51 protein-coding genes (2 of these 51 cut by a window edge) are annotated in these 56,944 nt (G+C 74.0%); 18 read left to right on the plus strand and 33 right to left on the minus strand.

What is annotated here, in order from left to right; all coding sequences use genetic code 11:
• On the plus strand, positions 1–1,119 hold the 3' portion of the coding sequence (locus QMG39_RS01355) for a hypothetical protein (protein WP_281882026.1). Its footprint begins 126 nt before the window's first position; the window shows 1,119 of its 1,245 coding nt (coding positions 127–1,245); its start codon lies beyond the left edge, outside the window; its stop codon occupies positions 1,117–1,119.
• 21 nt (positions 1,120–1,140) lie between these two features.
• A complete protein-coding gene (locus QMG39_RS01360) occupies positions 1,141–1,788 on the plus strand; it encodes a response regulator transcription factor (RefSeq protein WP_281882027.1) in 648 nt (215 codons plus the stop codon).
• A gap of 35 nt (positions 1,789–1,823) precedes the next feature.
• Here the strand turns inward: QMG39_RS01360 and QMG39_RS01365 are convergent, their stop codons facing one another.
• From QMG39_RS01365 to guaB1, 8 genes are all read right to left on the minus strand, one after another.
• Positions 1,824–3,104 carry an MFS transporter gene (locus tag QMG39_RS01365; RefSeq protein WP_281882028.1) on the minus strand — a complete coding sequence of 427 codons (1,281 nt, stop codon included), beginning with the start codon at positions 3,102–3,104 and terminating at the stop codon, positions 1,824–1,826.
• Between the two features lie 86 nt (positions 3,105–3,190).
• Complete coding sequence (locus QMG39_RS01370; protein WP_281882029.1) at positions 3,191–3,493, minus strand: thiamine-binding protein; 303 nt, start codon at positions 3,491–3,493, stop codon at positions 3,191–3,193.
• Positions 3,493–4,764 (minus strand): hypothetical protein, encoded by a 1,272-nt coding sequence (locus tag QMG39_RS01375; RefSeq protein WP_281882030.1) that lies wholly within the window; start codon positions 4,762–4,764, stop codon positions 3,493–3,495. The genes QMG39_RS01370 and QMG39_RS01375 overlap by 1 nt, the downstream gene beginning before the upstream one ends.
• Positions 4,765–4,774: 10 nt before the next feature.
• Positions 4,775–5,626 (minus strand): ADP-dependent NAD(P)H-hydrate dehydratase, encoded by an 852-nt coding sequence (locus QMG39_RS01380; RefSeq protein ID WP_281882031.1) that lies wholly within the window; start codon positions 5,624–5,626, stop codon positions 4,775–4,777.
• Between the two features lie 54 nt (positions 5,627–5,680).
• Positions 5,681–6,253 carry an NUDIX domain-containing protein gene (locus tag QMG39_RS01385; protein ID WP_281882032.1) on the minus strand — a complete coding sequence of 191 codons (573 nt, stop codon included), beginning with the start codon at positions 6,251–6,253 and terminating at the stop codon, positions 5,681–5,683.
• Between the two features lies 1 nt (position 6,254).
• Positions 6,255–7,292 carry a hemolysin family protein gene (locus QMG39_RS01390; RefSeq protein WP_281882033.1) on the minus strand — a complete coding sequence of 346 codons (1,038 nt, stop codon included), beginning with the start codon at positions 7,290–7,292 and terminating at the stop codon, positions 6,255–6,257.
• A complete protein-coding gene (locus QMG39_RS01395; protein WP_281887113.1) occupies positions 7,285–8,601 on the minus strand; it encodes a hemolysin family protein in 1,317 nt (438 codons plus the stop codon). The genes QMG39_RS01390 and QMG39_RS01395 overlap by 8 nt, the downstream gene beginning before the upstream one ends.
• Positions 8,602–8,767: 166 nt before the next feature.
• On the minus strand, positions 8,768–10,207 hold the full coding sequence (gene guaB1, locus QMG39_RS01400) for a GMP reductase (protein WP_281882034.1): 1,440 nt from the start codon (positions 10,205–10,207) through the stop codon (positions 8,768–8,770).
• Between the two features lie 192 nt (positions 10,208–10,399).
• Between guaB1 and QMG39_RS01405 the strand changes: the two genes are divergently transcribed.
• Positions 10,400–14,164 carry a multifunctional oxoglutarate decarboxylase/oxoglutarate dehydrogenase thiamine pyrophosphate-binding subunit/dihydrolipoyllysine-residue succinyltransferase subunit gene (locus QMG39_RS01405; RefSeq protein ID WP_281882035.1) on the plus strand — a complete coding sequence of 1,255 codons (3,765 nt, stop codon included), beginning with the start codon at positions 10,400–10,402 and terminating at the stop codon, positions 14,162–14,164.
• 114 nt (positions 14,165–14,278) lie between these two features.
• Here the strand turns inward: QMG39_RS01405 and QMG39_RS01410 are convergent, their stop codons facing one another.
• From QMG39_RS01410 to QMG39_RS01420, 3 genes are read right to left on the minus strand one after another with little or no spacing between them, the layout of a single operon-like run.
• Positions 14,279–16,558 (minus strand): MMPL family transporter, encoded by a 2,280-nt coding sequence (locus tag QMG39_RS01410; protein WP_281882036.1) that lies wholly within the window; start codon positions 16,556–16,558, stop codon positions 14,279–14,281.
• 59 nt (positions 16,559–16,617) lie between these two features.
• Positions 16,618–16,881 (minus strand): zf-HC2 domain-containing protein, encoded by a 264-nt coding sequence (locus tag QMG39_RS01415; RefSeq protein ID WP_281882037.1) that lies wholly within the window; start codon positions 16,879–16,881, stop codon positions 16,618–16,620.
• Positions 16,878–17,513 (minus strand): sigma-70 family RNA polymerase sigma factor, encoded by a 636-nt coding sequence (locus QMG39_RS01420; protein ID WP_281882038.1) that lies wholly within the window; start codon positions 17,511–17,513, stop codon positions 16,878–16,880. The genes QMG39_RS01415 and QMG39_RS01420 overlap by 4 nt, the downstream gene beginning before the upstream one ends.
• 110 nt (positions 17,514–17,623) lie before the next feature.
• On the opposite strand from QMG39_RS01420, the gene aroA reads away from it, so the two are divergent.
• The 4 genes from aroA to bcp all read left to right on the plus strand — a co-directional run bounded on the left by aroA (position 17,624) and on the right by bcp (position 21,386).
• Positions 17,624–19,009: a 3-phosphoshikimate 1-carboxyvinyltransferase gene (gene aroA, locus QMG39_RS01425; RefSeq protein WP_281882039.1), complete on the plus strand. Its 1,386-nt coding sequence runs from the start codon at positions 17,624–17,626 to the stop codon at positions 19,007–19,009.
• A complete protein-coding gene (gene rsgA, locus QMG39_RS01430) occupies positions 19,006–20,064 on the plus strand; it encodes a ribosome small subunit-dependent GTPase A (protein ID WP_281882040.1) in 1,059 nt (352 codons plus the stop codon). Before aroA ends, rsgA begins: the two co-directional genes overlap by 4 nt.
• Positions 20,065–20,145: 81 nt before the next feature.
• Complete coding sequence (locus QMG39_RS01435) at positions 20,146–20,907, plus strand: GntR family transcriptional regulator (RefSeq protein ID WP_281882041.1); 762 nt, start codon at positions 20,146–20,148, stop codon at positions 20,905–20,907.
• Complete coding sequence (bcp, locus tag QMG39_RS01440) at positions 20,904–21,386, plus strand: thioredoxin-dependent thiol peroxidase (RefSeq protein WP_281882042.1); 483 nt, start codon at positions 20,904–20,906, stop codon at positions 21,384–21,386. Before QMG39_RS01435 ends, bcp begins: the two co-directional genes overlap by 4 nt.
• A 35-nt stretch (positions 21,387–21,421) precedes the next feature.
• Here bcp and QMG39_RS01445 read toward each other — a convergent pair whose 3' ends face one another.
• Positions 21,422–21,868, minus strand: coding sequence for a hypothetical protein (locus QMG39_RS01445; RefSeq protein ID WP_281882043.1), 447 nt, complete (start codon positions 21,866–21,868; stop codon positions 21,422–21,424).
• A 202-nt stretch (positions 21,869–22,070) separates the two neighbouring features.
• Here QMG39_RS01445 and QMG39_RS01450 point away from each other — a divergent pair, with 202 nt between their 5' ends.
• Positions 22,071–22,319: a WhiB family transcriptional regulator gene (locus tag QMG39_RS01450; RefSeq protein ID WP_281882044.1), complete on the plus strand. Its 249-nt coding sequence runs from the start codon at positions 22,071–22,073 to the stop codon at positions 22,317–22,319.
• A gap of 55 nt (positions 22,320–22,374) precedes the next feature.
• On the opposite strand, the gene QMG39_RS01455 is transcribed toward QMG39_RS01450, so the two are convergent.
• From QMG39_RS01455 to QMG39_RS01465, 3 genes are read right to left on the minus strand one after another with little or no spacing between them, the layout of a single operon-like run.
• Entirely contained in the window at positions 22,375–23,868 is a 1,494-nt protein-coding gene (locus tag QMG39_RS01455; RefSeq protein WP_281882045.1) for a sensor histidine kinase, read from the minus strand.
• A gap of 46 nt (positions 23,869–23,914) precedes the next feature.
• Positions 23,915–25,138, minus strand: a complete 1,224-nt coding sequence (locus QMG39_RS01460) for a CpaE/TadZ family protein (protein WP_281882046.1) — start codon at positions 25,136–25,138, stop codon at positions 23,915–23,917.
• Position 25,139: 1 nt separating this feature from the next.
• On the minus strand, positions 25,140–25,781 hold the full coding sequence (locus tag QMG39_RS01465) for a hypothetical protein (RefSeq protein ID WP_281882047.1): 642 nt from the start codon (positions 25,779–25,781) through the stop codon (positions 25,140–25,142).
• Between the two features lie 121 nt (positions 25,782–25,902).
• On the opposite strand from QMG39_RS01465, the gene QMG39_RS01470 reads away from it, so the two are divergent.
• On the plus strand, positions 25,903–26,193 hold the full coding sequence (locus tag QMG39_RS01470; protein WP_281882048.1) for a helix-turn-helix domain-containing protein: 291 nt from the start codon (positions 25,903–25,905) through the stop codon (positions 26,191–26,193).
• 21 nt (positions 26,194–26,214) lie between these two features.
• Here the strand turns inward: QMG39_RS01470 and QMG39_RS01475 are convergent, their stop codons facing one another.
• Entirely contained in the window at positions 26,215–26,802 is a 588-nt protein-coding gene (locus tag QMG39_RS01475; protein WP_281882049.1) for a hypothetical protein, read from the minus strand.
• A 277-nt stretch (positions 26,803–27,079) separates the two neighbouring features.
• Here QMG39_RS01475 and QMG39_RS01480 point away from each other — a divergent pair, with 277 nt between their 5' ends.
• Positions 27,080–27,430 carry an Rv3235 family protein gene (locus QMG39_RS01480; RefSeq protein ID WP_281882050.1) on the plus strand — a complete coding sequence of 117 codons (351 nt, stop codon included), beginning with the start codon at positions 27,080–27,082 and terminating at the stop codon, positions 27,428–27,430.
• A gap of 150 nt (positions 27,431–27,580) precedes the next feature.
• Here QMG39_RS01480 and secA read toward each other — a convergent pair whose 3' ends face one another.
• The 6 genes from secA to mtrA all read right to left on the minus strand — a co-directional run bounded on the left by secA (position 27,581) and on the right by mtrA (position 36,303).
• Positions 27,581–30,394, minus strand: coding sequence for a preprotein translocase subunit SecA (gene secA / locus QMG39_RS01485; RefSeq protein ID WP_281882051.1), 2,814 nt, complete (start codon positions 30,392–30,394; stop codon positions 27,581–27,583).
• Positions 30,395–30,581: 187 nt separating this feature from the next.
• On the minus strand, positions 30,582–31,292 hold the full coding sequence (hpf, locus tag QMG39_RS01490; RefSeq protein WP_281882052.1) for a ribosome hibernation-promoting factor, HPF/YfiA family: 711 nt from the start codon (positions 31,290–31,292) through the stop codon (positions 30,582–30,584).
• 86 nt (positions 31,293–31,378) lie between these two features.
• Entirely contained in the window at positions 31,379–32,143 is a 765-nt protein-coding gene (locus QMG39_RS01495) for a ComF family protein (protein ID WP_281882053.1), read from the minus strand.
• A 91-nt stretch (positions 32,144–32,234) separates the two neighbouring features.
• Positions 32,235–33,923, minus strand: coding sequence for an LpqB family beta-propeller domain-containing protein (locus QMG39_RS01500; RefSeq protein ID WP_281882054.1), 1,689 nt, complete (start codon positions 33,921–33,923; stop codon positions 32,235–32,237).
• Positions 33,916–35,616, minus strand: coding sequence for an MtrAB system histidine kinase MtrB (gene mtrB, locus QMG39_RS01505; RefSeq protein WP_281882055.1), 1,701 nt, complete (start codon positions 35,614–35,616; stop codon positions 33,916–33,918). The genes QMG39_RS01500 and mtrB overlap by 8 nt, the downstream gene beginning before the upstream one ends.
• A 6-nt stretch (positions 35,617–35,622) precedes the next feature.
• Positions 35,623–36,303, minus strand: a complete 681-nt coding sequence (mtrA, locus tag QMG39_RS01510) for an MtrAB system response regulator MtrA (protein ID WP_281882056.1) — start codon at positions 36,301–36,303, stop codon at positions 35,623–35,625.
• A gap of 176 nt (positions 36,304–36,479) precedes the next feature.
• Here mtrA and QMG39_RS01515 point away from each other — a divergent pair, with 176 nt between their 5' ends.
• Genes QMG39_RS01515 through QMG39_RS01535 form a run of 5 tightly spaced genes read left to right on the plus strand, consistent with a single transcriptional unit; the run spans position 36,480 to position 41,869 of the window.
• Complete coding sequence (locus QMG39_RS01515) at positions 36,480–37,631, plus strand: DUF7847 domain-containing protein (protein ID WP_281882057.1); 1,152 nt, start codon at positions 36,480–36,482, stop codon at positions 37,629–37,631.
• A 6-nt stretch (positions 37,632–37,637) separates the two neighbouring features.
• Positions 37,638–38,288, plus strand: a complete 651-nt coding sequence (locus tag QMG39_RS01520) for a DUF4129 domain-containing protein (protein ID WP_281882058.1) — start codon at positions 37,638–37,640, stop codon at positions 38,286–38,288.
• Positions 38,285–39,523, plus strand: a complete 1,239-nt coding sequence (locus QMG39_RS01525) for a DUF4350 domain-containing protein (protein ID WP_281882059.1) — start codon at positions 38,285–38,287, stop codon at positions 39,521–39,523. The genes QMG39_RS01520 and QMG39_RS01525 overlap by 4 nt, the downstream gene beginning before the upstream one ends.
• A 2-nt stretch (positions 39,524–39,525) precedes the next feature.
• Positions 39,526–40,533: an AAA family ATPase gene (locus QMG39_RS01530; protein WP_281882060.1), complete on the plus strand. Its 1,008-nt coding sequence runs from the start codon at positions 39,526–39,528 to the stop codon at positions 40,531–40,533.
• Position 40,534: 1 nt separating this feature from the next.
• Entirely contained in the window at positions 40,535–41,869 is a 1,335-nt protein-coding gene (locus QMG39_RS01535) for a DUF58 domain-containing protein (RefSeq protein ID WP_281882061.1), read from the plus strand.
• Positions 41,870–41,897: 28 nt separating this feature from the next.
• Here the strand turns inward: QMG39_RS01535 and QMG39_RS01540 are convergent, their stop codons facing one another.
• The 3 genes from QMG39_RS01540 to QMG39_RS01550 are packed head-to-tail and all read right to left on the minus strand — an operon-like array spanning position 41,898 to position 46,090.
• A complete protein-coding gene (locus tag QMG39_RS01540) occupies positions 41,898–43,355 on the minus strand; it encodes a phytoene desaturase family protein (RefSeq protein ID WP_281882062.1) in 1,458 nt (485 codons plus the stop codon).
• Positions 43,352–44,791: a lipase maturation factor family protein gene (locus QMG39_RS01545; RefSeq protein WP_281882063.1), complete on the minus strand. Its 1,440-nt coding sequence runs from the start codon at positions 44,789–44,791 to the stop codon at positions 43,352–43,354. The genes QMG39_RS01540 and QMG39_RS01545 overlap by 4 nt, the downstream gene beginning before the upstream one ends.
• A 9-nt stretch (positions 44,792–44,800) precedes the next feature.
• Positions 44,801–46,090, minus strand: coding sequence for an MFS transporter (locus QMG39_RS01550; RefSeq protein WP_281882064.1), 1,290 nt, complete (start codon positions 46,088–46,090; stop codon positions 44,801–44,803).
• Between the two features lie 18 nt (positions 46,091–46,108).
• Here QMG39_RS01550 and QMG39_RS01555 point away from each other — a divergent pair, with 18 nt between their 5' ends.
• On the plus strand, positions 46,109–46,678 hold the full coding sequence (locus QMG39_RS01555) for an ArsR/SmtB family transcription factor (RefSeq protein WP_281882065.1): 570 nt from the start codon (positions 46,109–46,111) through the stop codon (positions 46,676–46,678).
• A 49-nt stretch (positions 46,679–46,727) separates the two neighbouring features.
• Here the strand turns inward: QMG39_RS01555 and QMG39_RS01560 are convergent, their stop codons facing one another.
• Positions 46,728–47,723: a stage II sporulation protein M gene (locus QMG39_RS01560; protein WP_281882067.1), complete on the minus strand. Its 996-nt coding sequence runs from the start codon at positions 47,721–47,723 to the stop codon at positions 46,728–46,730.
• 17 nt (positions 47,724–47,740) lie between these two features.
• Here QMG39_RS01560 and QMG39_RS01565 point away from each other — a divergent pair, with 17 nt between their 5' ends.
• The gene (locus QMG39_RS01565) at positions 47,741–48,577 is read left to right on the plus strand and encodes an RDD family protein (RefSeq protein ID WP_281882068.1); all 837 of its coding nucleotides are present in this window, start codon (positions 47,741–47,743) and stop codon (positions 48,575–48,577) included.
• Between the two features lie 15 nt (positions 48,578–48,592).
• Here the strand turns inward: QMG39_RS01565 and ahcY are convergent, their stop codons facing one another.
• A complete protein-coding gene (ahcY, locus tag QMG39_RS01570; protein ID WP_281882069.1) occupies positions 48,593–50,074 on the minus strand; it encodes an adenosylhomocysteinase in 1,482 nt (493 codons plus the stop codon).
• A 45-nt stretch (positions 50,075–50,119) separates the two neighbouring features.
• Positions 50,120–50,353: a DUF3499 family protein gene (locus QMG39_RS01575; protein ID WP_281882070.1), complete on the minus strand. Its 234-nt coding sequence runs from the start codon at positions 50,351–50,353 to the stop codon at positions 50,120–50,122.
• 47 nt (positions 50,354–50,400) lie between these two features.
• Between QMG39_RS01575 and QMG39_RS01580 the strand changes: the two genes are divergently transcribed.
• Complete coding sequence (locus tag QMG39_RS01580; RefSeq protein WP_281882071.1) at positions 50,401–50,844, plus strand: metallopeptidase family protein; 444 nt, start codon at positions 50,401–50,403, stop codon at positions 50,842–50,844.
• An 18-nt stretch (positions 50,845–50,862) separates the two neighbouring features.
• Here the strand turns inward: QMG39_RS01580 and QMG39_RS01585 are convergent, their stop codons facing one another.
• The 5 genes from QMG39_RS01585 to QMG39_RS01605 all read right to left on the minus strand — a co-directional run.
• Positions 50,863–52,281: a DUF5719 family protein gene (locus tag QMG39_RS01585; RefSeq protein ID WP_281882072.1), complete on the minus strand. Its 1,419-nt coding sequence runs from the start codon at positions 52,279–52,281 to the stop codon at positions 50,863–50,865.
• A complete protein-coding gene (locus QMG39_RS01590; RefSeq protein ID WP_281882073.1) occupies positions 52,278–55,277 on the minus strand; it encodes a glycosyltransferase in 3,000 nt (999 codons plus the stop codon). The genes QMG39_RS01585 and QMG39_RS01590 overlap by 4 nt, the downstream gene beginning before the upstream one ends.
• 78 nt (positions 55,278–55,355) lie before the next feature.
• The gene (locus QMG39_RS01595; RefSeq protein ID WP_281882074.1) at positions 55,356–55,673 is read right to left on the minus strand and encodes a WhiB family transcriptional regulator; all 318 of its coding nucleotides are present in this window, start codon (positions 55,671–55,673) and stop codon (positions 55,356–55,358) included.
• Between the two features lie 159 nt (positions 55,674–55,832).
• The gene (gene galE / locus QMG39_RS01600; protein ID WP_281882075.1) at positions 55,833–56,807 is read right to left on the minus strand and encodes a UDP-glucose 4-epimerase GalE; all 975 of its coding nucleotides are present in this window, start codon (positions 56,805–56,807) and stop codon (positions 55,833–55,835) included.
• A gap of 106 nt (positions 56,808–56,913) precedes the next feature.
• Positions 56,914–56,944, minus strand: partial view of a hypothetical protein gene (locus QMG39_RS01605; RefSeq protein ID WP_281882076.1) — the final stretch only. It continues 119 nt past the right edge of the window; only the last 31 of its 150 coding nucleotides appear in the window; its start codon lies beyond the right edge, outside the window; its stop codon occupies positions 56,914–56,916.

The following is a 56,944-nucleotide window of genomic DNA, read 5'->3' on the forward strand; positions in this document are numbered from 1 at the left end:
GGGCTGCTGGTCGCCGCGCTGCTGCTGGTGGCGATGCACGTGCTGCACTTCGCCGTGCTCGTGCCGTTCTACCCGGATGCCTCGTCGTCGGCGTGGGCCTGGGCGGCCCTGTTCATCGGGACGGCGTCGGGATGGTCGTCGCTCGTGCTCGTGCGCACCCGCTGGGTCGCCCCGGCGCTCATGCTCGTCGTCGCGGTCGTCGTGCTCGTGCTCGACCTGATCGGCACGCAGGGGGCGCTCTACCTCGGGGTGACGCCGACGGCGGCTCCCGCCGTCGGGGCCCTCCTGATGCCGGTCGCGGTGCTCCGCGACCACCGCTTCGCGCTGGCGGTCGCGGGCGCGCTGGCGGCGATCCTCGCGGTGGACGCGATCGCGCAGGCCGGCCAGGCCGGACTCCAGGCGGTCGTCGGCGTCGCGAACGCGGGCTCGGCGATCCTCCCCGTGGTCCTGACGACCATCGCGGCATCCGGACTGCGACGCATCGTGCGGTTCGAGCTCGACCTCGTGCTCGTGCAGAGCACGGTCGGCACGTCGACCCGGGCGGTGGGCATGTTCGCCTCCGAGGAGCTGGCGCGCCTCGACGACGACGCCGAGCGGCTCCTGGCCGACGTGGGCGCCGGCCGGGTCGCGCTCCCGCTCAGCGCGGAGCGCGCGGCCACCGCCGGCAGCCTCGCGACGCGCCTGCGGATGCGCCTCATGGAGGGCAGGTCCGACACCTGGCTGAAGCACGCCGTCGCCGAGTCCGAGTTCCTCGCCGACGCGGTCGAGGTGCACGACCCGGACGGCCTCGCGGGCGCGCTGGCACCCGGGCAGCGCGACGCCCTGCTGCTCGTGCTCTGGCTGCTCGTGAGCGATCGCACGCGCGCGGCGGCGATCCCGGTGTCGGTGCGGCTCGGGCCGTCCCGTCCGCACGATCCGATGCACCCGCGCCGCACCGCGTTCCCGATCGCGATCGCCGCCCACGGCGTGCCCCGGGGACGCACCGATCCGTCCACGTGGGAGGCTGCGGGTATCGTCGGGCCGTACGAGTCCGTCGTGACGGACGGTGTCAGAACGATCACGATCGACTGCGCGGTGGAGAATCGGGCCGATACGGGGGATGTGGGTCTCGTACGATGAGGGCCCACGAAAGGAACGCACATGCCTGAAGCCGACACCATCCGACTCGCCGTCGTCGACGACCATCGGATGCTGCTCGGTGCGCTGGGCGACTGGATCCCCACGGCCGCCGACGACGTCGACCTGTGCGCGGCGGTGCCGTCGTGGCCCGAGCTGCTCGCCCATCCCGAGTTCCCCGTCGACGTCGTGCTGCTCGACCTCGACCTGAAGGACAACCTCCCGATCTCGCTGAAGATCTCGACGCTGAACACGGCCGGCGTGCGCACGGTGCTGATGAGCGCGTACTCCGAGCCGGCCGTCGTGCGCGAGGCGCTGCACGCCGGCGCGCTCGGCTACATCGTGAAGAACGAACCGGTCGAGACCATCGTCGACGCCATCCGCGCCGCGCGGTCGGGCCAGTCGTTCATCTCCGCCGAGCTCGAGCCCGCACTGACCGTCGACCAGGAGGGTCCGCGGCTCTCCGCGCAGGAGCGGCGGGTCATGGCGCTCTACGGCGCGGGCGAGCCTGTGAAGGCCGTCGCGTTCAAGCTCGGCATCTCGGAGGAGACCGCGAAGAGCTACCTCAAGCGCATCCGCGAGAAGTACCGCATGGCCGGCTACGACGTGGGCACCAAGGTGGCGCTGCGCAAGCGCGCGATCGCCGACGGCATCCTGCTCCAGAACGACTGAATCGTTCGATTCGCGGGACGCGCCTCTCGGCCCGATCAGGCCGTGTCGTCGGCGACCGCGATCGCACCCGTCGCGTAGGACAGCACCTGTCCGCCGCGCTGGCGCGCGCGGTCGATCGCGACGGTCGCCGCGGTGAGCCCGAGGCCGGCGATCGTGAAGCCGAGGCCGATCCAGATCGGCGACACGAAGCCGAGGCCGGCGGCGATCGCCGCGCCGCCCGCGGCGGCGCCGAGGCTGTTGCCGAGGTTCAGCGCCGAGTGGTTGAGCGCGGCGGCGATCGACTGGCTGTCGCCGGCGACGTCCATGAGCCGCGCCTGGATGACCGGCGACAGCGCGGCCGCCGCGGCGCCGACCACGAGCGCGCCGACGATGAGCCCGGGCGGCCAGGCCGCGACGAGCCCGAGGGCCGCGAGCGCGAGCGCCAGCGCCACGAAGTAGCCGCGCAGCGAGCGCCGCACGCTGCGGTCGGCGCTCCAGCCGCCGAGCAGGTTGCCGATCGTCATGCCGACGCCCACGACCATGAGGACGACCGGCACCCACGACGCGGGCAGCCCGGCGACCTCGGTCGCGAGCGGTGCGATGTAGGTGTACATGGCGAAGAACCCGCCGAAGCCGATCGAGCCGATGCCGAGGGCGAGCCAGACCTGCACCCGGCGGAAGGCCCCGAGCTCGCGCCGGATCGACGCGGATGCGTCCCCCGGCTGCCACGGCACCACGAGTGCGATCGCGACGAAGGTGAGCGCGAAGATCCCGGCGACCGCGAGGTACGCGACACGCCAGGTGGTCTGCTGCCCGAGCCAGGTGATCGCGGGCACGCCGATCACGTTGGCGATGGTGAGGCCGGAGAGCACGAGCGCGACGCCGCGGGCGCGCTTGCCCGGGCCCATCAGGCTCGCGGCCACCAGCGAGGCGATGCCGAAGTACGCCCCGTGCGGCACGGCGGCGAAGAATCGCGCGACGAGCACGAGCCCGAACGTGGGCAGCAGCGCCGAGGCGACCGTGCCGAGCGTGAACGCGGCCACCAGCCAGAGCAGGAGCTGCTTCCGGGGCCAGCGGGCCGCCGCCGCGGCGATCGTCGGCGCACCCACGACCACGCCGAGCGCGTACGCCGAGATCAGCCAGCCCGCCTGGGCGATGGCCTCCTCGGGCGCGGTCGCGTTGAGCGCGGGCAGCAGGTCTGCGGCGAGTTCGGGCAGGAGGCCCATGGCCACGAACTCGGTCGCGCCGATGCCGAAGCCGCCCATCGCGAGGGCGAGCAGGGCGAGACGGATGCGGGCCGGCGACCACGTCGTCGGCCCGTGTGCAGCGGGGTTCACGCGGGCGAGTCTACGTGCGATCGAATCGATTCGACAAGCTCGGATGCGGGAGGGCCGCCGGGTCCGCGCACGGCGGCCCGCCGCGGTCAGTCCTCGAGCGCGCGCTCCAGCCGCTCGAGCTTGCCGTCGAGCTCTCCCGAGTACCCGGGGCGGATGTCGGCCTTCAGCACGAGCGACACGCGGGACCCGAACGGCGCGACCGCCTCGGTCGCGCGCCGGACGACGTCGAAGACCTCGTCCCACTCCCCCTCGAGGGTCGTGAACATCGCGTCCGTGCGGTTCGGCAGGCCCGACTCCCGGACCACCTTCACCGCGGCCGCGACCGCGTCGTGCACCGACCCGTCGGCGCGGCCCGTTCCGCTCGGCGCGACCGAGAATGCGACCAGCATCAGGCGACCTCCCGTCTCCGCGCCCCACTCTTCCACACGGCGTGCACCGACCACGCCAGCACCGCGAGCTCGAGGAGCGCCTTGGTCGTCAGCACGAGCACGAACGCCGGGTCGGCGACGAGCAGCCGATCGTACAGGTACGGGTAGAGCACCTGCGTGAAGCCGGCGATGGCCGCCACCAGCAGCGCGGGCGGGGCGAACCGCGCCGTGCGGATGCAGAGCCCGAGCACGATCGGCGCCGCGAGCCAGGTGACGAACTGCGGCGAGCCGACCTTGTTCGCCACGAGCAGCACGCTCACGAGCGCGAGCGACAGCGGCGGCATGAGCGCACCGAACGCAGCGCCGCGGCGCACCGCGACGACCCCCACGGCGAGCACCGCGACGAGCAGCACCGCCATCAGCGGGGTCAGTGCGGACGCGACCGCGTCGACGCCCGGCCCGTGGACCTGCCACGTCACGATCCGGGTGTCGAACGCGACCCGGACCTCCCGCGACCCGGCGACGATCGCCCAGAGCCAGGGCACGGCCGCCGGCGACTCGACCTGCAGCCCCCGTGCCCCCTGCTCGCCGAGGAACCCGAACACGGCCCAGGTGCCGCCCGCCAGCACGCTCCCGGCCAGCACCGTCGCCGAGACGACGAGCGCGACCAGCACGACCTCGACCCGCCGCCGCGACGCCGTCACGAGGGCGAACCCGAGCGCGGCGGGCCAGACCTTGATCCACATCGCGGCCGCGAGCAGCGCGGCCGAGACCCGCGGGCGGCCGGCCGCCCAGAGCAGCGCCACGATCGCGATCGGCGCGGTGATCGCGTCGATGCGCCCGAGCGCGACGGGCCCCAGCAGGGCGAGGAAGGCCAGCCACCACCAGGCCGCGAGCCCGCGCGTGCGCGACGGGCCACGCCACCCGAGGAGGATCGCGAACGCGAGGCCGTCCAGCGCGATCACGATCGCGAACCAGAGCGCGGGCATCCACTCCGCGCCGAGGGCGAACGCCGCCGCCATGGGGACGAGTGCGAGCCCCGGGTAGACCCACGCCACGTCGATGCCGACGATCCCCGCGCCGTCCGCGGCCCGCTGCATCCACGCGGTGTACACCACCGTGACGTCGTTGAAGACGGCACCGGGCGCATGCAGCCCGATCAGCACGAGGCCGACGTGCACGACGACGAACGCGGCCCAGAGGCCCGGCCTGCCCGCGATCGCGCGCGCGAGCGGCGACCGGGGCGACCCCTCGAGCCGCCCCGGGGGCATGCGAGCGGCCTCCTCGACCATGGCGGCCAGCCTAGCGACGGTCGGCGACCAGCCCCGCGATCACGCGCGGGACCGCCTCGGCCACGTCGAGCGCCACGATCGGGCCGCCGCGCGAGGCCTCCCGCGCGGCCAGGCCGTGCACGGCCGCGGCCGTGGCGGCGAGCGGCGCGAGCACCGAGGCATCCGCCGCCAGCTCGGCATGGTGCGTCGCGAGCAGGGCCCCGAGGATGCCGCCGAGCACGTCCCCCGCGCCCGCGGTCGCGAGCCACGGGGTCGCGAGCGCGACGCGCAGGCGCGCTCCCCCCGGTGCGGCCACGTGGGTCGCTGCGCCCTTCAGCAGCACCACGAGCCCGGTCGCCTCGGCCGCGCGCACCGCCCAGTCGCCCGGATTCGCGGCGACCTCCTCGACCGTCGCCCCGACGCCGTGCACGGCGAGCAGCCCGACCAGCTCCCGGTGGTGGGGCGTGACCACGACCGGGCCCGTCCCCTCCCCAGCGAGGTCGAGCACGCCGGCGTCGACCGCCGCGGGCAGGCCCGAGGCGAGCGCCTCGCGCAGTTCGCCGTCCAGCCGTGCGGAGCGGCGGGCCGGGTCCATGCCCGATCCGAGCAGCCACGCCTGCACGCGCCCCTCCTGCGCCACGGCCTCGGGGCGACGTGCGAGCACGGCGTCGCGCGCCCGCGAGGGCCCCAGGTACCGGATCATGCCCACGCCGGCGCGCGCCGCGCCCTCGACGCCGAGCACCGCCGCGCCGGGGTACTCGTCCGAGCCGGTCCGCACGCCGAGCACGCCCCGGCGGTACTTGTCGTCGGATGCGCCGGGCACGGCGATCCAGCGCGCGGCATCCGCCGCCGTGAAGTCGCGCCAGCCGTCGTCCACGCCCATGGCCCCACGATAGGTCGCGCACGAGGCGCGCGACAGCCCGCGCCGCGCGCCGCCTCAGCGGAAGCGGCCGAGGCGGATGCCCGCGAGGGCGAGCGCGGCGATCGACTCGCCGTCGCGGATCTCCCCCGCGGCGATCATCGACAGCGCCTCGCCGAAGGGCACCCAGCGCACCTCGGCGATGCCCTCCTCCGCCTGGGTTGCGCCGGCGTCGCCCGTTTCCTCGAGGCTGCGCGCGAGGAACACGTGCTCGGGGGCGTCCGCGATGCCGTTCAGCGCGTCCATGCCGCCCAGGCGCACCCATTCGCCCGCCGCGAGCCCGGTCTCCTCGGCGAGCTCGCGCTGGGCGGCGACCAGCGGGGCCTCACCGTCGGTGCCGCCCGCGGGCACCTCCCACGACCACGTCCCGGTCGGGTAGCGCGCGAGCGACACCAGGCAGACCCGCTCGTCGGCGTCGAGCGCGACCACGAAGACGGCCGGGTGCCGCATCTCGACGACGCCGTAGATGCCGCGGCCGTGCGGCCCCTCGACCTGGTCCTCGCGCACCCGGATCCAGCGGTTCTCGTACGCCACGCGCGACTCGAGCGTGCGCCACGGCCTGCGCCCGCCGCCCTCCGGCTCGTGCGGCACCCTAGACCCGCCTCGTCGCGTCCTGCACCTCGCCGACGAGCTCCTCGATGATGTCCTCGAGGAAGAGCACGCCCGTGGTCGCGCCCTCGGCGTCGAACGCGCGCGCCAGGTGCGAGCCCGTGCGGCGCATCGTCGCGAGCGCGTCCTCGAGGTCGGTCCCGTCGTAGATCGACACCAGCTGGCGCACGAACTTCTGCGGGATCGGCTCGTCGAACTCGTGGTCGTGGAGGTCGATGACGTCCTTCAGGTGCACGTAGCCCGCGGGCTCGCCCGAGCCGTCGCAGATGACGTAGCGCGAGAAGCCGCGGCGCGCCACCGCGCGCTCGACGTCGCCGGGGGTGCCCTCGGGCCCGAAGCAGACGAGCTCGTCGAGCGGCAGCGCAACGTCGCGGACGACCTTGGTCGTGAACTCGAACACGCCCGAGAGCGTGCCGCTGGAGTCCTCCAGCATGCCCTCGCGACGCGACTGGTCGACGATCGTCTGCACCTCGTCGAGCGTGTACGTGCTCGTCGCCTCGTCCTTCGGCTCGACGCGGAACAGGCGCACCACGCCGTTCGCGGTCGCGTTCAGCGCGACGATCACCGGGCGGAACACGCGCGCCGTGAACACCAGCGGCGGGGCGAGCAGCAGCACGGCCCGGTCGGGCATCGAGAAGGAGAGGTTCTTGGGCACCATCTCGCCCAGCACGACGTGCAGGTACGACACGAGCACCAGCGCGATCACGAACGCGATCACGCCGATGACCTCCTCCGACCAGCCGGTGAGGGCGAGCGGGATCTCGAGCAGGTGGTGGATCGCCGGCTCGGACACGTTCAGGATGAGCAGCGAGCAGATCGTGATGCCGAGCTGGCTCATCGCGAGCATGAGCGTCGCGTGCTCCATCGCCCAGAGCGCCGTGCGGGCGCGGCGGTGGCCCGCCTCGGCGAGCGGCTCGATCTGGGAGCGGCGCGCGGAGATCACGGCGAACTCCGCGCCGACGAAGAAGGCGTTGCCGGCCAGCAGCACGAACAGCCAGGCGATTCCGGCCCAGTCAGACATCGGCGGCCTCCTCCGCGGGGGCGGTGCGCACGTAGCGCAGCCGGTCGATCCGGCGGCCCTCGAGCCGCACCACCTGCAGGGTCCCGTCCTCGGTCTCGATCTCGTCGCCGACCGCGGGCAGGCGCCCGAGCTCGCTCATGACGAACCCGCCGACGGTCTCGTACGGACCCTCCTCCGGCACGCGGATGCCCGCGCGCTCGAGCAGCTCGTCCGGCCGGAGCAGGCCCGGGAACGTGACCGAGTCCGCTCGGCGCACGATGCCCGCGCGCGAGCGGTCGTGCTCGTCGGACACCTCGCCGACGATCTCCTCGACCAGGTCCTCCAGCGTCGCGACGCCGGCGGTGCCGCCGTACTCGTCGACGACGACCGCCATCTGGTAGCCGCGGCCGCGCAACTCGCCGAGCAGCGCGTCGAGGCGCATCGTCTCGGGCACGCGGAGGCCGTCGGACTGCAGCGCCGACACCGGCACGTCGGCGCGCCGCTCGCGCGGCACCGCCACCGCCTGCTTGACGTGCACCAGGCCGACGACGTCGTCGACGTTCTCCTCGTGCACGGGGAAGCGCGAGTACCCGGTCTGGGAGGCCAGCTCGATCACGGTGGCCGCGGTGTCGTCGCGCGAGACGCTCGCGACCCGCGGGCGCGGCGTCATCACGTCCGCCGCGCTCAGCCGGGAGAAGCTCAGCGTGCGGCTCAGCAGGGTCGCCGTGTCCTTCTCGAGCATGCCCGCGCTCGCCGAGCGGCGCACGAGCGACGAGAGCTCCTCGGCCGACCGGGCGCCCGAGAGCTCCTCCTTGGGCTCCACGCCCATGAGGCGCAGCAGCCCGTTGGCGCTGCCGTTCAGCAGGCGGATCGCCGGCCCGAAGACGGTCGTGAACGCGGTCTGGAACGGCATCACGAGCACCGCCGTCTGGCGCGGCAGCGCGAGCGCGAAGTTCTTGGGCACGAGCTCGCCGATGATCATCGACAGCAGCGTGGCGACCACGATCGCGGTGGTCGCGCCGACCGGTCGCACCAGCGACTCCGGCACGCCGATCGCGGTGAGCGGGCCCTCGAGCAGCGAGCTGATCGCGGGCTCCATGGTGTAGCCCGTGAGCAGCGTCGTGATCGTGATGCCGAGCTGCGCGCTCGACAGGTGCGTCGACGTGATCTTCAGCGCCGAGATCGTGAGGCCCAGCCGGGTCTCGCCGCGTTCGCGGCGCGCCTCGAGGTCGCTGCGATCGAGGTTGACCAGCGCGAACTCGCTGGCGACGAACAAGCCCGTGCCGATCGTGAGCAGGAGTCCGAACGTGAGCAGCAGCCACTCAGGCATTCGCACCCGACCGATCGTTCACGGGCAGGGGTCTGTGACCAGGGGAACTGGGACTGGAACTGGGAGGGTCGTCCATCGTGGACGCAAGTATAACCGCGCCCGGCCGTGCATCGGCACGGATGTCACGCGATGGTCACGTGCGGCGCCGGCACGGCGCATCCGCCCGCTACCAGCTGACCGGCAGCGCCTTGCCCTCCTCGTAGCCGGCCGCCGACTGGATGCCGACGAGCGCACGCTCGTGGAACTCGGCGACGGTGTGCGCGCCGGCGTAGGTGAACGAGCTGCGCACGCCCGTGGTGATCATGTCGAGCAGGTCCTCGATCGACGGGCGCAGCGGGTCGAGCGAGATCCGCGACGACGAGATGCCCTCGGCGAACAGCTCCTTGCGCGCGAGCTCGTACGGCGAGAGCCGGTCGAACCGCTCGCGCACGGCCTTCGTCGACGCCATGCCCCAGCTCTCCTTGAACCAGCCGCCGTCGGGACCGGTGCGGAGCCGACCGGGCGCCTCGAGGGTACCGGCGAACCAGGAGCCGATCATGACGGATGCCGCGCCGGCGGCCAGTGCCAGCGCGACGTCCCTCGGGTAGCGCACGCCTCCGTCGGCCCAGACGCGCGCGCCGGCCTCGCGGGCCGCCTCCGCGGTCTCGAGCACCGCGGAGAACTGCGGCCGGCCGACCGCGGTCATCATTCGCGTGGTGCACATCGCCCCCGGGCCGACGCCGACCTTGACGATGTCGGCGCCCGCGCCGACGAGGTCGGCCACGGCCTGCTCGGTGACGACGTTGCCCGCGGCCACCGGCACCTCGATGCCCGCCTCGCGCACGGCGCGGATCGCGCCCACCATGCCGTCCTGGTGCCCGTGCGCCGTGTCGACCACCAGCACGTCGACGCCCGCCGCGACGAGCGCGCGGGCCTTGCCCGCCACGTCGCCGTTGATGCCGATCGCCGCCGCGACGCGCAGCCGACCGTCGGCGTCGAGCGCGGGCGTGTAGATCGTGCCGCGCAGCGCGCTGCGCCGACTGAGCGTGCCGACCACCTCGCCGTGCGCGAGCACCGGCGCGAACTCGAGCTCGGCGTCGACCATCAGGTCGAAGGCGGCGCGCGGCGACTCCACGTCGTCCGCGTCGAGCGCGGGGAGCGCGCCGTGCACGAGGTCGCCGAGCCGTGCGTCGTGCAGGGCGGAGGCCAGCCGGGTCGCGGGGATGCAGCCGGCGTAGGCGCCGTCGCCGTCGTGCAGCACGAGGCCGTGGCCGTCGACGGGCGCGATGACCTCGAGGGCGTCGGCGACCGTGGCATCCGCATCGAAGTCGTAGGGCGTGTCGAACCGGGGCGACTGCGCCTTGACCCACCGGATGGCGCGGTCGAGGTCCTGCAGGTGCATGTCCTGCGGGAGCACGCCGAGCCCGCCGCGGCGCGCGAGGGTGGCCGCGAGCCGAGGGCCGGTGACCGAGTTCATGTTCGCCGAGACGATCGGCAGCGTCGCGCCGGTGCCGTCCTCCGGCGCGAGGGAGACGTCGAGCCGGCTGGCGACGTCCGACCGGCTCGGAACGAGGAACACGTCCGAGTAGGTGAGGTCGTGGCTCGGCGTCGTTCGGTAGAACTCCATGCCCGCAACGCTAGTCCCTGCGGATGCTGCATCTTCAGGTTCCCCACGGGTGTGCAGCCCGCTCCACGGGAACGGGTTTAGGCTTGTCGCGGCGGGTTCCACGCCTGCGCGCGAGCGCGACGTCCGCCGAGATCGAGCACTCGGCATCGAGTGCATCCCCCAGCAGCACCGAAGAGAGTGGGCGAAGAGGCTGTGTCGAGGCAGTTGACCGGTGGATCCGACCAGGCGACGTCGAACGAGTTCGGCGCGAACGAATGGCTCGTCGACGAGCTCTACGAGCAGTTCCGCGCCGACCGCGACTCGGTCGACAAGACGTGGTGGCCGATCCTCGAGAACTACCGTCCCGCGTCGGGCGACGCGCCCGCGACGCCCGCGACGCCCGACCAGGCCACGGCGGCGACCGCCGCCCCGCCCGCGGCGGCGACGCCGGCCCAGCCCGCGCCGTCGGCCCACCCGATGACGGCGCCCACCCCCGTGATCGGCGCGCAGCCGCAGGCACGCACGACGGCCCGCGCGCCCCGCCCCGAGCCGGTTCCCGCCGACGTGCCCGTCACGAGCCCGCAGCCGGTCGTCGAGGGCGAGACCGAGAAGGTCGACGAGGTCGTCCCGCTCCGCGGCCTGCCGAAGACCCTCGCAGCCAACATGGACCAGAGCCTCACGGTCCCGACCGCCACCAGCGTTCGCACGGTGCCCGCGAAGCTGATGATCGACAACCGCATCGTCATCAACAACCACCTCCGTCGCGCCCGAGGCGGCAAGGTCTCCTTCACCCACCTCATCGGCTGGGCGCTCATCCAGGCGCTCAAGGAGTTCCCGAGCCAGAACGTCTACTACGACGAGCGCGACGGCAAGCCGAGCCTCGTCAAGCCCGCCCACATCGGCCTCGGCATCGCGATCGACATCCCGAAGCCCGACGGCACCCGCGCGCTGCTCGTGCCCGCGATCAAGCGCGCCGAGACCATGACGTTCAACGAGTACCTCGCGGCGTACGAGGACCTGGTGCAGCGGGCCCGCAAGAACAAGCTCACCGCCGACGACTTCAAGGGCGCGACGATCTCGCTCACCAACCCGGGCGGCATCGGCACGGTGCACTCGGTGCCGCGCCTCATGAAGGGCCAGGGCTGCATCATCGGCGCCGGCGCGCTCGAGTACCCGGCCGAGTTCCAGGGCTCCAGCGACCGCACCCTCGCGAACCTCGCCATCGGCAAGACGATCACGCTGACCTCGACCTACGACCACCGCGTCATCCAGGGTGCGGGCTCGGGCGAGTTCCTGAAGACGGTGCACGAGCTGCTGATCGGCCAGCGCCGGTTCTACGAGGACATCTTCGCGGCGCTCCGCCTGCCCTACGACCCGATCCACTGGGCCCCCGACATCTCGGTCGACATCGCCAGCGCGATCGACAAGACCGCCCGCGTGCAGGAGCTCATCAACTCGTTCCGCGTGCGCGGCCACATGATGGCCGACATCGACCCGCTCGAGTACGTGCAGCGCTCGCACCCCGACCTCGACATCGCCAGCCACGGCCTGACCTTCTGGGACCTCGACCGCGAGTTCGTCACCGGCGAGTTCGGCGAATCGCGCACCTCGCTGCTGCGCGACATCCTCGGCGTGCTGCGCGACTCGTACTGCCGCACCATCGGCATCGAGTACATGCACATCCAGGACCCCGAGCAGCGCAAGTGGATCCAGGGCAAGGTCGAGCGCAAGTACGAAAAGCCGACCCACGACGAGCAGATGCGCATCCTCGGCAAGCTGAACGAGGCCGAGGCGTTCGAGACCTTCCTGCAGACCAAGTACGTCGGCCAGAAGCGGTTCAGCCTCGAGGGCGGCGAGTCGATGATCGCCCTGCTCGACGAGATCCTCCAGGGCGCCGCCAAGCAGCAGCTCGACGAGGTCGCGATCGGCATGGCCCACCGCGGCCGGCTCAACGTGCTGACGAACATCGCCGGCAAGACCTACGGCCAGATCTTCCGCGAGTTCGAGGGCACGCCCGACCCGCGCACCATCTCCGGCTCGGGCGACGTGAAGTACCACCTCGGCACCGAGGGCGTGTTCACCGCCGACGACGGCCAGGAGGTCCCGGTCTACCTCGCCGCGAACCCCTCGCACCTCGAGGCCGTCAACGGCGTGCTCGAGGGCATCGTCCGCGCCAAGCAGGACCGCCGCCCCGCCGGCAGCTACGGCACGCTCCCGATCCTCGTGCACGGCGACGCCGCGATGGCGGGCCAGGGCGTGGTGTTCGAGACGCTGCAGATGTCGCAGCTGCGCGGCTACCGCACCGGCGGCACGATCCACGTCGTCGCGAACAACCAGGTCGGCTTCACCACGGTGCCGGGCGACGCCCGCTCGTCGATCTACTCGACCGACGTCGCCAAGACGATCCAGGCCCCGATCTTCCACGTGAACGGCGACGACCCCGAGGCCGTCGTGCGCGTCGCGGAGCTGGCGTTCGAGTACCGCCAGCAGTTCCACCGCGACGTCGTGATCGACCTCGTCTGCTACCGCCGCCGCGGCCACAACGAGGGCGACGACCCGTCGATGACGCAGCCGCTCATGTACAACCTCATCGAGGCGAAGCGCTCCGTGCGCAAGCTCTACACCGAGGCCCTCGTCGGTCGCGGCGACATCACCGAGGAGGAGTACCAGGCGGCGCACCGCGACTTCCAGGAGCGCCTCGAGCACGCCTTCCAGGAGACGCACGCCGCGCAGACCGCGTCGTCCGCCCCCGGCGGCGCCGCCGACATCGAGCCGGCGACCGCGGCCCCGTTCGCGCAGGAACTGCCGCCGACCGGCGAGCTCGAGACCACCGGCGTCTCCGAGCAGGTCGTGCACATGATCGGCGACGCGTTCAACAACAAGCCCGACGGGTTCACGGTGCACGCCAAGCTGCAGCAGCTCCTGCAGAAGCGCCTCGACATGAGCCGCAACGGCAAGGTCGACTGGGCCTTCGGCGAGCTGCTCGCCCTGGGCACGCTGCTGGTCGAGGGCACCCCCGTGCGGTTCGCCGGCCAGGACGCCCGCCGCGGCACCTTCGTGCAGCGCCACTCGGTGTTCCACGACCGCGTGAACGGCCAGGAGTGGCTGCCGCTGCTGAACCTCAGCGACAACCAGGCCCGGTTCTGGATCTACGACTCGCTGCTCTCCGAGTACGCGGCGATGGCGTTCGAGTACGGGTACTCCGTCGAGCGCAAGGACGCCCTCGTGCTCTGGGAGGCGCAGTTCGGCGACTTCGCCAACGGCGCCCAGACCGTCATCGACGAGTTCATCTCCTCGGCCGAGCAGAAGTGGGGCCAGCGCTCGAGCGTCGTGCTCCTGCTGCCGCACGGCTACGAGGGCCAGGGCCCCGACCACTCGTCCGCGCGCATCGAGCGCTACCTGCAGCTCTGCGCCGAGCAGAACATGACCGTCGCGCGCCCCTCGACCCCGGCGTCGTACTTCCACCTGCTGCGCCGCCAGGCCTACCAGCGCCCGCGCCGCCCGCTCGTGGTGTTCACCCCGAAGGCGATGCTGCGCCTGCGCGGCGCGACCAGCGAGGTGGCCGACTTCACGAGCGGCAGGTTCGAGCCCGTGATCGACGACGCGCGCATCAGCGACCGCGCCGCCGTGCGCCGCGTCGTCTTCATGGCCGGCAAGCTCTACTACGACCTCGCCGCCGAGCTGGCGAAGCACCCGAACCCCGAGGTCGCCCTCGTGCGCCTGGAGCAGTACTACCCGCTCCCCGCCGAGCGGCTCGCGGAGGTCGCCGCCTCCTACCCGAACGCCGAGCTGGTCTGGGCGCAGGACGAGCCCGAGAACCAGGGCGCGTGGCCGTTCTTCGCGATCGAGACCGGCAAGATCTGGGACCGCCCGGTCGCCGTCGTCTCGCGCGCGGCCTCGGCCTCGCCCGCCACGGGCTCCGCCAAGGTGCACGCGGCCGAGCAGGCCGACCTGGTCTCCCGGGCGCTGTCGCTCTAGCCGGCGCCCGCCGGACGCGAACGAGCCGGGTCCCACCCCCTGTGGTCGGACCCGGCTCGCGACGTCCGGTCAACCGGACGTCCTCCCCCCTGGGCGCCCCCTCAGCGCCCGAGCTCAGCGCACAGTCGCCTCCGTGCGCGCCCCCTCCGTCGCCTGCGCGGCGTCCCCCGCCTCGTCCGGGCCCGCACCGGTGGCGTGCCCGCCCACGTGCCGCCCGTCGTGCGGGCGCGACAGCTTCGACGGCCACCAGATCGCCGGCCCGATGTCGTAGGCCAGCGCGGGCACGAGCAGCGTGCGCACGAGGAACGTGTCGAGCAGCACGCCGAACGCGACGATGAACGCGATCTGCGCGAGGAACAGGATCGGGATCACGCCGAGCGCGGCGAACGTGGCCGCGAGCACGAGGCCCGCCGACGTGATGACCCCCGCGGTGAGCGCGAGGCCGCGCAGGATCCCCGGCCGGGTGCCGTGCACGAGCGACTCCTCGCGCACGCGCGTCATGAGGAAGATGTTGTAGTCGACGCCCAGCGCGACCAGGAACACGAAGCCGAACAACGGCACCGACGGGTCGGCGCCGTCCCAGCCGAACACGGTCTCGAACACCACCGCCGAGACGCCCAGCGCGGCCCCGAACGACAGCACGACGCTCGCGATCAGCAGCACCGGCGCGAGGATCGAGCGCAGCAGCATCATGAGGATCAGCAGGATCGCGGCGAGCACGAGCGGGATGATGAGCGTGCGGTCGGCGATCGCGGCCGCGTTGGTGTCCAGCGCGATCGCGGTCGTGCCGCCCACGAGGGCCTCCTCGGAGACGGCGTCGAGCGCATCGCGCAGCGCCTCGACCGTCGCCTCGGCCTCGAGCGAGTCGGCCGGGTCCTCCAGCGTCGCCTGCAGCAGCACGGCGCCGTCGACCACGTCGGGCTCGGGCGCCGGCGTGCCGGGAGGACCGAGCGGCTGGATGCCGTCCGCGGTGACCTCGGCCTGGCCCGACGGCGAGTCGGAGGCGAGCACGGCGACCGATGCGATGCCGTCGACGCCGAGCGCCACGTCCGCCATCTGCTGCAGGTCGTCCTCCGGGCCGATCACGACGGCGGGCGTGCCGGACCCCGCGGGGAAGTGCTCGCCCAGCAGCTCCTGGCCGTCGCGCGCCTGCGACTCCCCGAGCACGAACTCGCTCGACGGCACGCCCTCGGCCTTCAGCTGCACGAGCCCCAGCGACATCACGGCGAGCAGCAGGGTCGAGACGATCCACACCCAGCGCGGCCGGCGGGAGACGAGCCGGCTGACCGCCCCCCAGAAGCCGCGCGCACCGCTGCCGACCTGCTCGGGGTCGTCGGATGCCGCGCGCGGACGCCGCGGCCAGAACGCGACCCGGCCCGCCCAGAGCAGCAGCGCGGGCAGCAGCGTCAGCGCGGCGAGCAGCGCGCACACGATGCCGATCGCGGCGACCGGACCGAGCGACTTGTTCGAGTTGAGCTCGCTCACGAGCAGGATGAGCAGGCCCGCGATCACCGTGCCGCCGGACGCGAGGATCGGCTCCCACGAGCCGCGCAGCGCGGCCCAGGTCGCGGCCCACTTCGTCGGCTCGGTCGCGAGCGTCTCGCGATAGCGCGCGATGTAGAGCAGCGCGTAGTCGGTGGCCGCGCCGATCACGAGGATGAAGAGGATGCCCTGGGTCTGGCCGGTGAGCAGGAGCACGTCGGCCGCCGCGAGCGAGACCACGACGAGCACCGAGGTGCACAGCGCGGTGAGGCTGGTGAACAGCACGATCACGGGCAGCAGCGGCGAGCGGTAGACGATGACCAGGATCACGAACACCGCGGCGAAGGCCACGGCGATGAGCAGGCCGTCGATGCCGGCGAACGCGCCGCTGAGGTCGGCGGTGAACCCCGCGGGCCCGGTCACCGCCGCGGTGACGCCGTCGATGGGCTCGTCGGCGATCAGCGCGCGCAGCTCCTCGACCGCCTCGGTGCCCTCCTCCCCCGAGACGACGGGGACGACGACCTGGGCCGCCTCGCCGTCGTCCGAGACGATCACCGGCGACGCCCCCTCGGCGTCGACGCCCGCGATGGACTCGAAGGCGTCGCGCTGCGCGGTGATCTCCTCGACCTGGTCGTCGGTGAGCTCGCCGTCGGCCGCGTAGACCACGACCGCCGGGATCAGGTCGTCGTCGCGGAACTCCGCCTGCAGCTCGTTGACCTCGGTCGCCTCCGCGCTCGCCGGGAGGAACTGCGCCTGGTCGTTGGTTGACACGTCGGACAGCTGCCCGAAGGAGGCGCCGCCCATGCCGAACGCCGCGAACCACCCGAGCACGAGGATGCTCGGGATCAGGACGCGGAGCCAGGTGGGCACGCGGGACGTGGAACGGGTCGCGGAGGGGGTCTGCTCGCTCATCGCTAACTAGGTTAGCGAAATTTCGAGCAGCCGGGGAACGGGTGTGGGCTCAGCGCCGATCAGATGCCGGCGACCGGCGATCCGTGACCTGCCTGGACGTCGCGGATGCGTGCGAGCACCTGGTCGCGGATGTGCTCGGGAGCCTGTTCGCGACACGCGCGCTTGACCGCATCCGTCAGCACCTGTCCCACCCGGAGCTCGCTCGAGCAGTCCTCGCAGTGCGCCATGTGCTCCCGGATGTCGGCGGCGTCCTCCTTGCAGAGCTCGTCGTGGAGGTACTCCTCGAGCTCCGCCTTCGCCTTGTCGCAGCCGCAGTCGGTCATCGCTTCCTCCCGGTGCGCGGTGCGGCCGGCTGCACGGCGAAGCCGCGTTCGCCCGCGTAGTCGGCCAGGAGCTCGCGGAGCATGCGCCTGCCCCGGTGCAGGCGGCTCATCACGGTCCCGATGGGTGTGTGCATCATGTCGGCGATCTCCTGGTACGAGAACCCCTCCACGTCGGCGAAGTAGACCGCGAGCCGGAAGTCCTCGGGCAGCGACTGCAGGGCGTCCTTCACCGCGCTGTCGGGCAGGTGGTCGATCGCCTCGGCCTCGGCCGATCGGCTCGACCGCGCGGTCGTCGACTCCGCACCGCCCAGCTGCCAGTCCTCGAGGTCGTCGATCGCCGACTGGAACGGCTCCCGCTGCTTCTTGCGGTAGGTGTTGATGTAGGTGTTGGTGAGGATGCGGTAGAGCCACGCCTTCAGGTTCGTGCCCTGGGTGAACTGCGCGAACGCCGCGTAGGCCTTCGCGAACGTCTCCTGGACGAGGTCCTGCGCATCCGCGGGATTCTTGGTCATGCGCAGTGCAGCGCCGTAGAGCTGGTCGAGGAACGGGAGGGCCTGCTCCTCGAAGAGCGCCCCCAGGTCCGCCTCGGCCGGCTGTGCGCCCTGCGCGTCACCGGTGGTGTCGGTTGCCATCGGGCGCCATCCTAGGGCGTGCGCCTGTGCGTCCGCGGAACGCGGCTCCACGAGCATCGTCACCCCGCACGCCCCTTCCACCACCACAGCACCGACTATCCTGACAACCGATGCAGATCACCCCGTATTCCGCGCCCGAGTTCGACCCGTACGGCGACGACGACCCGCTCGCCGAGGGCGACGGCGCGTGGGAGGCACCGGTCGCGACCCGGCCCCTCGACGCGACGCTGGCGGTGCCGGGTTCGAAGTCGCTGACGAACCGCGAACTCGTGCTCGCCGCGCTCGCCGACGGCCCGGGGCTGCTGCGGGCGCCGCTGGTCTCCCGCGACACCGACCTCATGGTCGAGGGGCTCCGCGCACTCGGGGTGCGCATCGAGCCGCGCCCCGGCGACGGCGGCTTCGGCGACGACCTGCTCGTCACCCCGCCCGACGAGTTCCTCGGCTCGACCACCATCGACTGCGGCCTCGCCGGCACCGTCATGCGCTTCCTGCCGCCGGTCGCAGCGCTCGCGCTCGGCCCGACCACGTTCGACGGCGACGAGGCCGCGAGGCGGCGCCCCATGGGCGGCATCATCGACGGGCTGCGCGGGCTCGGCGTCGACCTCGACGACGACCGGCGCGGGGGCCTGCCGTTCACGGTGCACGGCACCGGGCGCGTGGGCGGCGGGGAGCTCGCGATCGACGCCTCCGCGTCGAGCCAGTTCGTCTCCGGGCTGCTGCTGGCCGCCGCGCGCTTCGACGACGGGCTCGTGCTGCGCCACACCGGCGAGCGCCTGCCGAGCCTGCCGCACATCGAGATGACCGTCGCGGCGCTCGCCGCGCGCGGCGTCCCCGTCGAGCAGCCGGCCACGGGCACCTGGCGGGTCGCGCCCGGTCCCATCGCCGCGCGCGACGTGTCGATCGAGCCCGACCTGTCGAACGCCGCCCCATTCCTCTGCGGGGCGGTCGCGGCGGGCGGCTCCGTCACGATCACGGGCTGGCCCGAGTCCACGACCCAGGTCGGGGCGCGCCTGGTCGACCTCCTCCCCCGCTTCGGCGCGACCGTGCGACGCGACGGCGACCGGGTCACGGTCTCCGGCGACGGGAGCATCCGCGGCGTGCGCCTCGACCTCGGCGAGGCGGGCGAACTCGTGCCGAACCTCGCCGCGCTGGCCGCCCTCGCCGACGAGCCGAGCGAGTTCACGGGCATCGGCCACATCCGCCACCACGAGACCGACCGGATCGCCGCGCTCGCGGCCGAGTTCCAGGGCCTCGGCGGGCGGGTGACCGAGCTCGACGACGGCCTGCGGTTCGAGCCCGCGCCGCTGCACGGCGGCGAGTGGCGCGCGTACGCCGACCACCGCATGGCGACCACCGGGGCGATCGTCGGCCTGCGCGTGCCCGGGGTGCGGGTGGACGACATCGGGAGCACGTCGAAGACCCTCCCGCAGTTCCCCGGGCTGTGGGCTCGGATGCTCGCGAACGACCCGGCACCGCGAGGCGACGCGTCGGCATGAGCTGGTGGGACACGGACGACGACGAGGACGACGAGTTCGACTTCGACGAGTCCGATGTCCGCGTGCGGCCGAACCCGAAGGCGAACCGCCCCCGCACCAAGGTGCGCCCCGAGCACGCCGACGCCGTGGTCGGGCGCGTGCTGGGGGTCGACCGGGGACGCTACACGGTGCTCGTCGACGACGACGAGGAGCGGGTGGTCACGGCGACGCGCGCCCGCGAACTGCGGCGCAACGCCATCGCCACCGGCGACGCGGTCGACCTCGTGGGCGACACGAGCGGCGACGAGGGCTCGCTCGCACGCATCGTCCGCGTGCGCGAGCGCAGCACCCTGCTCCGGCGCTCGGCCGACGACACCGACCGGGTCGAGCGGGTCATCGTCGCCAACGCCGACCAGCTGCTCATCGTGGTCGCCGCGGCGAACCCCGAGCCCCGCACCCGCCTGGTCGACCGCTACCTGGTCGCGGCGTACGACGCCGGCATCCGCCCGCTGCTCTGCGTGACCAAGACCGACCTGGCCGACCCCGCGCCGTTCCTGGCGAACTTCGCCGGCCTCGACATCCCGACCTTCACGAGCCGGAAGGGCGCCGCGCCGGTGGCCGAGATCGCCGCCGCGCTGGTCGGCCACCGGACCGTGCTCGTCGGGCACTCCGGCGTCGGCAAGTCGACCCTGGTGAACGCCCTCGTGCCGAGCGCCGAGCGGGCGACCGGGCACGTCAACGAGGTCACCGGGCGCGGCCGCCACACGTCGTCGTCGACCGTCTCGCTGCGCGTGGAGACCGGGCCGGGCACCGAGATCGGCGGCGAGCCCGGCCGCGGCTGGGTGATCGACACCCCGGGCATCCGCTCCTTCGGGCTGGGACACGTGGACCCCGGCATCATCCTGCGCTCGTTCACCGACCTCGCGGAGATCGCAGAGGACTGCCCCCGCGGATGCACCCACCTGCCCGACGCACCCGACTGCGCGCTCGACGACGCGGCCGCCGCCGGGCGCCTCGACGAGGTCGGGAGGGCCCGGCTCGACTCGCTGCGGAGGCTGCTCGCGACGTTCGCCTGAGCCGACGCAGGTTCATCCGCCGTTCACCGGGCGTTCAGCCTGAGTCGGCGTCCGTTCGCCCGGCGTCGATACCGTCGCAGCGTGGTCGACGAGCAGGCGGATGACGCGCGGGTGCGCACGGCACTGCTCCGGGGCATCCGTCGCGGCACCTGGGAGGTCGGCAGCCGGCTGCCCAGCGAGTCGGAGCTGTGCGCGACGCTCGACGCCGGGCGCGGGCAGCTGCGCCGGGTGCTCGCCGGGCTCCGCGCGGACGGCATCGTGGCCGGCGGGCGCGGCAGGCCGCCCGTGGTCCGCAGCTCGGTGCCGGTGCGCGCGTTCGAGACCTTCGTGCCGTTCTCGCGGTGGGCCGAGTCGATCGGACAGGTGCCCGGCCAGCGCACGCTCGAGGTCGTGCGGCGCCCCGCGCAGGAGTCCGAGGCCCGCATGCTCGACCTCCCGGTGGAGACCCCCGTCGTCGCGGTCACCCGGGTGCGCTCGCTCGACGAGCGCCCCGCGATGCTGGAGCGCTCGTGCTTCCCCGTCGAGGCGGGCCGGACCCTGCTCCACGCGGACCTCGACCAGGGCTCGGTGCACGACCGGCTGATCGCCGCGGGCGTGCGCCTGGTCACGGCGCGGCACCTCATCGACGCCGTGGCCGCCAGCGGGCTCGAGGCCGAGACCCTCGGGGTCGAGACCGGGTCGCCCATCCTCCGCGAACGGCGCGTCGTGCGCGACGACCGCGGCGTCGCCGTGGAGTTCGCCGACGAGCGCTACCGCCCCGAGGCGGCGCGCTTCTCGATCGAGCACCCGGTGGTCCAGAGCGCGCCGGCTCCCGCGCCCGGCTCGCCTACGATGGACGCATGACCGACGCCGTCCGACTCGCCCCCGGCGATCCCGCGCCCGACTTCACCCTCGACGACCAGGACGGCAACCCCGTCTCGCTGTCCGGCCTGCGCGGCGAGCGAGTCGTGCTCTACTTCTACCCCGCGGCCATGACGCCCGGGTGCACGACCGAGGCGTGCGACTTCCGCGACAGCCTCGCGTCGCTGGCCGCGGCCGGCGTGCGCGTCGTCGGCGTCTCCAAGGACCCGGTCGCCGCGCTCCGCGAGTTCGCCGACCGCGACGGCCTCACCTTCCCGCTGCTCAGCGACACCGGCCTCGAGGTGCAGCAGGCGTACGGCGCATGGGGCGAGAAGCAGAACTACGGGCGCACGGTCACGGGCTCGATCCGCTCGACCTTCGTGATCGACCCCGAGGGCCGCATCGAGAAGGCGATGTACAACGTCAAGGCGACCGGCCACGTGGCGCGCGTGCGCCGCGAGCTCGGCGTCGACGCGGCCTAGCCTCCCGGCGCCGAGACGGCACCGGCGCGCCGGGCTCAGTCCTCGGCGCCCACCACCGGCCGCGCGAAGCACGCCGACACGGGCGGCAGCAGCAGCAGCACGATCACGGTGATCGCGGGAGCCAGCAGGGCCCACCCCACGTCGGGGCGGGCGAACAGCCCCTGGAACGCGCCCACCGCGACGGCGAGCTGCAGCAGCTGCCAGGTGATCGCACCGCCCCGCGCCCACGGCGCGCGACGCGCCGCGGCGACCGCGACCGCGACCACCCAGGTCGCGCCGACGGCCGACACCGCGGTCAGCGCGAGCCCGCTGGCGAGCGAGGACGGCTCGTCGACGAGCAGCTCCATCACCAGCCACGCCGTCACGCCGACCATGAGGGCGGCCTCGGCGAACAGCAGCACGGTCAGCACGACCAGCGCGACGCGCACCATCGGCGTCGGCGCGACCGCGTTCCCGGACCCCGAGTCCTCTTCAGTATTCACAGCGTTATCCCATGCACGACTATTGATCTGCGTCACACACTATGCGAGCATTTACAGGGCCGAGTTGACGCTCACAGGGACGTGAGCCGGTCGCATTCGATCCTACTTCCTGCGACTCGGCCCTTCCCCCAAATGCAGTACCGCCGACACGGCCGCGTCCCACGCGAGTTGCTGCGCACGCACACACGCAAGGAGCACCCCCATGGATTGGCGCGACAAGGCCGCCTGCCTGACCGCAGACCCCGAACTCTTCTTCCCGGTCGGCAACACCGGTCCCGCGATCGACCAGATCGAGAAGGCGAAGGCCGTCTGCGGTCGCTGCACCGTCACCGAGCTCTGCCTGCAGTACGCGCTCGAGACCGGTCAGGACTCGGGCGTCTGGGGCGGCCTCAGCGAGGACGAGCGTCGCGCCCTCAAGCGCCGCGCCGCCCGCGCCCGCCGCGCCTCCTGACCCGGCGCCCACGCGCCACGACCCACGCCCGCCGCGTCGAACGCGGCGGGCGTCGTCATGCCTGGGTGATCCAGCGCATCGGCACCGAGATCGTGACCTCGGTACCCGTGCCGACCACGGTGTGCCAGTCGATGGTCCCGCCGAGCTCGCCCTGGATGAGGGTGCGCACGATCTGCGTGCCGAGCCCCTCGCCCACCTTCCCCTCGGGCAGGCCCGACCCCGTGTCGCGGACCTCCACCGTCAGCGTGTCGGGCGTGCGCTCGGCGGTGATCTCGACGTCGCCCTCCTGGCCGTCGAGCCCGTGCTCGACGGCGTTCGTCACCAGCTCGGTGAGTGCGAGGGCGAGCGGCGTCGCGTAGGCGCTCGGCAGCACCCCGAAGGTGCCCGTGCGCTTCGGGTGCGCGGTGGTGTTGTGCGCGGCCGCGACCTCGGCGACCAGCAGCAGCGTGCGATCGAAGACCTGGTCGAAGTCGACGTTCTGGCTGAGCCCCTCGGACAGCGTGTCGTGCACCACGGCGATCGCGCCGACCCGGCGCATCGCCTGGGTCAGCGCGGAGCGCGCCTCGTCGGAGTGGGTTCGTCGCGCCTGGATGCGCAGCAGCGACGCGACCGTCTGCAGGTTGTTCTTCACCCGGTGGTGGATCTCGCGGATCGTCGCGTCCTTGGTGATGAGCTCCTGCTCCTGGTGCCGCATCTCGGTGACGTCGCGGCAGAGCACGATCGCGCCCACCCGTTCGCCGCGATGGCGGATCGGGATGGCGCGGAGCGTCACGGTCACGCCCTTCGACTCGATGTCGGTGCGCCACGGTGCGCGGCCGGTCACGACGAGGGGCAGCGACTCGTCGACCTCGAGGCGGCCCGCGAGCAGGCGCGTGGTCACCTCGGCCAGCGACTCCGACTCGAGCTCCTCGGCGAAGCCCATGCGGTAGAAGGCCGACAGCGCGTTGGGGCTCGCGAAGGTCGTGACGCCGTCCATGTCGAGCCTGATCAGGCCGTCGGATGCCCGGGGTGCGCCGCGACGGGGCCCGGACGGCGCGCCGAGGTCGGGGAAGTCGCCCGACGCGATCATCGCGAACAGCTCGTCCGCGCAGTCGTTGAAGGTCAGCTCCTGCCGGCTCGGCGTGCGCGACTGGCTCAGGTTCGAGTGCCGCGTGAGCACCGCGATCGGGTGCTCGGAGACCTCGGGGCCGGTCGTCTGCAGCCGGCGCTTGACCGGGACCGCGCGCATTCGCGTGGGCATCTCCTCGTACCAGTCGAGCGCGGACGAGTCGACGATCTCGCCCGTGTCGGCCGCACGGGTGACGAGGTCCCGCCAGTCCTCCTTGAGCGGCTGGCCCACGAAGTCGCGGTAGAAGAGGGTTGCCGCGCCCGAGGGCCTGGCGTGCGCGACGGCCACGAACGGGGCGTCGGCGCCGGGTGCCCAGAGCACGATGTCGGCGAACGCGAGGTCCGCCAGGAGTTGCAGGTCGCCCACGAGCATGTGCAGCCAGTCGAGGTCCTCCTTGCTGCTGCGGCCCTGGGCGAGAACGAGATCACTGAGCGTCGACACGAGTCCCAGCGTACTTCGCGGGGCGCGCGCGGCCGGTCGGCGCCGGCTACGCGCGGGCGAGGAGGCGGCGGACGCGGCGGGGCGCCGCGCCCGCGCCGCCGGGCGCGAGCCGCTCCGCGAGCCCGCGGACGCCCAGTGCCAGGGGCGACCTCGGCGCCGCCTCGACCAGCGGTCGCGCGACGAGGAGCGCGGCGTCCGTCGCGCGCCGGTCGTCGGGCAGCAGCGTCGCGTCGGTGATGCCCGCGAGCCGCTGGAGCGCGTGCCGCGCCTGGCCGCCCGGATCGAGGCCGAGCACCGACGCGCGCACCCGGTTCACGACCGGATGCACCCGGGAGGCATCCGTGAACTCGAGCAGGTCGGCGTAGCCGCGCACGAACCGCGCGAGGCCGACCGTGTCGGCCTGGCCGACCGCGACCGTGCGCTCCGCCACCTCGACGGCGGCGACGGTCGCGGCGTTGCGGCGCGGCGCGAAGACGTCCGTGGAGAGCTCCTCGTCGCGCTCGAGGCAGAAGCCGGTGTCGACGACCACGAGGTCGGCCCAGCCGCGGAGGGCGTCCAGCACGCCCGCGACCCGGTCGGCGGCCAGCTCGGGCCAGCGCCGGGTTCCGGCGAGCCCCGTGAGCACGCGGAACGACCCGCCCGGGGCGGTGTGCCGCTGGGCGAGGCGGTCGAGCTCCGCCCGGTCGAGCGCATCCGAACCCGCGAGGCGGCACGCGGCCGCGAAGCCCGGCGCGGCGTCGAGCAGCCCGAGCTGCGGGGCCACCGCACCGCCGTAGGCGTCGGCGTCGACGAGCACGACCGAGCGTCCCGCCTGCACGAACGACGCCGCGAGGTTGATCGCCACCGTGGTGCGACCGGGGGCGCCGGTCGGCCCCCACACGGCGAGCACCGTGCCCCGCTTCGCATCGGCGGCGCGCGGGGCGTCGCCCGGCATGACCGCACCCTCGACGAGCGCCTCGATCGCGGACCAGTCGGCGCCGGCGTCGGCGACCTCCAGCAGGCCGACGTGACGCGCGTGGTGGTGCTCGAGGTCGTTCGCCGCGAGGGCGACCACCCGGACCCCGCGCTGGTCGCACGCCGCGAGGAGCTCGCGTCCGAGCGTCGCGCGCCCGGCGCCCACGAGCACGACCTCGGGCGCGAGCGCGTCGAGCGAGCCGACGAGCTCGCGCGCGCTCACCAGCCGCGCGACCACGACGTGGCCGTGCTCGACGACATCGGCAAGGATGCGGTCCTCGAGCTCGTGCCCCAGCACCAGGGCGATGCGCGCCATCTCAGCCCGCCCCGCCCGCGCGTGCGCCGACCAGGTGCATCGCGTCGCCCGCCGCGATCGCCGCGAGCACGGCCGGCACCGCGTCGCGCGGCACGGCGAGTTCGACCGACGGCGTGCGGTCGAGCCCGCCCACGCCGGCGTCGTCCCGCGCGATCGCCTGCACGACCGCGCGGGGCACCAGCACCGACGGCGGCCCCCACGCGCCGCGATCCACCGCCTCGGCCGACCAGAGGTCGACCACGCTGCCCGCGCCGAGGGCGGTGGGGAGCTCCCCCGCCGGGCTGATCACGACGGTCGCGAGGGCATCGGCGGATGCGTCGCCGAGCGCCGCGGCCGGCACCAGCTCGCCCTCCCGCACGGTCCGGAGCACGATGCGCTCGCCCGGATCGCCGGACGCGGCGAGGTAGAGCGCCTCGCTCGCCCCGAGCCGCACGTCGACGACGTCGAACTCGTCGAGGCGCACGGTCTCGCCGGGGACGAGCGTGACCGGGGCCGCGTAGACGCGGATCGTGCGGTCGAGCGAGTCCACCAGCAGCCAGGTGCCGACGACCGACGCGAGCACGAGCACGACCCCCACGACCAGTCGCGCATCGGGCGCGCGACGCGCCCGACGACCCGCGGATGCCGCGTCAGAACCGTCCATCGCCCCGCCTCTCGTCCATGTGCCCCGGCGGGGCGCACCCATCGTGATACGAACATGTGAGGTCGCCGTGAAGTTATCCACACGAGAACACGCTTCGAGAGGCTCCCGCCATAATCGACACATGACCAGCTCGGGTGCGGAACCCGTCGGGCGTTTCCTCACGCTCGGCGATGTCGCGGAGATCCTCCGGATCTCGCTCTCCGAGGCCTCCGACCTGGTCCGATCGGGCGAGCTCCCGGCGATCCGCATCTCGAGCGTGGGCGTCTGGCGCGTCGAGCGGGACGTGCTCGAGTCGTACATCGAGGCGAAGTACGAGGAGGCCAGGCGCCTGAACCTGTGGCTGCAGTCGGACTTCGCGAACATCCCCGAGCTCTCGGGCGGCCGGGTCGTCCGCGAGCCGCACCGCGGCTGAGGCCGAACGCGCGCACGGGCGTCACCAGCGCACGAGCATGACGGTCGCGAACGGGATGACCCTGACCTGCCGCACCTCCCCGTCGCGGCGCGCGACCCCGGGTTCGTGCATCGCCAAGTCGAGGTGGTCGCGCCCCACCCGGTCGATCGTGCCGTGGGCCCGGTAGCCGTCGCACGACACGGTGACCGGAGCCCGCCTGCGGCAGAGGTCCCGCAGCACCGCGCCGATGCCGATGCGCTCGCCCACTCCGCCCGGCGCGGCCGCTGCGAGGCTCGAGGCCAGCTGCGGGCGCGATGGCACCACGGCGCCGACGGCGTGCAGCGGAACGAGGCACGGCGACGGCCGTCCGCCGTCGGCGGTGGCCGCCGATCCCGACACCCAGTCGCGGCCGGAGAGCTCGACGGCGAGCACGAGGCTCGAGCCGTCGCGGAGGTCGAGGCGCACGCCGTCGCCGTCGTCGTCGGTCCCGGCCATGGCGACGATGCGCTCGCGGAGGCCCAGTCGGGCGATCCGCAGCCGCTCCTCCTCGGCCCACAGCTCGCGGTCGGCCGCACGACCCGGATCAGCGAGCTCGGCCTCCAGATCGTCGAGGAATCCATCGCTCGACATGGGCGAAACCTACCGTCCGGTTACAGTGCGGAAACGATTTATCCACAATGAGGGTTCCTTATTGACACCGTGCATGACACGCACGTAATTTGCTCAGCAATGACCGACTCGGCCCCCGGTGACGGGGGCCGTCACGTCGCCTCCCGCCGCCGGGTGGCGACGCGTCCCATGTGGAGCAGACATGACCGCAGCAGTTAGGAGGGATGTCGGACCGAGGGGGGCCATCAGGGGTTCCGGCACCGCATTCGATGACGATTTCTTCGCACGGCAGCCGTCGGTGCGCAGCGAGCTTCCAGATCCGGAGCCGCTGCTCACCAACCTGACCCGCTGCGTGATCGAGGTGCTCGCGGGGGCGAGAGAACTCGAGCAGATGGCCAGGTGGGTGAACGACGACGTGTACCGGCACCTGCTGAAGCGCGTCGTGCTCGGTGCCCGCGCGCGTCGCGTCAAGGGGCAGGCCCCCTCGCGACCCGCGTTCAGCATCGGGCGCATCCACCAGTGCGAGCCGCGCGACGGCGTGATCGAGGCGGTGGTGATGGTGCACAGCAAGGCACGCTCGCGCGCCGTCGCGATCCGGCTCGAGGGGCTCGACGCACGCTGGCGCGCGAGCGCCATCAGCGTCCTCTGACCTGCTCGCAGTTCACGGTCGCGGGCCGCGACCGGTCCTGAACGCGCCCGCACGCTCGTGGCGGCGGGCACGCGCGGCCGTCATCACGACTGCACGACCTCCGACGCGCCGGTCGCGATCACGCGCCGGCGCGCCCCGGTTGCCGGGCCTTTAGCGCCCGCGACGCTCCTGCGCCCGGCGCTGCGCCCGGTTCTGCGGCGCCTGCGCCGGCGACTGCTCCGCCGACGTGGGCTGGCCGAACGCCCCGCGCGCGACCTCCTGGCCGGTCGGCCGCGGCATCGACTGCGACTGCTGCGCGGCGACCGCGCGACGGGCGCGCTGCGTGGCCGCCTGCTGCACCTGGCCGCGCTGGTTGCGCACCTCCACGCCGCCGGAGTCGCTCGGCGCGGAGTAGCTGAGCTTCTCCTCCGGTGCCTGCTGGCGCGTCAGGCCACGGGCCGCGATGGTCGGGCCTGCGGCACCCGCCGGGTTGACCTCGACCTCGAGGTTGAACAGGAAGCCCACCGACTCCTCGCGGATCGAGCCCATCATCTGCTGGAACATCGCGTAGCCCTCGCGCTGGTACTCCACGAGCGGGTCGCGCTGCGCCATGGCGCGCAGGCCGATGCCGTCCTTGAGGTAGTCCATCTCGTAGAGGTGGTCGCGCCAGCGCCGGTCGATGACCGAGAGCACCACGCGGCGCTCGAGCTCGCGCATCGCCGGCGACCCGAGCTGCTCCTCGCGGCGCCCGTAGGCGAGCTTCGCGTCGGAGAGGATCTCGCTGCGCACGAACTCGCGGTTGATGCGGCCCTTCTCGCCGGCCTCGGCGACGACCTCGTCGATCGTGATGCCGATCGGGTAGAGCGTCTTGAGCTCGGCCCAGAGCGCGTCGAAGTCCCACTCGTCGGGGTTGCCCTCGCCGATGTGCTGGTCGAGCACCTCGTCGATGACGTCCTCGAGGAAGTGCTGCGTGCGCTCGTGCAGGTCGTCGCCCTGCAGGATGTGCCGGCGGTCGCCGTAGATCGCCTCGCGCTGGCGGTTCAGCACGTCGTCGTACTTCAGCACGTTCTTGCGGATCTCCGCGTTGCGCGTCTCGACCTGCGACTGGGCCGAACGGATGGCGCGGGTCACGACCTTGGACTCGATCGCGACGTCGTCGGGCACGCCGCGCGACATGAGGCTCTCGGCGGCGCCCGAGTTGAACAGGCGCATCAGGTCGTCGGTCAGCGACAGGTAGAACCGGCTCTCGCCCGGGTCGCCCTGGCGGCCCGAGCGGCCGCGCAGCTGGTTGTCGATGCGGCGCGACTCGTGGCGCTCGGTGCCGAGCACGTAGAGCCCTCCGGCCGCGAGCACCTTCTCGGCCTCGGTCGCGACGGTGGCCTTGACGCGGTCGAAGACGCCGTCCCACTCGGCCTCGTACTCGTCGGGCGTCTCGGCGGGGCTCAGGCCCTTCTCGTGCATCTCCTGCACCGCGAGGAACTCGGCGTTGCCGCCGAGCATGATGTCGGTGCCGCGACCGGCCATGTTCGTCGCCACGGTGACCGCGCCGAGCCGGCCGGCCTGGGCGATGATCGCGGCCTCGCGCGCGTGGTTCTTCGCGTTCAGCACCTCGTGCCGCACGCCCTTCTTCGCCAGCAGGCGCGAGAGGTACTCGCTCTTCTCGACGCTGGTGGTGCCGACGAGCACGGGCTGGCCGTTCCGGTGGCGCTCGACGATGTCCTCGACGACCTGGGCGAACTTCGCCTCCTCGTTCTTGTAGACGAGGTCGGGCTGGTCGATGCGCACCATCGGCTTGTTCGTCGGAATGGCGACGACGCCGAGCTTGTAGGTCGACATGAACTCGGCGGCCTCGGTCTCGGCGGTACCGGTCATGCCGGCGAGCTTGCCGTAGAGCCGGAAGTAGTTCTGCAGCGTGACGGTGGCGAGGGTCTGGTTCTCGGCCTTGACCTGCACGCCCTCCTTCGCCTCGATCGCCTGGTGGATGCCCTCGTTGTAGCGGCGGCCGACCAGGATGCGTCCGGTGTGCTCGTCGACGATGAGCACCTCGCCGTTCATGACGACGTAGTCCTTGTCGCGCTTGAACAGCGCCGCGGCCTTGATCGCGTTGTTGAGGAACGAGATCAGCGGCGTGTTCGCCGACTCGTACAGGTTGTCGATGCCGAGGTAGTCCTCGACCTTCTCGATGCCCGGCTCGAGCACGCCGACGGTGCGCTTCTTCTCGTCGACCTCGAAGTCCTCGCCCGGCACCAGGCGCTGCGCGAGGCGCGCGAACTCGCCGAACCAGCGGTTCGCCTCGCCCGAGGCCGGGCCCGAGATGATGAGCGGCGTGCGCGCCTCGTCGATGAGGATCGAGTCGACCTCGTCGACGATCGCGAAGAAGTGGCCGCGCTGCACCATGTCGGAGGACTGCCACGCCATGTTGTCGCGCAGGTAGTCGAAGCCGAACTCGTTGTTGGTGCCGTACGTGATGTCGGCCTGGTACTGCTCGCGCCGCTCCGTGGGGTTCTGGCCGGCCACGATGCATCCGGTCGTCATGCCGAGCGCGCGGAACACGCGGCCCATGAGCTCGGACTGGTAGCTCGCGAGGAAGTCGTTGACGGTGATGATGTGCACGCCGCGGCCCGCGAGCGCGTTGAGGTACGCGGCCGTCGTCGCGACGAGCGTCTTGCCCTCACCGGTCTTCATCTCGGCGATGTTGCCGAGGTGCAGCGCCGCGCCGCCCATGAGCTGCACGTCGTAGGGGCGCATGCCCAGCGTGCGCTTGGCGGCCTCGCGGATCGCCGCGAACGCCTCCGGGAGCAGGTCGTCGAGCGACTCGCCGCCGAGGTAGCGCTCGCGCAGCTCGACCGTCTCGTGCTTCAGTTCCTCGTCGCTCAGGGAGCTGAAGTCCTCCTCGAGGGCGTTGACCGCCTTCGCGTAGTGCTCCAGTCGCTTGAGCGTGCGTCCTTCGCCGACGCGAAGAACCCTTTCCAGAATTGAGGCCACGGATGCTCTCCACTCGTCGTACGGCGCGTGATCCGCGCCGCTCGCGGGGCGCGATCAAGGTCGCGTCGGCCCGCAGCGGTCGATCATAGCAATGGTATCGGCGAGCGGGCTGAGTGCCCGGCGCGGCCGTGGACGGATGCGGCGCTGCCGCGGGGCGGCGGTCCGTCGGGCCGCCGCCCCGCACGCGTCAGCCGCGCGCCGCGCCCGCTTGGACGAGCTGCTCCTCGAGGCCCTCGGGGCTCGCGGCGTCGGCCTGCTCGTCGAGGCCGATGAGCCCGTAGTCCCAGCCCTTCCGCCGGTACACGACGCTCGGGCGGCCGTTCTCCGAGTCGATGAACAGGTAGAAGTCGTGGCCGACGAGCTCCATGAAGTAGAGGGCGTCGTCGACGGTCATGGGCGTCGAGGCGAACACCTTGCGCCGGATGACCACCGGGCAGTACTCGTCCTCGACCTCCTCGGGTGCGGCGGCCTCCTCGACGGGCGCGCCGCCGTCACGGACGCGCTCGAGCACGGCCGCGTCGGCCGGCTGGACGCCGTGGCCGAGGAAGCCGTCGGTGCTGGCCTCGCGCAGCGACTTCGGGCGGTGCTGCCCGCGATGGACCTTCCGGCGGTCCTTCGCCCTGCGGACGCGCTCCATGAGGCGCCCCAGGGCGACGTCGAACGCAGCGTACTTGTCCTGGCCGTCTGCTTCGGCCCGGACGACGGGTCCCTTCCCGATCAGGGTGAGCTCCACCCGGTCGGGCCCGCTGTTCCCGTTGGTCTCGTGGTGCCGGCTGACCTTGATGTCGAGGGCCAGGGCGCGGTCCGCCAGGTGCTCGACCTTCTCGGCCTTCTCGGCGGCGTAGTCGCGGAAACGGTCGGTGATACCCAAGTTGCGTCCGACGATGTGCAGTTCCATGACGACCTCCCAGATCCGGCGTGCCGCCCGGGGAAGGGCGAGAACTCCACGCCTTGCTCTCACGTTAACCCGGCGCCTCGGCAAAGTCACGGAATCTTTCCCGAACGTTCCGTGCGTGGATCATCGGGGTCGGCTATGGCCCCGAGACGATGCGGATGCCCGTGCCGGGACGCCGTGCGCCGAGGGGTCCGCGCGAGCGCGGCGACGCCCGTCACGCGCGCACCGCCGGCCTCCAGGGCGCGCACCGCCTCCCGTGCGGTGGCCCCCGTCGTGACGATGTCGTCGACGAGGACGACGGCGCGCCCGCGGGCCCGCGGGAGCGCCCGGAGCGCGCCCGCCGCGTTCCGCGCGCGCTCCTCGAGGCCGAGGCCGGCCTGGTCGGCACGCGCGCCGGTGCGCGCCAGCAGGCGCTCCGCGCGCAGGCCCGAGTGGCGCAGCAGCAGCCCGACGGGGTGGTAGCCGCGCTCGCGCCGGGCACGTGCCGACGACGGCACGACGACGAGCACGGGGCGCGGCGCGGGCCCCGGCGCGGCGGCGCGGGCGAGCGCCGCCACCGCTGCCACCGCCGCACCGAGCGCGGGTGCCAGCGCGGCCGCCGCGTCGGTGCGCCCGCCGTCCTTGTACGCCCCGAGGACCGCGCGGACGACGCCGTCGTACTCGAGCGCCGCGGTGAAGCGCAGGTCGCCGCGTGCGTCCTCGACGGGCTCCGGCCGCAGCGCCCCCGCGCACGCGGCGCACACCGGGCGGCCGCCCGCCCCGCACCCCGCGCACCGCACCGGGAGCAGCACGGCGGCCGCGTCGCGCAGCGCGTCGAGGAGCGGCGTCGGGAGTGCGCGCGCGGCGGGCGTCATGCACCGATCGTCGCCGGCGGCTCCGGGCGCGGCACCGGCTCACGGGCATCCGCCCGACCGCGCTTCGGCACGCACGGCTGTGGAGGGCGGTTCAGCCCTGCTGCGAGGCGACGAAGTCGATTCCCGTGGAGCGCACCTGCCAGGCCACGCCGCTCTGCTGGACGAGGTCGCCCTCCCCCGTCAGGATGCGCGCCTCGCGCACGGTGTTGCCGCCCACGATCTCGAGGCCGTCGTCCGGACCGATGCGGGTCGTGCTGGTGCCGCCGACGTCCTGCGTGATCACGACGGTGTCGCCGTCGGGCGCGGTGGTGATCGAGGCGACCGTGCTCGGGCCGAGCCACGCGACGTCGCGCGCCGTGCCGTCGACGGCGGTGAGCGGCAGCCGGCCGCCGAGCGCGTCGGGCAGGTCGAGTTCGGCGGCGCGCGCGATCGACGCGACCTCGAGCTGGGTGCCCTCGTCCGACTGGATCAGCACGAGCAGGCGGGTGCCGTCGCGCGAGACCGACAGCGCGGCGATGCCCGAGGCCTCCGGCCACGGCGTCGAGACGATGCCCTGCGAGCCGTCGGGCGCGTGCCAGGCGATCCGGTCGGCCCGCCGGTCCGTCGCCGTCCAGACGATGCCGTACCCGTCGATCGCCGGGGTCACGAGGCCGGCGCGGTCGTCCACGCGCTCGGGGTCCTCGCCGGCGCGCACGACCCACGCGCCCGATGCGGCGAGCACGGCGACCGTCTCGCCGTCCGGGCCGACCGCGGCGTCCCGCGGCTCCAGCTCCTCCACGGCGGCGGAGACGCCGTCGATGCGCGTGACCTGCTGGGCCGACGTCGACAGGTACCCGAACTCGCCGTCGCGGAACACGACCGTGCGCGGGTCGACGCGCGGGTTCAGCACGGGCACCGAGAGCGCGAGGTCGGGGATCTCGTCGTCGGCGCCGTTGATGCGCAGGCGCACGTCCTCGATGCCGCGCACGGTGCCGAGGCTCTCCTGGAACTGCAGCTCCATGAGCTGCAGGGTGCGCAGGTCGTCGGTCACGTCGCCGGTGAGGGCGATCTCGGCGATCCGCGACTCGACCGGCACCGCACCGGGGTCGAGTCGAAGCCCGTCGGGGATCGCACTCGCCACGCCCGGGGCCAGCCACTCGGCGGGCCCCCGCAGGAGCTCGCGCACGATGCTCGTCTGGGTCGACTCGCGCCGGGCGAACCAGCGCACGTCGGGCACGAGGTAGGTGCCGGTGGGGTCGTAGAAGTACAGCGGGTACTGGGCGAACGCGATGTCGAAGATCGCGTCGTCGACCAGCACGCCCTGCGGCGCCCGCGAGATGCGCCACTCCCCCGCGACCTGGGTGAGCTCGTAGTCCAGCGTGACGCGCGAGGCGGAGACGGTGTCGTCGTACTCGCCGTTCTCGGCGAGGCCCGCGACGGGCTCGGCCTGGATGCGCCAGCTGTTCTCGTCGAGCTCCACGTACTGCCGGGAGGCGATGCGGTCGACGGTCGCGCCGGCGTCGGGGGTCCACTCCTCGGCGAAGTCGGGGGTGAGGAACAGCCGCGCGGTCTGGTAGTTGTTGCGCGGGCTGGCCGCGGCGTCGACGAACCCGCGCACGACCTGCTCGGGCGAGCTGCCGGCGACCGGGCCCGAGGCGACCACGTCGACCTCGACGGTGTCCTCGCCGGTGGCGACCTGGCCGGCGTTCACGCCGCCGGAGGTGGGGATGCTCGCGCAGCCCGCGAGCACGAGCACGGCGAGCAGGGCGACGGATGCCGCCTGCCGCATCGGACTACGCATGGTCGGCCTCCGTCCGCTCGAGCCCGTCCTCGGCGGTGGGCACGGGGCCGGTCGAGCCGACCGAGTCGACCAGGCGGGCCACCTCGGGGTCGACGCCCTCCGCGTCGTCGGGCGGCAGGTGCAGCGGGGAGGACGCGACGACGTCCCCCGCCCGGCGGGGCAGGGTGAGCCGGAAGCACGAGCCCTGGCCCGGCTCGGACCACACCTCGAGCCAGCCGCCGTGCACGTGCGCGTCCTCGAGCGATATCGCCAGCCCGAGCCCGGTGCCGCCGATCGAGCGCTTGCGGCTCGGATCGGCGCGCCAGAACCGGTCGAAGACGCGGTCGGCGTCCTCCGCGGTCATGCCCATGCCGTAGTCGCGCACGGCGAGCGCGACCGCGCGCTCGTCGCTGTCGACGGAGACGACGATCGGCCTGCCCTCGCCGTGCTCGATGGCGTTGCCGAGCAGGTTGCGCACGACCCTGCGGATGCGGCGGGGGTCGACCTCGGCGTCGAGGTGGCCGCCCGGCGCGACCACGCGCATGTCCGAGCCGCGCTCCTCGGCGAGCGAGCGCATGCCGTCGACGGCATCCGTCGCGAGGTGCACCAGGTTCGTCGGCTCCGACTCGAGCTCGACCGACCCGGCGTCGTACCGGCTGATCTCGAGCAGGTCGGACAGCAGCGTCTCGAAGCGCTCGGTCTGGGTGTGCAGCAGCTCGACCGTGCGCGAGGTCGCCTGCCGGAAGTCCTCCCGCTGCTGGTAGAGCACGTCGCCCGCCAGCCGGATGGTGGTGAGCGGCGTGCGCAGCTCGTGCGAGACGTCGGAGACGAAGCGCTGCTGCATGACCGACAGCTCGGCGAGCTCGTGGATGCGCTGCTGGAGGCTGTCGGCCATGCCGTTGAACGACTCGGAGAGCGTCGCGAGCTCGTCCTCGCCCTTGATCGGCATGCGGACGGCCAGGTCGCCGCCCGCGAACCGGCGACTGGTCGCCGACACGGCCTGGATCGGCTCGATCACCCAGCGCACGACGAGGAGGGTGATCACCGCGAGGAGCACGAGCAGGGCGACCGCGCCGACGACGCCCGTGAACTGCATGAACGCGAGCGTCGCGTCGGCATCGGCGAGGTTGTAGCCGATGTACAGCTCGTACCGGCCGGCGGTGGGGATCTCGACGTCGGTGCCCACGACCACGCCCGGCACCGCGGAGCCGTCGAGCTCGACGAACTCGACCGACTGCCAGAACTGGCTGCCCGGGTTCTCCTGCACGGTGGCGCGCAGCTGGTCGGTGATGGCGTTGGTGAGCTGGTTCGTGCCCTGGTCCTGCGGCGCGACCTCGGAGACCTCCTGGTCCGGCGCGCGGTAGACCGCCACCAGCGGGCTCGACGCCGTCACGCTCGCGCGCTCGATGGCCGACCGCAGCACGCTCTGGAGCGCGGCCCGGTCGGTGGCGTCCGACGAGTCGAGCACGGCCTGCGCGGCGGACTCGGCGTTGGTCGAGGCGTCGAGCACCTGGTCGAGCCGGGTCTGGAACAGGTTCGACGCGATGCTGAACGAGATGTAGAGCCCGATCACGAGGATCGCGAGCCCCGAGAGGGTGATCGTGATGAGGACCGTGCGGAACTGGAGCGAACGGCGGAACAGCGCGGCGAACTGCCCGGGCCAGCTCCGCCACGAGCGCCAGGTGATCGGGAGCAGCTCGCCGTCGCCGCGCACGGTGCCCTAGACGGTGGCCCCGGCCCGGTACCCGACCCCGCGCACCGTCATCACGATGCTGGGGTTGTCGGGGTCGAACTCGACCTTCGCGCGCAGGCGCTGCACGTGCACGTTCACGAGCCGGGTGTCGGCCTTGTAGTGGTAGCCCCACACCTGCTCGAGCAGCATCTCGCGGGTGAAGACCTGCTGCGGCTTCGACGCGAGCGTGAGCAGCAGGTCGAACTCGAGCGGGGTGAGCGCGATGAGCTCGTCGCCGCGGCGCACCTCGTGCGCGGCGGCGTCGACGGTCAGGTCGCCGACGCGCAGCAGGTCGGCCTCGCCGTCGCCGACGGGGCGGAGCCGGGTGCGGATGCGCGCGATCAGCTCCTTCGGGTTGAACGGCTTGACCATGTAGTCGTCGGCGCCCGACTCGAGTCCCTTCACGACATCGGCCGTGTCGGACTTCGCGGTGAGCATGATGATCGGGGTCCCGGACTCGGCGCGGATGCGCGAGCAGACCTCGATGCCGTCGACGCCGGGCAGCATCAGGTCGAGCAGCACGAGGTCGGGCCTGACCTGGCGGAACTCGTCGAGGGCCGACGTGCCGTCGGCGCAGAAGAACGGCTCGAAGCCCTCCGTCCGCAGCACGATGCCGATCATCTCGGCCAGTGCCTGGTCGTCGTCGACCACGAGTACGCGTGCGCTCATCCGTCCCGTTCCCGTTCGTCCGTGCGCCGGCAGCGATCACGGCGCGTTCCCCAGCGTAGTCGAGCGGCGGGAGAGCGGTTCCTCGTGCATCCCGGCGGGTGCCGCACGCGGTGGACGACGGCGTGCCGTGCCCACGCCGGACGTGGCACGATGGGTGCACGCGTGAGGAGGCACCGGTGACCGATCAGACGTGGCATCCGCCGACCGGCCCCGGAGGCCCGTCGGGCACCGGCGCACCGGCCGGCTACGGCCCCGGCCCCGGCCCGCAGGATCCCGGCGCGGGCCCGCAGGCGCCCTCCGGCGGGCAGCCCGGCCCCGACGCGGGCTGGACTCCGCCGCCGCGCCCGGGCCTCGTGCCGCTGCGCCCGCTCGGATTCGCCACGCTGCTCGGCGCCCCGTTCCAGACCATCCGGCGCAACCCCGGCCCCACCTTCGGCAGCGGCCTGCTCGTGCAGGCCGTCGTCAGCCTCGGGTCGGCCGCGCTGCTGCTGCCGTTCATGTTCGGCCTCGTCGACCGCCTCGAGCGGGCGTCGGCCGGCGACGTCGACGCGATCGCGAGCGGCGCCGTCGCGGGGCTGCTGCTGCTCATGCTCGTGCCGCTCGCGGTCTCGGTGGTCGGATCGGCCTTCCTGCAGGGGATCATGGTCGTCGACGTCGCGACCGGCGCCCTCGGCGGGAAGGCGGGATTCGCGACCGTGTGGCGGCGCACGGCGCGCCGCATCTGGCCGCTGATCGGGTGGGTGCTGCTGCTGGCGGCCGCCGCGACCGTGGTCGTGGTGCTGCTGGTGGGGATCGTGCTCGGGTTCGCCCTGATCGAGCCCGTGCTCGTGTTCGCGGGCGTCGCCGTCGCCGTGCTCGTCGGGCTGGGCGCCGCGGTCGTCGCGGCGTGGCTGTACACCAAGCTCTCGCTCACCCCGAGCGCGATCGTGCTCGAGGGCCGCGGCCTCGGCAGCGCGATGGCCCGCTCCTGGCGGCTCACCGACGGCCACTTCTGGCGGGTCTTCGGCGTCGAGGTGCTCGTCGCCGTGATCGTGAACGTGGCCGCCCAGGTCATCGTGCAACCGGTCAGCTTCGTCGGCGGCATCGCGTCGGTGCTGGTCGACCCGACCGGCACGGGCGCCGGCGTCTGGGTGATCGTGGTCACCTACGTGGTCGCCATCGGGCTCTCGATCGTGGTCGGCGCCGTCGCGGCCGTCGCGCAGTCCGCCGTGGTGGCGCTGCTCTACCTCGACCTGCGGATGCGCCGCGAAGGACTGGACCTCGAGCTCCAGCGCGTGGTCGAGCTGCGCCAGGCCGGACAGCCCGTCGACGACCCGTTCGCCGCCTGAGGCCCGATGCGCCTCGACGTGCCGCTGGACCCCGACGCCGACGAGGCGCGGCGACTGCTCGAGGAGGAGCTGCGCTCGCCCGAGTACGCCGCGGCGAGCCCGACCGCGTTCGACCGCGCCGCCGACGCGGTGCGCCAGTGGCTCGCGGACCTGTTCACCGGCGGCGCAGGCCTTCCCGCGCCGACCCTGCTGCTCATCGGCGCGGTCGTGGCCGCGGGGATCGTCGTGGCGCTGCTGCTCGTGTACGGCGTGCCGCGGCTGCGACGCCGCACGAGCTCGTCGGGCGCGGCGCTCCTCGGCGACGACGACCTGCGGAGCGCCGCGAGGCTGCGCCGGGCGGCCGCCGCCGCGGCGGCCGCGGGCGACTGGGACACCGCGGTGGTCGAGGCGTACCGCGGGCTGGCCAGGGGCCTCGACGAGCGCACGGTGCTGACGCTGCTGCCCGGCACGACCGCGCACGGCGTCGCCGACGGCGCGGCACCCGCGTTCCCGTCGCTCTCGCGACGGCTCGCCGACGCGGCCGACGACTTCGAGCGAGTGCGGTACGGCGGCGGCCACTCCGACGGCGCCGCCTACGCGCGCGTGCGCGACCTCGACGCCGAGCTCGCCCGCACGACGCCCGCCGGCCTCGCCGAACCCGCCGGAGCCGCGACGTGAGCGCGCCCGCCCCCGCCTCCGACGTCGCACCCGCCGAGACGCCGACGGTGCGCCGCGCGCTCGCCGACCGGCGCGGCTGGATCGTCGTCGGCGCACTCGTGCTGGTCGCCGCGATCGGCGTCGCGGTGCTGCAGGGCGCGGGCGCCGGCACCGGCCGGCCGCTCGCGGTCGACGGCGCCGCGCCCGCGGGCGGTGCCGCGGTCGCCTCGGTGCTCGCGGAGCAGGGCGTGCAGGTCACGCCGGCGGACTCCCTCGCCGCGGCGCTGCCCCGCGCCGCGGGCGCCACCGTGCTGCTGGTCGACGACCTCGGACTGCTCGAGCCGGCGCGGGTCGCCGAGCTCGCAGACGCCGCGGACCGACTCGTGGTCGTCGCCCCCACGTTCGCCGCGCTCGAGGCGCTGGCGCCCGGCGTGCGCTTCGGCGGGGTCTCGGCCGGCCCGACGGATGCACCGGGCTGCGACCTGCGCGCCGCGGTGCGCGCGGGCGCGCTCGGCGGCACCGGCGCCGTGCTCACGCTCGACGACGAGGCGACGGATGCCGGCTGGCGCGGGTGCTTCCCGGACGAGACCGGCGCGGTGCGCGTCGCGGTCGGCCCCGGCGGCGACGACCCCGACGTGGTGCTCGTCGCGGGAACCGAGGTCCTCGCCAACGACACGGTCACCGACGCGGGCAACGCCGCGCTCGCGCTGGGCCTGCTCGGCGCAGGCGACCGGCTCGTCTGGTACCAGCCCGGTCCGGGCGACGTGGACGGCGCGCGGCCGGGCATCGCCGAGCTGACCCCGCCGTGGGTCTCGCCGGTGCTGCTGCTGCTCGTCGCGACCACCGTCGCCGCCGGTGTCTGGCGCGGCCGCCGGTTCGGTCCGCTCGTCGTCGAGCGGCTCCCCGTGGTCGTGCGCGCCCGCGAGACGACCGAGGGCCGCGGACGGCTGTACGCCCGCAGCGCCGCGCGCGGCCGCGCGCTCGACGCGATGCGCATCGGCGCGCTCGGCCGCACCGCGGCACGCGTGGGCCTCGCCGGGCACGCGCCCGCGGGCGACATCGCCGACGCGGCGGCCGCGCTGCTCGGCATCGATCCCGCGCGCGTCCGCGCCCTGCTCATCGGGGAGCCGCCCGCCGACGACGCGGAGTTCACGCGGCTCGCACGCGAGCTCGACGACCTCGAGGAGCGCGTCGCCGCCGCGGTCCGCGCACCCGGTGCATCCGACGACCCGACCGCCCGACCCAGGAACAGGTGACCATGACCGACCCCGCCACCCCGACCGGCCCCACCGCCCCGGCCGCGCCGACCGCATCGGACGCCGAGCTCCGCGAGCGCCTCGGCCGCGTGCGCACCGAGGTCGGCCGTGCCGTCGTCGGCCAGGACGGCGCCGTCACGGGGCTCATCATCGCGCTGCTCGCACACGGCCACGTGCTGCTCGAGGGCGTGCCCGGCGTCGCGAAGACCCTGCTCGTGCGCGCGCTCAGCCGCGCGCTCGACCTCGACACCCGACGCATCCAGTTCACGCCCGACCTGATGCCGGGCGACGTGACCGGGTCGGTCGTGTACGACCCGCGCGACGCGGCGTTCGAGTTCCGCGAGGGCCCGGTGTTCACGAACATCCTGCTCGCCGACGAGATCAACCGCACGCCCCCGAAGACGCAGTCGGCGCTGCTCGAGGCCATGGAGGAGCGCCAGGTGTCGACCGACGGCGTGACCCGGCCGCTGCCCGACCCGTTCCTCGTCGCCGCGACGCAGAACCCGGTGGAGTACGAGGGCACGTACGCGCTGCCGGAGGCGCAGCTCGACCGGTTCCTGCTGAAGCTCGTGCTCGACCTGCCCCCGCGCGAGACCGAGGTCGAGGTGCTCCGACGGCACGCCGACGGGTTCGACCCGCGCGACCTCGAGGCCGCAGGCGTGCGGGCGGTGCTCGACGCCGACGGCCTCGCGGCCGCGCGCGGGGCCGCCGCCGCCGTGACGGTGACCGACGAGGTGCTCGGCTACGTCGTCGACCTCGCCCAGGCCACGCGCCGCAGCCCGTCGGTCGCGCTCGGCGCGAGCCCGCGCGGGGCGACTGCGCTGCTGGCGGCGTCGAAGGCCTGGGCGTGGCTGCGCGGCGACGCGGCGGTCACGCCCGACCACGTGCAGGCCATGCTGCCGCCGACCTGGCGCCACCGCGTGGTGCTGCGCCCGGAGGCCGAGCTCGAGGGCGTCGACGTCGACGCGATCCTCGGCTCGGTCGTGCAGCAGGTGCGGGTGCCGCTCTGACATGGCCTGGTCCGGACGCTTCGCGCTGCTCGTCGCCACCGGCGTCGTGCCGCTCGTGCTGCTCGGCGGCACCCCGGCGGCGGCGTGGGCGGTGCTCGCCGGCTGGCTCGGGCTCGCGGTGACCGCGGGGCTCGTCGACCTCGCCCTCGCGGGCAGCCCCCGGCAGGTGGCGCTCGAACGCGAGACGCCGGCGCGCGTGCGGCTCGGCGAGCACGCGACCGGGCGGCTGCTCGTGACCAACCGCGGCGCGCGGCGCATCCGCGGCGTCGTGCGCGACGGCTGGGAGCCGTCGGCCGGGCTGGCCGGCGCGAATCGGGCGCGGGTGGTCCTGCCGCCGGGCGAGCGCCGCGCCGTGCCGCTCGCGTTCGTGCCGACCCGCCGCGGCGAGCGCAGGGCCCGGTCGGTCACGCTGCGCTCGTGGGGACCGCTCGGGCTGTGGGCCAGGCAGGCGACGCTCAGCGCCGAGGGCCGGATCCGCGTGCTGCCCCCGTTCCGCTCCCGGCGGCACCTCGCCTCGCGGGTCGCCCGGCTGCGCGAGCTCGAGGGGAACACGCCGGTCATGGTGCGCGGCGCCGGCACCGAGTTCGACTCGCTGCGCGAGTACGTGCGCGGCGACGACGTGCGCTCCATCGACTGGCGGGCGACCGCCCGGCGCGACGCGGCCATGACCGGCGGCGGGCAGCGCCTGATGGTGCGCACCTGGCGGCCCGAGCGCGACCGCCGCGTGGTGCTCGTCGTCGACACCGGCCGCACCGCGGCCGCGCGCGTGGGCGACGAGCCCCGGCTCGACACGTCGATCGAGGCGAGCCTGCTCCTCGCGGCCCTCGCGAGCCGCGCCGGCGACCGGGTCGACCTCGTCGCCTGGGACCGGCGGGTGCGCGCCCGGGTGCAGTCGGTCACCGGGCCGACGCTGCTGTCGCGCATGGTCGACGCGCTCGCGCCCGTCGAGGCCGGGCTGATCGACACCGACTGGAGCGCCGTGCCGGCGCTCGTGCGGCAGGTGACGAGCCAGCGCGCGCTCGTCGTGCTCTGCACCGGAATCGACACCCCCGCCGCGGCACGGGGCATGCTCGGCGTGCTGCCGACGCTGACCGCGTCGCACACCGTGCTCGTGGCATCCGTCACCGACCCCTCGCTCGACGCCGACCGGCGCGACCGGACCGACCGGGAGGCCGCGTACCTCGCCGGCGCCGCCGAGCGCGCGCTCCGTGACGCCGACCGGGTGGCCGCGGCGATCCGGCGCCTCGGCGCCGACGTCGTGCAGGCCGCGCCCGCCGAACTGCCGCCCGCCCTCGCCGACCGCTACCTCGCACTGAAGGCCGCGGGCCGGCTCTGATCGCGACGGCGGCGGGACGGCAGCGGGCTCAGAGTCCGTACCCGATCGTGCCGTCGAACGGCACCGCCCGCACCCCGAAGTGCTCGCGCAGCGCGAGCCTGGCGGCGTACCAGCCGTTCATGCCCTGCACGCTCGGCCCCGGGGGCGTCGACGCCGAGCACAGGTAGAGCCCGCGCACCGGGGTGCGCCACGGCACCGGCGAGACCACCGGGCGCTTGACCATCTGGGGCAGGGTGAGCGCGCCGCCGAGGATGTCGCCGCCGACGTCGTTCGGGTTGCGCCGCTCGAGCTCGACGGCGTCGGTCGCGACGCTCGCGAGCACGGTGTCGCGGAAGCCCGGCGCGAACCGCTCGACCTGCGCGGACACCAGCTCGGTCGCGTCGAGCCGCGACCCGCGGGGCACGTGGATGTACGCCCAGAGCGTGTGCCGGCCCTCCGGCGCCCGTGAGGGGTCGACCACGGTCGGCTGCACGACGAGCACGTACGGCCGCTCGCTCACCCGCCCGCGCACGACGGCGTGCTCGCTCGCGGCGATCTCGGCCGCGGTGCCGCCCACGTGCACGGTCGGCGCGGCCGCGACCCGCGGGTCCGCCCACGGCACGGGCGCCGAGAGGGCGAAGTCGACCTTCGCGACCGCGTCGCCGTGCCGGAACCGCGCGAGCGCGCGCCGGTAGCCGGCGGGCATCCGGTGCCCGGCGATCGCGACGAGCTGCTCGACCGAGGTGTCGAGCAGCGTGATGCGACTGCGCTCGAGGTCGCCCGGCGAGCGCACCTCGTGACCCGTGACGATCTCGCCCCCGAGGGCGACGAGCTCCGCGGCCAGCGCGTCGGCGATCGCCTGCGAGCCACCGACGGGCACGCCCCAGCCGCGGGCGTGCGCGTGCGCGCCGAGCAGCACGCCCGGGCCGGCCGTGGCGATCGAGGGATGCCGGCCGATTCCGTGCGCGGCGGTCCCGGCGAGCATCGCCGGCGCGACCGGACCGCTGAAGCGCGCCCCACGCGCCGCGGTGCCCTGCTCGAGCACGCGCAGCCCCATGAGCGCCGCGGCGACCGGGCGCCGGGGCACGCGCAGCAGCTGCGAGCCGGTGAAGTCGACGACCCCGTCGATGCGCCGCACCAGCGGGGCGAAGAACGCCCGCCAGGCCGCGCCGTCGGGGCCGAGCTCGCGGGCGGTGCGGTCGAGGTCACGCCACGCGATGCCGGCGGTCGCACCGTCGAGCGGGTGGGCGTACGACGCCTCGGGCACGACGAACGGCACTCGATCGGTGAGCCCGAACGCGCGGAAGAACGGCGAGGCGAGCGCTGCGGGGTGCACCGCGGAGCAGACATCGTGCCGGAAGCCGGGCAGGGTGAGCTCCTGGGTGCGCATGCCGCCGCCGACGGCGTCCCCCCGCTCGGTGAGCCGCACGCGCAGTCCCGCGGCGGCGAGGGTCACCGCGGCGGCGAGCCCGTTGGGGCCCGCGCCGACGACGTTCGCGTCGATCACGGGCGTGCCCCGAGGGCGATGGGAGCGACCAGCACACCGGCATCCTCCCGCATCCACCACAGCCCCGTCTCGCGCCGCTCCCGGCGCGTGGCGAAGCGGTAGCGGTAGACCTTCGCGCGCACCGCGACCGGGCGGCGCCCCTCGAACGGGTCGACCCGGAGCAGTCGCAGCGTCGCCGGGTCGGCCTCGAGCAGCCGCACGAGGAACGCGCGGAACCAGCCGTGGTCGGGCGCGCCGAGCGCGAGGAACCACATCAGCCAGTCGAGCCTGAGGTGGTACGGCGCGAACTGCCGGGGCACGCGCGCCGGGTCGCCGGGCTTGCCGTGGAACTCGTAGGCGACCCAGTCGCCCGGGCCCGGATCGGCCTGCTCGGTGCCCTCCACGACCACCTCGTCGCGGCGCTTCGTGACGGTGCCGAACGCGCCGTACGCGTTCACGAGGTGGAACCGGTTGAAGCTCGCGTTCATGAGCTGGTGCCGGGCGAAGAGGTTGCGCAGCGGCTGCCAGCTGAGCACGACGAGACCGGCGAACACGAGCGTCGTGAGCGCCTGGAACCACACGGGAGTGGGCGCGTACGCGGCCTCGGCCGGCCACGCGGGCAGGACGGCGTGCAGGAACCCGTCGCCGATCGCGCTGCACGCGAGCACCATCGTCAGCCAGTTCAGCCACGCGAAGTTGCCGGTCAGCACGAGCCAGGCCTGTGTGCCGACGATCACGAGGGCGGCGACGGATGCCACGGGCTGCGGCGCGAACAGCAGGAACGGCACGCCGAGCTGGGCGATGAAGTTGGCCACGACCTCCGAGCGGTGGAACCACGCCGGCAGCAGGTGCGCCCAGCGGCTGAGCGGGTTCGGCATCGGCTGCGTCTCGTGGTGGTACATCAGCGCCGTGAGGTCGCGCCACTCGCGGCCGCCGCGCCACTTGATCATGCCCGCGCCGAACTCGAGGCGGAACACGAGCCACCATACGAAGCCGAGCACGAGGATCGGCGGCGCGACCTCGTTCGAGCCGAGGAACGCGACCACGAACAGCGACTCGAGCAGCAGGCTCTCCCAGCCGAACCCGTAGAACGTCTGGCCGACGGTCACGATCGAGAGGTACAGCGCCCACAGCACGCCGAACGCGAGCAGCGGCACCCACGGCGGCCCGAGCTGCGGGAGGCCGGCGACCAGGGAGGCCGCGACGAGCGCGCCGAGCGCGCAGCAGGCCCGGAGCATCCGATCGCTGTACCGCCAGCGGAAGATCGTCGGCTGCCGGCGCGCGTAGCCGAGCTCGAGGAAGCGGCGCACGGGCAGCAGCCCCCGCTCGCCGAGGAGCGCGGGGAACTGCGACCACGACGAGACGAACGCGACCAGCGCGACCGCCGCGGTGCCGCGCTGCAGCACCTGGCGGGCGAACTCGAAGCCGCTCCCGTCGAGCAGCGCGAGCCAGTCCACGCTCCTACGCTACGACTCCTCGTCGGCCTCCGGCAGGGTGCGCATGCCGAGGAACGGAGAGAACACGACGACCGCGCCCGCGAGCAGCTGGCAGATGGCGCCGACCCACATGGTCGGCACGACCCCGATCACCTCGGCGAGTGCGCCCGCGAGCAGTGCCGACAGCGGCATGACGCCCCACACGACGAACCGGATCGACGCGTTCATGCGGCCGAGCAGGTGGTGCGGCGTGACCCGCTGGCGGAAGCTCACCTGCGCGATGTTGTAGACCAGCACCGAGAACGAGAAGCCGAACTCGGCGACGATGAGCAGCGGCACCGCGACCGCCGGCAGCGCGGCCGAGAGCGGCACGAGGCAGGCCGAGAGGCCGAACAGCACCGTCGAGAGCGGGATGACCGTGCCCTCCCCCACGAGCCGGGTGATCCACGGCGTGGCGACCGCGCCGAGCAGGCCGCCGACCGAACCGATCGAGAGCACGAGGCCGAGCACCGCGGGCGTGAGGCCGAGCTCCCGCAGCACGAGCAGGCTCATCAGCGTCATCGAGATGGTGCCGAACAGGTTCGCGAGCGCCGTGTTCAGCGTGATGCGCCGGATGAGCCGGTGGTGCCAGACGAACGAGAGCCCCTCGCGGATCTCGCCGACGAGCCCGACGCCGGGCGTGCGCTCGCGCGGCGTCTCGTCGTCGCGGATGCCGAGCAGGAACAGGAACGACACGAGGTAGGTGACGGCCGTGGCGGCGATCATGAACGGCGCGGAGACGATAGCCAGCAGCCCGCCGCCGATCGCGGGGCCGCCGATGCGCGCGACCTGCGCGGTGGCCTCGAGCTTCGCGTTCGCCTCGCCGATGCGGGTGCGGCGCACCAGCACCGGGATCACCGACTGGTACGACACGTCGAAGAACACGGTGGCCGTGCCGATGACGAGCGCGACGAGGTAGGCGTGCCACATCTCGAGCCGGTCGAGCGCCCAGAGCAGCGGGATCGTCGCGAGCGCGAGCGCGCGCACCAGGTCGGCCGCGATCATCACGCGACGCTTGCGCATCCGGTCGATCCAGGCGCCGGCGGGCAGCCCGACCACGAGGAACGCGGCGGTCGTGGCCGCGTTCAGCAGGCCGACCTCGAACTCGCTCGCGCCGAGCACGACGATCGCGAGCACGGGCACCGCGACGGTCGCGAGCTGCGCCCCGAACTGGCTGACGGTCTGCGCGGCCCAGAGCTGCAGGAACGCGCGGTCGCGCCAGAGGGACGGGCCGGACTTGGAGGGCTCCGCCGCCCGGTCGGTGGTGGTGTCGCTGGTCACGGGACTATCCTGAGGTCTGTGATTGGGAAAAGTCAATCAGCGGATGCCGCCGAGGCCGACGCCCGTGCCGCGGCACCCCCGGCCGACCCGGCCGGTCCCGACGACGAGGCGCTCGCGCACGCCCGCGCCAAGGCGCTCGCGTCCCCCCTGCGCCTGCGCATCCTGCGCATCTGCCTGCACGAGCCGCACACCAACCGCGAGATCGCCGAGCGCCTCGGGCTGAACCCCGGCACCTGCCTGCACCACGTGCGCACACTGGTCGCGACCGGGTTCCTGCGGCGGGCCGACGACGACGAGCGCCCGGCGCGCGAGGTGCCGTACCTCGCGACCCGGCTCAGCTGGCGGCAGCCGCTGCCCGGCGGCTCGCGCGTGCTCGTCGAGGCGTTCCTCGAGGAGATCGCCGGCCTCGACGACGACGACCTGGACCTCGCCCGGCTGGGGCTGCGCCTCGCGCCCGCCGAGGTCGACGAGTTCCAGCGGCGCATGAACGACCTGCTGCAGGAGTTCGCGGCGCGGCCCAGCGCACCCGACGGCGAGGCGGTGTCCGTGTTCGTCGCGGTGCACCCGGACCGCGCGAACCAGGGCTGACGCCGCCACGCGGCATCCGCTCGCCCTCGCACTCGCGACGACGCGTCGCTCAGCCGGCGACGATGGTCCGCGCGCCCGCCTCGGACTCGTCGAGGTCGCCGGTCTGCCCGGCGCGCACCGCGCGGCCGCCGAGCACGAGCATGTAGGCGAGGAACGCGCCGAGCGCGAGCACGCCGATGCCGACCTTGATCGGCCACGGCCACGGCGCGGGCGTGACGAACCCCTCGATGACGCCCGAGACGAGCAGCACGACTACGAGCCCCAGCGCGATCGAGAACAGCGCCCTGCCGTCCTCGGCGAGCGCCTGGCCGCGCGTGCGTCGCCCCGGCGCCACCCACGACCAGAAGATGCGCAAGCCTGCCGCGGCCGCGACGAACACGGCGGTGAGCTCGAGCAGCCCGTGCGGCGCGATGTAGGCGAAGAAGGTGTCCCCCTCCCCGTACGCGAACATGACCGCGCCCGTGATGCCCAGGTTCTGGGCGTTCTGGAGGATCACGTACGGCACGAACACGCCGCTGATGCCGAACGCGATGCACTGCGCGGCGATCCAGGCGTTGTTCGTCCAGACCAGGCCCGTGAACGACGCCGCGGGGTTCTCGGAGTAGTAGTCGACGAAGTCCTCGCGGGCCAGCTGCTCGAACTGCTCGTCGCTGCCGAGCGAGGCGAGCGCGCGCGGGTCGGCGAGCGCCCAGCCCGCGACGAGCCCCGCGACGCCGAGGGTGGCGACCGCCACCGCGAGGGTCAGCCAGCGCACGCGGTACAGCGCTGCGGGCAGCTGCACGACGGCGAACTCGGGCACGCGCGCGAGGAGGTTGGTGCCCGCGCCGGTGAAGCGGATGCGGGCTCGTGAGAGCGACACCGACAGGCGGTCGCCGATCGCGGTCGACCCCGCGGTCGTCTGGAGCGCCGAGAGGTCGGTCGCGCCGGCCTGGTACCCGGCGATCAGCTCGTCGGCCTCGGCGCCGTCGAGGCGGCGCTGCCGCGCGAGCACGTCCAGCCGCTCCCACTCGGATCGGCGGGCGGCGGCGAGGGCGTCGAGGTCCATCTGCTTGAATACTACCCATGGCCGCGCAGCCCGAGACGGATGCCCCGGGCGACGCGTTCCTCGTGGGCGAGGCCGTCCGGCTCGACGTCCGCACCGCGAGCGTCTTCCTGCGCGCGGCCGGTGCCGCGATCGACGTGCTCGCGACGCTGCTCGCCGTCGCGCTCGTGCTCCTGGCGGCCGTGAACGTCGCCGCGCTCCAGCTCGACTCCGCGCTCGGGCAGGCGGTCGGCGTCGCGATCCTGGTGACGTTCCTCGTGATCGTACCGACGGTCGTCGAGACCGCGAGCTCGGGCCGCTCGCTCGGCAAGCTCGCCATCGGCGCGCGCGTGGTGCGCGACGACGGCGGGGCGATCCAGGCGCGGCACGCGTTCGTGCGCGCGCTGGTCGGCGTGCTCGAGATCTACCTGACCTTCGGCGGCCTGGCCCTCGCGGTCGGGTTCCTCAATCCGCACGGCAAGCGGCTCGGCGACATCCTCGCCGGCACGCACGCGCAGGCCGAGCGGGTGCCGCACGTGCCCCGGGTCGTGACGGGGCTCCCGATGGAGCTCGCCGACTGGGCCGCCACGGCCGACGTGGCGCGGCTGCCCGCGCCGCTCGCGAGGCGCATCGCCCAGTTCCTCGCCGAGGCGCCCCACCTGGTGCCCGACAGCCGCGCCCGGCTCGCGGGCACGCTCGCGCGCGACGCGACGCCGTACGTGTCCCCGGTGCCCGACGTCGCGCCCGAAGCCCTGCTCGCGGGCATCGTGGCCGTGCGCCGCCACCGCGACGCGACCGCGCTCGCGCTCGAGTCGGAGCGCATGCGCGCGCTGGAGCCCGTGCTCGGCGCCCGTCCGGCCGGGTTCCCCGAGCGCTGAGCGCGACGGCCTCGCTCAGTAGCGGTAGTGGTCCACCTTGTAGGGCCCCTCGACCGGCACGCCGATATAGGCGGCCTGGTCGGGCGTGAGCTCGGTGAGCTCGACGCCGAGCGCGTCGAGGTGCAGCCTGGCGACCTTCTCGTCGAGGTGCTTCGGGAGCACGTAGACCCCGGTCGGGTACGCGTCGGTGCGCGTGTAGAGCTCGAGCTGCGCGAGCACCTGGTTGGTGAACGAGTTGCTCATGACGAACGACGGATGCCCCGTGGCGTTGCCGAGGTTCATCAGGCGCCCCTCGGAGAGCACGAGCACGCTCCGCCCGCTCGGCAGGCGCCACTCGTGCACCTGCGGCTTGATCTCGACGCGCTCGGCGCCGGGCAGCGACTCGAGCGCCGCCATGTCGATCTCGTTGTCGAAGTGACCGACGTTCGCGACCACGGCGAGGTGCTTCAGCCCGAGGAGGTGCTCGACCCGCACGACGTCCTTGTTGCCCGTGCCCGTGACGAGGATGTCGATCTCGCCGATCACCGACTCGAGGCGCTTGACCTCGAACCCGTCCATGGCCGCCTGCAGCGCGTTGATCGGGTCGATCTCGCTCACGATCACCCGGGCGCCCTGGCCGCGCAGCGCCTCGGCCGCGCCCTTGCCGACATCGCCGTAGCCGGCGACGAACGCGACCTTGCCGCCCATCAGCACGTCGGTCGCGCGGTTCAGGCCGTCGGGCAGCGAGTGGCGGATGCCGTACTTGTTGTCGAACTTCGACTTCGTCACCGAGTCGTTGACGTTGATCGCCGGGAACAGCAGTTCGCCCGCGGCGTGCAGCTCGTAGAGGCGGTGCACCCCGGTCGTGGTCTCCTCGGTGACGCCGAGCAGGTCGCCGGCGACGCGCGTCCAGCGGGAGGCGTCGCGCTCGAGCGATGCCCGGAGCGTGTCGAGCACGACGCGGAACTCGGCGCTCGTGGCATCCGTCGCCTCGGGCACGCCGCCGGCCGCCTCGAACTCGCGACCGTGGTGCACGAGCAGCGTGGCGTCGCCGCCGTCGTCGAGGATCAGGTTCGGGCCCGTCCACTCGGCGCCGTCGGCCGCCGCCTCCGCGCTCCAGTCGAAGATGCGGTCGGTGCACCACCAGTACTCCTCCAGCGTCTCGCCCTTCCAGGCGAACACCGGCACGCCCGCGGGGGCGTCGACCGTGCCCTCCGGCCCGACGACCACGGCCGCGGCAGCCTCGTCCTGGGTGGAGAAGATGTTGCAGCTCGCCCAGCGCACACGCGCGCCGAGCGCGACGAGCGTCTCGATGAGCACCGCGGTCTGCACGGTCATGTGCAGGCTCCCCGCGATGCGGGCACCCGCGAGGGGCTGCGACGGGCCGAACTCCTCGCGGAGGGCCATGAGCCCGGGCATCTCGTTCTCGGCGAGCCGGATCTGGTGGCGGCCGGCGGTCGCCAGCGACAGGTCGGCGACCTTGAACGGCAGTGCGGAGGTGGCGGGGAGGGTGCTCATGCCCCCCATTCTCGCAGCCGCGCCGCCCGCGTTGCGCGGCGCGGGTCAGCCGGTGGCGCCGAGCCCGCCGACCAGGTCGTCGCCCAGCACCGAGTGGCGCACGATCTGCCAGCCCTGCGGCGCCGACGTGCGCTCCGCGTGCCGCGCGCACAGGTCGTAACCGTGCGGCTCGGCGGCGACCGCGAGCGGGCCGAGGACCGCCATCCGGTCGGCGTAGTCGTAGGTGAGCGTCGCGACCGCCGAGGCGGTGCAGGCGATGCGCGAGCAGGTGCGGTCCATGGCGCCTCCCAGCGTAGCGACCGCGGAGGCGACAGTAGGATTGCGACATGCCACGACCCCGCCGCCGGACCACGGCTCCCTCGCCGCGGCGGTCGGCGCGCAACCGCCACGGCCGCGGGCTGCGCTCGTCGGTCGCGGGGCCGCACCTGCCGATGCTGCGCACGCGCGAGGGCGACTTCGAGCTGATCGTCTCGACGACCGCGTCGTACCTGCGCGGGCTCTGGCCCGACGAGCTCGCGGGCGTGAGCTTCGAAGTGGCGCAGGCGCCCGCCGAGGCGATCCACGACGACCACGTCGACCGGTGGAAGGTGCACCACGACACGCGACGCATCGTGCTCTACCGGCTGCCGATCGTGCGCTTCGCGCACGCCGAGGACGTCGACGAGCTGCACGAGCGCATGCTCATCGAGAGCTGCGTGTTCCGCGCGGTCGCCGACCTGCTCGACACCGACCCGTGGGACCTCGCGCCGAACCGCTATCGCGGGTTCTGACCGCCGGTCGAGACCCCGTCAGCGCGGGTAGACGCGGAGCGGCGCGTCCAGCGCGCCCGGCGGCAGCACGGCGTAGGCCGCCGCCGCCGATGAATCCTCGTAGGTGACGCTCGCGTGGACGCCCCGGGCGTCGTCGAGGCGGAGCACGTCGCCGGCCGACACCGCGACCGATGCCGACCCGCCCGCGGGCACGGACACGGTGCGCTCCGCGCCGGCGCCGTCGGTGAGCCGCACCTCGGCGGCGTCGCCGTCGCTCGCGAGCACCAGGCGCGGCGAGGGCCCGGGCGCGATCGCGACGGCCGTCGCCTCGTCGAGCGCCGGGGCCGCGGGGTACCACGCGAAGTCGCTGCCGCCGTCGCCGTCGGGGTCGCCCGCCGTCGATCGCGCGGCGGCCACGACCGGCACGTCGGAGCTCACCCGCACGTCGACCCGCGCGGCGCCGACCGCCGGCACCGGCACGTCGGCGACGAGCCCTGCGCGCAGCGTCACCCCGGCCTGCGCGAGCGTGCCGCCGTCGGCGTCGTGGAACGCGACCACCGCCTCGGCGTCGTCGTCGCCCGGCGCGAGCAGGCGCACGATCGTCGCCACGTCGTCCTCGGCGGCATGATCGGGGTCCGCCTCCGTCTCCACCCCGCGCGCCACGCCCGCGATGACGAGCTCGGTCGCCGGCAGCTCGCCCGGCCCGACGATCTCCACGCCGTCCGGGTCGAGCCCGCGCACGATGCTCTGCTGCAGCGTCGCCGCGATGCGGCCGCCGGTGCTCACCACGTGCACCACGGGCGACCGGGCGTCCGGGGCGATCCCCGCGAGCGCGACGAGCCGCTGCGTGCCCGGCGCCACGACCAGGTTCGTCGCCGCAGTCTCCAGCAGGCCGAGCTCGGAGTGGACGTCGAGGCGAACGGTCGCGGCGACGTCGCCGACGTTCACGAGCGAGACCACGCTCGTGCGTCCGACCGACACCGCGCCGCCGACGAGCCAGGCCTCCGCCGCGGGCTCGACGCACGCCGACGCGGCGAACCCGGCGACGCGCTCGGAGGTCGTCTCCTGGGACGACGCGGCCGCGAGCATGCCCGGCTCGACCTCGCCGGGTTCGGTCGAGAACCACGCGATCGCGGCGCCCGGGACGTCCGGCGCCACCGCATCGGCGACGTCGACGGCGGCGTCGGCCGGGACGGGGCCCGCGACGACGTCGGGCGATCCCAGGGCAGTCGCCGTCGTCGCGGCGGCGGCGTCCTCGGCGAGCGCGACGACCGGGCCCGCGCACGCGCGCACCTCGCGCGAGTCGGCCGGGACGACGCGCACCGACGGCGGGTCGGCGACGATCTCCGGCACGGGCGCGAACGCGGCGACCCCGATCGTGGCGGCGCCCACGCCGAGCGCGAGCACCCCGGCGGCGATGCGGGCGCCCACGAGCGCGATCGTGCGTGCGCTGGTCATGCGTCTCCCCCCTCGCGATCGCGCGCCGGGCGCGCGTCGTCGTCGTCGGGCGGGTCCAGCGCTTCAGGCTCGTCGGGCGCATCCGGCTCGTCCGGCGCATCCGGCTCGTCCGGCGCACCCGGCTCGTCCGGCGCGTCCTCCTCCGCCGCGTCGGCCTCGGCCGCGTCGCGCTCGGCCGAGGCGTCCTCGCGCACCGCCTGGTCGACCAGCGGCGGCGCGACCGGCCGGCGACGCCCGCGCTCGCGCCCGGCCCCGATCGGGATCGCGAGCAGGAGCGTGCCGATCACCACGGCGAGCTGGACGCCGTTCACCCACGCGGCCCATGCGCCGCCCGCATCGGCGGGGACCTCCGCCGCCGGGCCGGCCCCGTCGTAGCGGTAGAGCAGCCCGAAGTCGGTGTCGCCGACCGGCGCCAGTGCGGGGTTCGCGTCGAGCGCGACCTCGGCGCGCGCGGCGGTCGACGCGGCCCGCCGCGCCTCGTCGACCGGCGCGAGCAGCACGAACCGGATCCCGAACCGGTCGAGCCCGGCCGCCGTGTCGAGCCCGGTGCGGCTGGCGAGGTTGCCGGCGAGCTCGGCCAGCTCGCGCTGGCCGGCGTCGAGCCGCTCCTGCGTGGCGGCGAGCGTCGACTGGTCGTCGAGGGACTCCCCCGCGCCGTGCTCGAGCACCGCGCGGAGCCCGCCGTCGGGCTGCGGCACCAGGCGGAGCGTCGCCACTCGCGGGTCCTCCACCGCGGCCGCCTGCACGAATGCCGGCACGGTGCGCTCCTCCGACGGCTGCACGGCGGCCGAGCCGCTCGCGACCTGCACCGCGATCGGCAGCACGGCCAGCGCGGTGCCGAGCGCCGCGAGCGCGCCGGGCACGGCCGAGGTGCGGCCGATCGCGCGCAGCGTCACGAGCACCGCGCCGAGCAGCCCGAGCCAGTAGAGGCTGAGGCCGGCGCCCGACCACACCCGCACGGTCGCCTCGCCGACCGTCGCGACCGAGACGTGCGCCGCCACCGCTGCGGTGACGAACCCGGTGAGCGCCAGCGCGAGTGCGCCGATGCCGGCGCGCGCGCCGCGCACGAACACGGCGGCGGCGGCGAGCAGGCCGACGGGCAGCAGGAGCGCCGCGACCAGCAGGCGCGGCTCGATCGTGGCGCCCGTGAGCGCGGCGAGCGGCTCTGCCCACGCCGCGTACGCGTCGGCGGGGAACCCGAACACGAGCGCCGAGCCGCCGGTCGGACCGGACGGCACCGGCAGGCCGGGGTCGGCGACGAGGCCGAGCGGGGTGCCGCGCGACAGCTGGTCGATCACGAGCGGCGCGGCGAGCGCCGCCGCGGGCACGGGCACGCCGAGGTACCGGAGCGGATGCCGCGTGACGACCGCCGTGACCAGCCAGCCGAGCAGGAGGGCGGGCGCCAGCGAGGGCGCGCACGCGACGACCGCGGCGAACAGCAGGGCGGATGCGGCGGCCGCGGGCCACGACCCCGCGGCGGCGATCATCGACCAGACGAGCCACGGCAGCAGCACGTGCGCGAGCACCGCGCCCGGGCGCCCGTCGCCGAGCGCGACCAGCAGCGGCGGGGCCACGGCCCACGCCAGCGCCACGACGGCGCGGATGCCGCCCCGCTCGGTGAGCCGCGCGGCGGCGAACCACGCGCCGAGCGCCGCGAGCGGGACCGCGGCGACCCAGAGCAGCACGAGCACGAGGGAGGGCGACCACCAGGTCGCCGTGCCGAGCACGGCCAGCACCCCGGCGAAGGGGTCCGCGGCACCGACGAAGCCCGTGCCGAGGTCGCGCCAGCCGTACCCGGCCGATCGCCAGAGCTCGGCCACCGCGGGCTCGAGCGGCAGCAGGCCGCCACCGGTCACGCCGCGGGCGCCGATCAGGAACGCGAACAGCACGACGGATGCCACGACGGCCGCCAGCAGCGTCCAGCCCCCGCCGCCCGAGATGAACTGCACCTCCTCGCGCTGGCCTCGCGCCCGCACCCGGCGCGCGTCGCGCTCCTGCGCGCGCCGGCGGCGCATCTCGTCGGGCGGCACGCGCAGCGGGGCGATCGCCGCCCACTTCGCCGAACGGTGCCGCCGGATGCGTCGTCGCGCGCGCGCGACGGGGGCGAACGCGACCAGTGCGCCCGCGCTCGCGGCCCACTCGCCCGGGATGGAGCCCGGCGCCTTGGTCAGCAGGTGCCACGCCGACCTCAGCAGGGCGAGCGGCAGCAGTGCGAGCCAGTGCACGGGCAACGCGAGCACCGGGGCGTATGCGAAGCGGCGGTGCAGCTGCGCACGGCGGCGCAGCCGGTGGGCGCGCCGCCTGGTCCCCGCCGGGGTCCGCGCGACCGCATCGCCGGCGCCGGCGAACCGCACCGCCGCGTCGGGCACGACCGCGACCCGGTGGCCGCCGAGCCGGGCGCGCACACCGAGGTCGAGCCCGCCGTCGACGACCGGGAGGGCGGGATCGAGCCCGTCGAGGTCTCGCCACGCCGATCTCCGCACGACCAGTGCGTGCGCCGACGCGCCGAGCACGTCGCTCAGCCGGTCGTGCTGGCCCTGGTCGAGCTCGCCCCCGACGAGGTCCACCGACGCGCCCAGCCGGGTCATGGACTCGCCCATGGACGCGATGCGATCGGGTTCGTCCCAGCGCACGAGCTTCGGCGCCGCGGCGGCGACCGACGGCGCGGTCTCGAGCTCGGCGACGAGGAGGTCGAGCGCGTCCGGCGCGGGTGCGTCGCCGTCCTCGAGCAGCCAGAGGAGCTCGTCGGACGCCCCCTCGGGAAGCGCGTCGACGCCCGCGCGCAGTGCCTCGCCGTAGGTCAGCTCCTGGGCGCTCGTCACGATGTGGTCGGGCGCGGCCTGCTCGATCCGCGTCAGCGCGGCATCCGGCAGCCTGCAGGCCACGACCGCCAGTCGGTCGATCGCGCGACGCTGGCCGTGCAGCGCCTCGAGCGTCGGCCCGAGGTGCGGAGCCTCGCCGCGGACGACGAGGACGGCGGCGACACTCTGGATCATCGCGCTCAGCCTAGGTCGGAGCACGGCGCGCGCCGCTCAGCCGCGCGGCGTGCCCCGATCGGGGGCCGAACGCCCCCGTCAGACCGCCCGACGGCGGAGCTTGCGCCGCTCGCGCTCCGATAGCCCGCCCCAGATGCCGAAGCGCTCGTCGTTCTCGAGCGCGTACTCGAGGCACTGCGAGCGCACCTCGCACGTGGTGCAGATCTTCTTGGCGTCGCGCGTCGAGCCGCCCTTCTCGGGGAAGAACGCCTCGGGATCGGTCTGGGCGCACAACGCGTCGGTCTGCCAGGACAGCGGATTGTCGTCGGTCTGTGCGCGAACCCCCGGCACCCCGAGCTTCACGGGGTCGATGAACCAGTCGTCCGGTACGCCAGAACGATACTCAGGAACAGCCATATCGTCTCCCACCCATTCGTACCGACTCGGCGTGTCGCCGCGTCACGTGTAATTACACTCGTGTAGTTCGCGCGCGTCAAGTCGCGGATGTTAAACCCTCAAGGCGTCATCGAGGGTTAGGCGGGCCGTCCGACACGCCGAGGAGTCGCCGAATCCGGCTCAGGAACCGCCTCCCCCGGCCGCGCGACGCGCCTCCCAGGCGCTCCGGACCATCTCGGCGAGCGAGTACCGCATGCGCCAGTCGAGGTCGCGCGCGGCCAGCTCGCCCGACGCCACGATGCGCGCCGGGTCGCCCGGGCGCCGCGCCGCGATCTCCGGGGTGAAATCGATGCCCGTGACCTCGGCGACCGCGCGCATGATCTCGCCCACCGAGACGCCATCACCCGATCCGAGGTTGTAGACCGGCTCGATGGGCAGGTCGTCGGCAAGGCGCTTCGCCGCCACCACGTGGGCGGCGGCCAGGTCGGCCACGTGGAGGTAGTCGCGCACGCAGGTGCCGTCGGGCGTCGGGTAGTCGTCGCCGTTGATGCGCGGGGTGCGGCCGTCCAGGAGCGCGTCGAACACCAGCGGGAACAGGTTGTGCGGGCTCACGTCGTAGACGTCGGGCGTGCCGGATCCGACCACGTTGAAGTAGCGCAGCGAGGTGTGGGCGAGGCCCGTCGCGACGCCCTGGTCGCGCAGCATCCACTCGCCGATCAGCTTGGACTCGCCGTACGGCGATTCGGGCGACTTCGGCGTGTCCTCGGTGACGAGGTCGACGTCGGGCGTGCCGTACACCGCGGCGCTCGACGAGAAGACGATGCGCTCGACGCCCCGCTCCTGCATCGCGGCGAGCAGGTTGGCGGTGCCCGTGACGTTCTGGCGGTAGGTGTGCAGCGGCTGCTGCACCGAGACCCCGGCGTACTTGAAGCCGGCGACGTGGATCACGCCGGCGATGTCGTACTCGTGCAGGGTGCGGTCCACCAGCGGCCCGTCGAGGATCGAGCCATGCACGAGCGGCACCCCCTCGGGCACGAACGCCCGTCGTCCGGAGGAGAGGTCGTCGAGCACGACCGTGCCGAGCCCCTCCGCCTCGAGCGCGCGCACGACGTGCGCCCCGATGTACCCGGCGCCGCCGGTGACCAGCCAGTTCACGTGCCCTCCTCGCGGACCGGTTCGAGCCGGCCCGACGACACTCTATCGACGGGCCGGCTCGGGTTCGGGACGGGGCGGGACGACCGGCTGCGCCGGTCCGGCCGGATCAGATCCGGGGCGTGGCACGACGCTCGATG

The sequence above is a fragment of the Agromyces rhizosphaerae genome, from assembly GCF_027925245.1.
Taxonomy (GTDB): domain Bacteria; phylum Actinomycetota; class Actinomycetes; order Actinomycetales; family Microbacteriaceae; genus Agromyces; species Agromyces rhizosphaerae.

Excerpts from the sequence above, each read along its gene's own strand:
- QMG39_RS01500 (WP_281882054.1), bottom strand. The coding sequence starts at position 33,923 with ATGCGTAGTCCGATGCGGCAGGCGGCATCCGTCGCCCTGCTCGCCGTG.
- QMG39_RS01360 (WP_281882027.1), top strand. The coding sequence starts at position 1,141 with ATGCCTGAAGCCGACACCATCCGACTCGCCGTCGTCGACGACCATCGG.
- QMG39_RS01585 (WP_281882072.1), bottom strand. The coding sequence starts at position 52,281 with ATGACCAGCGCACGCACGATCGCGCTCGTGGGCGCCCGCATCGCCGCC.
- hpf (WP_281882052.1), bottom strand. The coding sequence starts at position 31,292 with ATGGAACTGCACATCGTCGGACGCAACTTGGGTATCACCGACCGTTTC.
- rsgA (WP_281882040.1), top strand. The coding sequence starts at position 19,006 with ATGAGCTGGTGGGACACGGACGACGACGAGGACGACGAGTTCGACTTC.
- QMG39_RS01415 (WP_281882037.1), bottom strand. The coding sequence starts at position 16,881 with ATGACCGACTGCGGCTGCGACAAGGCGAAGGCGGAGCTCGAGGAGTAC.
- QMG39_RS01590 (WP_281882073.1), bottom strand. The coding sequence starts at position 55,277 with ATGATCCAGAGTGTCGCCGCCGTCCTCGTCGTCCGCGGCGAGGCTCCG.
- QMG39_RS01370 (WP_281882029.1), bottom strand. The coding sequence starts at position 3,493 with ATGCTGGTCGCATTCTCGGTCGCGCCGAGCGGAACGGGCCGCGCCGAC.
- mtrA (WP_281882056.1), bottom strand. The coding sequence starts at position 36,303 with ATGAGCGCACGCGTACTCGTGGTCGACGACGACCAGGCACTGGCCGAG.
- QMG39_RS01380 (WP_281882031.1), bottom strand. The coding sequence starts at position 5,626 with ATGGGCGTGGACGACGGCTGGCGCGACTTCACGGCGGCGGATGCCGCG.
- QMG39_RS01520 (WP_281882058.1), top strand. The coding sequence starts at position 37,638 with ATGCGCCTCGACGTGCCGCTGGACCCCGACGCCGACGAGGCGCGGCGA.
- QMG39_RS01395 (WP_281887113.1), bottom strand. The coding sequence starts at position 8,601 with ATGCCTGAGTGGCTGCTGCTCACGTTCGGACTCCTGCTCACGATCGGC.
- QMG39_RS01580 (WP_281882071.1), top strand. The coding sequence starts at position 50,401 with ATGCCACGACCCCGCCGCCGGACCACGGCTCCCTCGCCGCGGCGGTCG.
- QMG39_RS01420 (WP_281882038.1), bottom strand. The coding sequence starts at position 17,513 with ATGGCAACCGACACCACCGGTGACGCGCAGGGCGCACAGCCGGCCGAG.
- QMG39_RS01575 (WP_281882070.1), bottom strand. The coding sequence starts at position 50,353 with ATGGACCGCACCTGCTCGCGCATCGCCTGCACCGCCTCGGCGGTCGCG.
- QMG39_RS01390 (WP_281882033.1), bottom strand. The coding sequence starts at position 7,292 with ATGTCTGACTGGGCCGGAATCGCCTGGCTGTTCGTGCTGCTGGCCGGC.
- QMG39_RS01565 (WP_281882068.1), top strand. The coding sequence starts at position 47,741 with ATGGCCGCGCAGCCCGAGACGGATGCCCCGGGCGACGCGTTCCTCGTG.
- QMG39_RS01530 (WP_281882060.1), top strand. The coding sequence starts at position 39,526 with ATGACCGACCCCGCCACCCCGACCGGCCCCACCGCCCCGGCCGCGCCG.
- QMG39_RS01535 (WP_281882061.1), top strand. The coding sequence starts at position 40,535 with ATGGCCTGGTCCGGACGCTTCGCGCTGCTCGTCGCCACCGGCGTCGTG.
- QMG39_RS01460 (WP_281882046.1), bottom strand. The coding sequence starts at position 25,138 with ATGGCGCGCATCGCCCTGGTGCTGGGGCACGAGCTCGAGGACCGCATC.
- QMG39_RS01375 (WP_281882030.1), bottom strand. The coding sequence starts at position 4,764 with ATGGTCGAGGAGGCCGCTCGCATGCCCCCGGGGCGGCTCGAGGGGTCG.
- QMG39_RS01470 (WP_281882048.1), top strand. The coding sequence starts at position 25,903 with ATGACCAGCTCGGGTGCGGAACCCGTCGGGCGTTTCCTCACGCTCGGC.
- aroA (WP_281882039.1), top strand. The coding sequence starts at position 17,624 with ATGCAGATCACCCCGTATTCCGCGCCCGAGTTCGACCCGTACGGCGAC.
- QMG39_RS01475 (WP_281882049.1), bottom strand. The coding sequence starts at position 26,802 with ATGTCGAGCGATGGATTCCTCGACGATCTGGAGGCCGAGCTCGCTGAT.
- QMG39_RS01595 (WP_281882074.1), bottom strand. The coding sequence starts at position 55,673 with ATGGCTGTTCCTGAGTATCGTTCTGGCGTACCGGACGACTGGTTCATC.
- QMG39_RS01465 (WP_281882047.1), bottom strand. The coding sequence starts at position 25,781 with ATGGACGGTTCTGACGCGGCATCCGCGGGTCGTCGGGCGCGTCGCGCG.
- ahcY (WP_281882069.1), bottom strand. The coding sequence starts at position 50,074 with ATGAGCACCCTCCCCGCCACCTCCGCACTGCCGTTCAAGGTCGCCGAC.
- bcp (WP_281882042.1), top strand. The coding sequence starts at position 20,904 with ATGACCGACGCCGTCCGACTCGCCCCCGGCGATCCCGCGCCCGACTTC.
- QMG39_RS01410 (WP_281882036.1), bottom strand. The coding sequence starts at position 16,558 with ATGAGCGAGCAGACCCCCTCCGCGACCCGTTCCACGTCCCGCGTGCCC.
- QMG39_RS01560 (WP_281882067.1), bottom strand. The coding sequence starts at position 47,723 with ATGGACCTCGACGCCCTCGCCGCCGCCCGCCGATCCGAGTGGGAGCGG.
- QMG39_RS01495 (WP_281882053.1), bottom strand. The coding sequence starts at position 32,143 with ATGACGCCCGCCGCGCGCGCACTCCCGACGCCGCTCCTCGACGCGCTG.
- QMG39_RS01450 (WP_281882044.1), top strand. The coding sequence starts at position 22,071 with ATGGATTGGCGCGACAAGGCCGCCTGCCTGACCGCAGACCCCGAACTC.
- guaB1 (WP_281882034.1), bottom strand. The coding sequence starts at position 10,207 with ATGGAGTTCTACCGAACGACGCCGAGCCACGACCTCACCTACTCGGAC.